Consider the following 57,671-nt stretch of genomic DNA (forward strand, 5'->3'; position numbering starts at 1 on the left):
CCTCATCACCAAATGGGTCGATGATGTCAAATTAGCCAAATAACCATAGTGAAATTAAAGAAGCAATGCGCTGTTGCATTGCTTCACTTTTCTACTAATGCGAGGTTGTATGAACGCAAATAAACTTCCAATAACACATTCTGCTCATTTTTGGATCATTTTATCCTTAATTGCATACTTGGTTTTACCTTCCCACGCTCTAGATTACGGCTTGTTCGACAGTACTGCCGACGAATTCTATGATGCCATGGGTTGGTCGTCTTTTAACATTACCGCCTTTTGGTTCTTGCCGGTAATTTTATACGGTTTATTGCCGTGGCTAAAATTACCAACCAATACGCAAGCCAAAGCGGAACTTTACTTATTAGCACTTGCTACGCTGTTTACTTTTATCAGCGCCAGCGTGCTGAAAATCAGCATGGGCTATTCGGTAATCGTTTTACTCATTGGTTTCACCGCACTTGCTACGCTCTCTTTTGCTAAGTTAAAGGTCATGCAAGGCGACAAATTTATTATCGCCTCCTTGCTTTGCATTATTTTGCTGATTTTCTTCTTCATCGTTTACCCAACATTGGCGATTTTTGTCTCCATGTTCTACGACGGGGACACCTTTGCACCACAACAAGTGATGCGTATTTTGACGCAAAGCTACATTGTGCGCGTCATCAGTAACTCCTTGTTTTTATCCGGCTTCGTGGGTATCGTTTCTACGGTGTTCGGTTTAGCCTTTGCTCTTTACACGACCCGTATCGCACGCCGAACTGCATTTATCGGTAAAATCTTCTCTATTTTGCCGATTGTTACGCCACCGTTTGTCGTCGGGTTAGGGGTTACCTTAATGCTGGGTCGCTCCGGTTATGTGACCGAGTTTTTATCCACCAATTTCGGTTTTACCAATCACAACTGGTTATACGGTTTTAACGGTATCGCCATTGCACAGATTTTGGCATTTGCGCCAATTTCCTTCATGATTTTAGATGGCGCATTAAAATCCGTGCATCCGTCTATTGAAGAAGCGTCTTACACGTTGCGTGCTAACCGTTATCAAACCTTCTATAACATCATTTTCCCGTTACTGCGCCCGGCCTTGGCTAACTCGTTCCTCATCGTGTTCATCCAATCGCTCGCAGACTTTAGTAACCCGTTGGTGTTGGGTGGTAGCTTCGACGTTATTGCAACGCAAATTTACTTCTACATTGCCGGTTCACAATTAGATTACGCCTCCGCCAGTACCCTTGGCTCCATGTTGTTAATCTTCTCCTTGGCGATTTTTATCATTCAATATTTATGGATTGGTAACCGCTCTTATGTGACCGTTTCCGGTAAATCTTATCGCGGCGATGTACAAGAACTCCCTGCCGGCTTGAAATACACGATTATTTTCATGCTCGGCTCTTGGGTTATCTTCAACTTGTCACTTTACGGCAGTATTTTCTACGGAAGCTTCACCGTCAACTGGGGTGTGGACTATACCTTAACCTTGAAGAACTACGCCATGCTGTTCGGACAAGGATTAAGTGACGGCGCGTGGCCTTCCTTAATTAATACCTTAATTTACGCCGGTATCGCCGCCCCACTCACTGCTATTTTTGGTTTATTAATTGCCTATATCGTAGTGCGTAAAGACTTCCAAGGGAAAAAATCCCTTGAGTTCTTAACCATGCTTTGTTTTGCCGTACCGGGCACCGTGGCGGGGGTCTCTTACATTCTTGCCTTTAACAATGCGCCAATGTACATCACCGGCACCAGTATTATCGTGGTGATTTCCATGGTGATGCGTGATTTGCCAATTGGTATGCGTGCGGCGATTGCAGGCTTGGGACAATTAGATAAATCGCTGGACGAAGCCTCCCTTTCTCTGAAAGGTAGCTCATGGAAAACCCTGTGGTATATCGTGTTACCATTATTAAAACCGGCCTTGCTTTCTGCACTTGTCACCAGTTTCGTGCGTGCCATGACAACAGTAAGTGCAATCATCTTCTTGGTGACTGCGGATACCCGTGTAGCAACCGCATACATCCTAAACCGTGTCGAAGACGGTGAGTATGGGATTGCCATTGCATACGGTTCTATCTTAATCGTGGTGATGATGGCGATTATTTTATTCTTCGACTGGATTGTCGGTGACACCCGCATTTCCCGTTCCAAAGCGAAAAAAATGAATTAAGTTGTAGGTAAAAAATATGAGTAATGATTTCTTGGTATTAAAAAATGTCACAAAAGCCTTTGGCAAATCTGTGGTAATTGATGATTTGGATTTAACCATTAAACGCGGCACCATGGTGACGTTGCTTGGTCCATCCGGTTGCGGTAAAACAACCATTTTGCGTTTAGTTGCCGGTCTTGAAAACCCAACCTCCGGACAAATTTTCATTGACGGAGAAGACGTGACCAAATCGTCTATTCAAAACCGTGATATTTGTATCGTGTTCCAATCCTACGCGTTATTCCCGCACATGAGTATCGGTGATAACGTCGGCTACGGCTTACGCATGCAAAACGTGAGCAAGGAAGAGCGTAAACAGCGCGTTAAAGAAGCCTTGGAATTGGTGGATTTGGCCGGGTTTGAAGATCGTTATGTGGATCAAATCTCCGGTGGTCAACAACAACGTGTGGCGCTTGCTCGTGCGCTTGTTCTCAAACCGAAAGTGTTACTGTTCGATGAACCGTTAAGTAACCTCGATGCTAACTTACGTCGTGCGATGCGGGAAAAAATCCGTGAATTACAACAAAGCCTAGGCATCACGTCTCTATACGTGACCCACGACCAAACAGAAGCCTTTGCGGTATCTGATGAAGTTATCGTGATGAATAAAGGGAAAATCATGCAAAAAGCACCGGCGAAAGATCTGTATCAACGCCCGAACTCCTTATTCTTGGCTAACTTCATGGGCGAATCCAGTATTTTCCCGGCGAAATTGCAAGGAAATACCGTTAACATTCATGGCTATGAACTTGCCTTAAACAATGCAGCCCAATTCAATTTACCGGACGGTGATTGTTTGGCAGGCGTTCGCCCGGAAGCCGTTTATCTGCATGAAACCGGCACAGAAGCGCAACGTTGCACAATTAAAAGTGCGGTGTACATGGGTAACCATTGGGAAGTTGTGGCGGTATGGCATGGTCAAGATTTGTTGATTAACTGCCGCCCGGAACAGTTCAACCCGGCATCGCAAGAAGCCTATGTACATCTTTCCGAGCAAGGCGTTTTCCTGTTAAAAAACCAATAAAAATCAAAAATAATTAAAATTTTAACCGCACTTTATATTCAAGAGAGTAAAGTGCGGTTATTATTTACGGCATTTTTAACGTTGGCGTTCCGTATCGTCATCGAAACAACCTTAACCTAAGCTTGAGAATCACATGAGTAAAAAAAGAAAAGCCACTTTAACCCTTGCTGCCATGATTATTACACTTGGTGGGGGCGCGCAGTTTTATACCAATCAGCAAGTGGATCAGGTTTTACAAAAATTCCCTTATTCTTTAGATAATCAACTCAGCCTCAATGTGACGGAAAGTGCCAAGAACTTTTTCAGTCGTGAGCTTACCTTTAGTTTAGAAAATAATGATGGTCAAAAAACCAATATTATTTCTACCAAACTGACGGCATTGCCTTTTTTCATTACGGCAGAATCGAAACTTTCCGAACAATTGGTGCGTCAATTAAACAAAGATCTCAATATCACCATTGATAAAAACACCATTAACAGCAAATTTTCACCGGTTGGCGATTATCTGCAATCAAACATACTTACCGACTTCCGTGATTTTACGAACAAAACGCAAGCGCTTTCAGTCAGTCTAGACTTTAATGCAGGCACAAAAAACGTAGCGCTTAATGCCAACTTAAGCGGCTTTAACTATGATAAAAACAGCAAATTAGAACAAATTGGTGCCCAGATTAAATTTGTGCCTGTTGGTGAAAACCAATACGACATTTCAACCCTTGAACTCAATGCTAAAAACGCCGAATGGGATTTGTTAAATGGCGAAAACACCAAAATCCAACTGAAAAATACCCGTTATCAATTCGGTGTCACAAAATCGGCTGATACAGACTTGCGCGATCTTTCCACCCAATTGAGTAGCGACACCTTACGCATTGCCAACAAAGAACGTACGACAGAAGAAAGCCAAACCGTGATTAACGGCATAACGCTGAATCTACAACAGCACGGTGTAACAAGTGCGGTGGATTTTGCCAATGAATTTAAGAAACAGCTAAACGGTGAGCAAAACATTAAACATGTAGCCAATTTTTTATCCGCCGTCCTCACGCAAAATCACACATTTAACGGAACCCTTTCCGTCAAATCCGTGGATGCGCCTAAAAATCAAAAGCCTTACTTTAATTTAAATGAGGCAAAACTCAATTTAACGATGGCAAATGCAGATCTCACTAAAGCCAATCTGGCTTTGCAATTAAATGTTGCCGACATCAAACAGACGCCGGAAGATCAAAACAAACAATGGGAAGCCAAAGGAGCTCAAATCGTCTATCAACTTGATGGCTATAACTTGGAAAACAAATTGGCATTTATTCCGCTCTATTTAGATGCCCTCTCCATCAAAAATGCCCCCAAAGAAGATAACAAGACCTTATTAAAGCTGAAGAAACAATGGGCAAACACAATGGCTGGAAGCAGCAATGCAGAAATCTCATTACAAGCATTTAATTACCAAAATGTCTCCTTGGAAACATTAGCGTTAAAACATCAAGGCTCAGAGGAAAACAACCAATATCGTGGAAATTCCACGCTTTCACTAAAAAAACTGGCGTTGTCTGAAGCACAAGCGCAAATGGAAGATCTTGCGTTCAATCTACCGCTCACCGTGAATAATGTTGCTCAATTTGCAGAAAATCAGTTTTGCTTTGGGTTGACTGCATCATTGTGTTCAGCTTATTTCACACCGGAAACCACACAAAAACTCCTTGGAAATCAATGGAAAGCCCTAGACTTAGCCAGTGATAACACAACCCTCACCTTCAATTTAAATACCTATCCAACCACAAAAGCCTATCCGGTGAGTATTCATCTTAAAGGCGCTTTAAAAACAACTAAAGATAAACAGTCCATCGCAGACATGTTCATCGAAAATATGCAAAGCACAACCAATATTGTTCTAAACAAAGGCCTCGCGGAGACTTCTGATGAAGAAAGTTTAAAAATCAAAAGAGCCTCACCATTTTGGCAAGCCTTATTGGCTGAGCTTAAACCGGAAGAACGACTATTTCCGATATTTATCGAAGAAGGCGATAACTATGTTCTGACATTAGAAAGGGACAATAACCGTTTTCTAATTAACGGAAAAACCGTAGAAGAACTTCTGAAGCAACACGAACTAATGATGGATTCTTCTCAGTCAGAAAGTAACGACTAAATACCCTCACAAGAAAGTGGGCTATATGCCCACTTTTTTCATTCGGTTTCGACTAAAAAACATTTTATTTTTCCACCGCACTTATCCTTTACAAAAAGCAAAATCGGCCTAAAATACCCGTCTTTACGATTTGCCTTGTGCAAATTCCTGACTTGACATCAGACCATAAGAGACAACTATGACAACCTCATTTAAACCCGAATTACTCTCCCCTGCCGGCTCCTTAAAAAATATGCGTTATGCCTTTGCTTATGGCGCAGACGCCGTGTATGCCGGTCAACCGCGTTACAGCTTGCGCGTACGCAATAATGAATTTAATCACGCTAATTTAAAAATCGGCATCGATGAAGCCCATGCGCTCGGCAAAAAGTTCTATGTCGTGGTGAACATTGCGCCGCACAATTCCAAGCTCAAAACTTTTATTAAAGATTTACAACCGGTGATCGACATGGGCCCGGATGCACTGATCATGTCCGATCCCGGTTTGATTATGCTGGTACGTGAACACTTCCCTGACATTGATATTCACCTTTCCGTGCAAGCCAATGCAGTGAACTGGGCAACTGTGAAATTCTGGAAACAAATGGGGTTGACCCGCGTGATTTTGTCGCGTGAGCTTTCTCTTGATGAAATCGCCGAAATCCGCCAACAAGTGCCGGATATTGAACTGGAAATTTTCGTACACGGCGCACTTTGCATGGCGTATTCCGGCCGCTGCCTCCTTTCCGGCTATATCAACAAACGAGATCCAAACCAAGGCACCTGCACGAATGCCTGTCGTTGGGAATACAAAATGGAAGAAGGAAAAGTAGATGACGTGGGCAATATCGTGCCGAAATTCGACCCGAGCCAACAGATTGAGGTGAAAAATGTCGCCCCAACCTTGGGTGAAGGCGCCGTGACCGATAAAGTTTTCCTTTACACCGAAGCGCAAAATCCTGATGAGCAAATGACCGCTTTTGAAGACGAACACGGCACTTACTTCATGAACTCGAAAGATTTACGCGCTGTACAACATGTGGAAAAACTCACCGCACTTGGGGTACATTCCTTAAAGATCGAAGGTCGTACCAAATCCTTCTATTACTGCGCCCGCACTGCTCAGGTATATCGCAAAGCCATTGACGATGCGGCCGCCGGTAAACCGTTTGATGAAAGCTTAATGGACACCTTAGAGTCCCTTGCCCACCGTGGTTATACCGAAGGTTTCCTACGTCGCCACACCCATGATGAATACCAAAATTATGACTACGGCTACTCCATTTCCGATCGCCAACAATTTGTCGGCGAATTCACCGGCAAACGTAATGAACTTGGCATGGCGGAAGTGGCTGTGAAGAATAAATTCTTACTTGGCGATGAAGTGGAAATGATGACACCGCAAGGCAATATCGTGTTTAAAATCAACAAAATGCTCAACCGTAAAAATGCCGAGGTCGATGCAGCCTTGGGCGACGGGCATTTTGTCTTTTTAGATGTGCCACAAGACATTCATTTGGACTATGCGTTGCTCATGCGAAATTTGGTTGATACCAACACTCGCAACCCGCATGAAAAGAAAAGTTAATTTATTGTTAAATAAATGTTGCATTATTAATTTGGAAGCATATAATGCAACTCGTACCCTAAAAAAATATGACTCCAAATACTTTTAGCCCTTACCCCCTTGAAAGGGCTTTTTTTTGCTTTGAAAAAGGCAAAACATAGATTAAAGGATGAATTAGCTCTTACAAAGAGCTTTCTCCTATATATTCACCAAAAGAAATTAGCGTGATTTCTTTTATTTCCTTGAGATTCTCCCCAATTCGCACTAGACTACCGCCCTCTTTTTCAAACCAGATTTTCCATTATGCGTGTTGCCGATTTTTATTTTGATTTACCTGATGAGTTGATTGCCCGTTATCCTAAAACAGAACGAACTGCCAGCCGTTTATTACAGTTGAATGGCGAAAACGGGGACATTTTCCACCGCACTTTTGCCGATGTGTTGGAGTTGATTCATCCGGGCGATTTGATGATCTTCAATAATACCCGTGTTATTCCTGCGCGGATGTTCGGGCGCAAAATCAGTGGCGGAAAAATTGAAGTCTTGGTGGAACGCGTATTAAGCGAATCTCGTTTTCTTGCCCATGTTCGCGCCTCTAAAGCGCCGAAAGAAGGGGCTGAATTGATTTTAGGGGAAGATAAATTAGGCGAAGGCAACGGTGTAAAAGCCCTGATGGTTGGTCGCCAAGGCAGTTTATTTGAAATTGAAATCGCCGAAAAACAGACCGCACTTTTTGACGTTTTACAACAAATCGGGCATATGCCTTTACCGCCTTATATTGATCGTCCTGACGAAGAAGCGGATCAAGAGCGTTATCAGACCGTCTATAACAAAGTGCCGGGGGCGGTTGCCGCACCGACAGCCGGTTTGCATTTTGATGATGAACTTCTAGCCAAACTCAAAGAGAAAGGCGTCAATTTCGCCTTTGTAACCTTGCATGTGGGCGCGGGAACCTTCCAACCAGTGCGAGTTGAAAACATTGAAGATCATGTCATGCACGCAGAATACGTGGAAGTGTCTCAAGAGGTTTGCGATGCCATTTTCGCCACCAAGAAAGCCGGCAAACGCGTGATTGCCGTGGGCACAACTTCCGTGCGTTCCATTGAAAGTGCAGCATTAGCGGCGGAAGAAAAACAACGTGATGTGTTAATTGAACCGTATTTTTCCGATACGTCTATTTTCATTTATCCGGGCAAAAAATTCCGCGTGGTGGATTGTTTAATTACTAACTTCCATTTGCCGGAAAGCACGTTGATTATGCTGGTTTCTGCGTTTGCCGGATTTAGCCATACGATGAATGCGTATAAAAGTGCGGTGGAAAATCGCTATCGTTTTTTCAGTTATGGCGATGCCATGTTTATCAGCAAAAATCCCCATGTGAAGGGAATGGAATAGAAATTGACTTATTTAGGTTCTCCACCTAAAATCCTACAACTTAAGCCTGTTACTCAGGCTTTTTTATTGACTAAAACCTTCGAACTGTTTATTCGTTGAGGAAATAAAATGAAGTATGAATTAGATAAAACCAGTGGCAACGCCCGTCGTGGTCGCTTGGTATTTGAACGACCACAAGGTACATTTACGGTTGAAACCCCAGCGTTTATGCCTGTCGGTACTTACGGCACAGTAAAAGGCATGACACCGGAAGAAGTACGCGCCACCGGCGCAGAAATTCTCCTTGGAAACACGTTCCATTTATGGCTTCGCCCGGGGCAAGAAATCATGCGTAAACACGGCGATTTGCACGATTTTATGCAATGGCATCGTCCTATCCTCACGGACTCCGGCGGTTTCCAAGTTTTCAGTCTAGGCAAGTTGCGCAAAATCACTGAAGAAGGCGTGAAATTCCAAAACCCAATCAACGGTGAACGCATTTTCTTATCACCGGAAAAATCCATGGAAATCCAATATGATTTGGGCTCTGACATTGTGATGATTTTCGATGAATGTACGCCTTACCCGGCAACGTTTGACTACGCTAAAAAATCCATGGAAATGTCTTTACGTTGGGCACAACGCAGCCGCAACCGTTTTGATGAATTAGGTAACAAAAACGCACTATTTGGTATTATCCAAGGTGGTACATTTGAAGAATTACGCAAAGTGTCCCTGGAAGGTTTGGTGAACATCGGTTTCGACGGTTATGCCGTGGGCGGTTTAGCCGTAGGCGAGCCGAAAGAAGATATGCACCGCATTTTGGAATACATTTGCCCGCAAATCCCTGCCGACAAACCACGCTATTTAATGGGCGTGGGCAAACCTGAAGACTTAGTGGAAGGCGTACGCCGCGGCATCGATATGTTCGACTGTGTCATGCCAACCCGTAATGCACGTAACGGTCATTTATTCGTCACTGATGGCATTGTGAAAATCCGCAACGCCAAATACAAAGACGATACCAGCCCGTTAGATCCGCACTGTGATTGCTATACCTGTAAGCATTACACCAAGGCTTATTTGTATCATTTGGATAAATGCGGTGAAATCCTCGGGGCGCGCTTAAACACCATCCACAACTTGCGTTATTACCAACGTTTAATGGCGGAAATCCGCCAAGCCATTGAAGAAGATCGCTTCGATGATTTTGTGGTGGACTTTTATGCGAGAATCGGCAAGCCTGTTCCGCCGTTACAACTTGCAGAAACAGAAAAATAATCAGCTAAAAATCATCCGTAAAAAGTGCGGTGAAAAATTTACGTGTTTTTTCCACCGCACTTTTACCTCTCACAGGAGTTTCTATGCAAATCCTTGAACCTCAAAAATTCGCCAGTTGGAATGAACCCATTGAAATGTTGTATGCCTGTCATAGCAAAGTGAAACGTTTTTGTCGTCAGCTAACTATTTTGCCCGATTATTTGGCAAAAAACGGTTGTAATCAGGCGGTGAAAAATGACGTTCAGCAAATTCTCAATTATTTCAATCAGTCAGCCCCGTTGCACCATGATGATGAGGAAAAAGATTTTTTCCCATTGTTGGTAAAATATGTGCCGGAAGCGCAAAAAGACATTGATGAATTAGAAAGACAGCACGTGACCTTACATGATAACTGGGCGAAATTATCTGAACAGTTGCAAGCCTTGTTGAATGGCGAACGGGAGAATGTCGATATGGCGTTGATCAACAATGTGGTCTCAGGTTACGACAAACATATCGCCTTGGAAGAGCCATTATTTGAGCTGGGTAAACAACATTTGTCAGAATCGGAATTACGCGAAATCGGTGACATAATGAGCGCTCGTCGTCGCGTACAAGCCTAAGCTATCGTTGATTTAAATTATGGAATATCAACTTGATACTCGTGAGTATCGTTGTCCTCTGCCGTTATTGATGACGAAAAATGCCGTCAACACATTAGCCCCAAATGATGTATTGACGGTGTGGCTTGCTGCGGAAAGTGACATCGAAGATTTTCGTTTATTTTGCGAAGCTCAGCAGTTATCTTTTACCGTAATAAGTCAATCTCAACGTACCATTAAAATCACCAAAATAAACAAGTAACCTCCCTATTTTCAGCCTTCAAAAGTGCGGTCGTTTTTGCCGTCATTTTTACAATATCATTTTCACATTTCAGCGAATTTATGGTATTTTAACAGCCGATTTTTATCAGTTTACGGACGCTCCATAGCGTCTTCTCTTTTCATTAACTAAAAGGAAATTTGAATGGAAGCTCAACAAGGCAGCCCAATGTCAATGTTATTTATTTTTATCATCTTCGGATTGATTTTCTATTTCATGATTTATCGTCCGCAAGCGAAAAGAAATAAAGAACACAAAAAATTAATGTCCGAATTAACCAAAGGCACCGAAGTATTAACCGCCGGCGGTATCATTGGTAAAATCACCAAAGTAGTTGAAAACAGCGACAGCATCGTTATCGCGTTAAACGACAGCACTGAAGTGACCATCAACCGCAACTACATCGCAGCGGTATTACCGAAAGGCACAATTAAAACCCTTTAATCTTACATTCCTCAAGGGAACAGGAAATCTATGTTAAATCGTTACCCTTTATGGAAGAATCTAATGGTGATCTTTTTGGTCGCCATTGGTATTTTATACGCTCTTCCAAATCTTTACGGTGAAGATCCTGCCGTACAAATCTCAGGAACTCGTGGCCAGGAAGCTAATTCCAGCGTGCTAAGCGAAGTTCAAACTGTCCTAAAAGAAAATAATCTGGCAACTAAATCCATCGTGTTAGAAAACGGCTCTATTCTTGTACGTTTTAACAATACCGATAACCAATTACTCGCCAAAGATAAGATCACTGAAAAATTAGGCAATAACTACTCTATCGCCCTAAACCTTGCACCGGCAACACCAAAATGGCTAAGCAGTATTGGCGGCAATCCGATGAAATGGGGTTTAGATTTGCGTGGTGGTGTACGCTTCCTGATGGAAGTGGATATGAACTCTGCGCTCACCAAACGTCAAGAGCAATTACAAGATTCCTTACGTACCGAATTGCGCAAAGAAAAATATCAATACAGCGCTATTAAGTCAGCGGAGAATTTTTCCACAATCGTAAGTTTGGTTAATCCGGAACAGTTATCTGATGTACAGCGTTATTTGCGCAAACAGCATCCGACCTTAGACATTCGTGCGATTTCTGATAATACCCTGTCTTTGGCGTTATCTGATGCGGCATTAAACGAAGCTCGCGAAAGTGCGATTGAACAAAACTTAAGTATTTTGCGTAAACGTGTCACCGAACTTGGTGTCGCAGAAGCCGTAATTCAACGCCAAGGTGCAGAACGTATCGTGGTTGAATTGCCGGGGGTGCAAGACACGGCTCGCGCGAAAGAAATTCTGGGTGCTACGGCGACCCTTGAATTCCGCTTAGTCAATGGTAATGCAAACTTAGAGGCAGCCGCTCGCGGCATGGTGACTTCTGATTCTGAAGTGAAATATGACAGAAACAATCGCCCTATCGTGCTATATAAACGTGCCGTATTAGGTGGTGAACACATTACGAACGCCAGTTCCGGTGTGGATCAAAATACCTCTAGACCGCAAGTGAGCGTCACCTTGGATAGCGAAGGCGGCGAAATCATGTCGCAAACTACCCGCGCCAACATCCAAAAACCAATGGCGACGTTGTATGTGGAATATAAAGACAGTGGCAAAAAAGACGAAAATGGCAAAACCATTTTACAAAAACACGAAGAAGTGATTAACGTTGCCACCATTCAAGGTCGTTTCGGTAGTCAATTCCAAATTACCGGTATAGACTCTCCGGCAGAAGCACAAAACCTTGCGGTGTTACTTCGTTCCGGTGCGTTAATTGCGCCGATTCAAATCGTGGAAGAACGCACCATTGGCCCATCTCTTGGTGCGCAAAACGTCGAACAAGGTTTGCAAGCAAGTTTTTGGGGCTTAATGATCGTCGTCGCCTTTATGGTCATTTACTATCGTAAATTCGGTCTTATTGCCAATGTCGCTTTGATCGCCAACATCGTTTTATTAGTCGGTTTAATGTCCTTATTACCGGGCGCCACACTCACTATGCCGGGGATTGCCGGTATCGTATTGGCGGTTGGGATGTCCGTGGACGCAAACGTATTGATCTTTGAGCGGATAAAAGAAGAAATTCGCAACGGTCGCCCTGTTCAGCAAGCTATTAGCGAAGGTTATAGCGGTGCATTCAGTTCTATCTTTGATGCGAACTTAACCACCATTTTGACTGCGGTAGCACTCTACGCTGTAGGGACGGGGCCGATCAAAGGCTTCGCAATCACCTTATCTTTAGGGATTGCTATCTCCATGTTTACCGCAATCACCGGAACACGCGCAATCGTGAATTTCTTATACGGCGGCAAACGAATTGATAAATTATCAATTTAACGGTGAGGAAATATATTGTGAATTTAGAAAATAGAAGTCAGCCAATTAAAGAAATTCAAGGCATTAAACTCCCTTTCCGTTTAGTGGAATTCATGAAATTTCGTCTATGGGGCTACCTTGCTTCCGTTGTGATTATCGCGGTTTCCTTATTCTTTGTATTTACCAAAGGTTTCAACTGGGGCTTAGATTTCACCGGTGGCGTGGTGGTTGATACCCACTTCTCTCAACCGGCAGATTTGGAAAAAATCCGTTCTACGTTAGTACAAAACGGCATTGAGAGTCCACTCGTGCAAACCACCGGCGGTGTGCGCGATGTGATGATTCGCCTACCGGCAACCGATGATGCGCAAATCGGCGATCACGTCAAAAAAATGCTGAACACATTGGATAGTGATATTCAAATTCGTTCCATTGAGTTTGTCGGACCTAACGTAGGTGAGGAATTAACCCAAGGGGCAATTTACGCCACCTTAGCCACCCTCATTATGCTCTTGCTTTATGTGGGCATGCGTTTTGAATGGCGTTTAGCAACCGGTGGTGTGCTTTCTTTAGCGCACGACGTGATTGTCACCCTCGGTGCCTTCTCTTACTTACAAATCGAAATGGATTTAACCTTTATTGCGGCGATCCTTTCCGTGGTAGGTTACTCGTTAAACGACAGTATCGTGGTATTCGACCGTGTGCGTGAAAACTTCCGTAAAATCAGACGGATTTCAGCCATCGACATCATCGATATTTCCTTAACCCAAACCCTATCCCGTACCATTATGACATCGCTCACCACGTTAATTGTCGTTATCGCCCTCTTCATCTTCGGCGGTCCGACAATTCACAGCTTCTCGCTAGCCTTGCTCATCGGGATCGGATTTGGTACCTATTCTTCCATCTTCATTGCGATTGCTATCGCCTATGACTTAGGTTTAACCCGTGAACACATGGTTCAACCTAAAGTGAATAAAGATGATATTGAAGAGTTACCATAAAAATCAATAAAACAAAAAAGGTCGTTTTTTAACGACCTTTTTTATTTTCCACACTTATCGCATTTCTATAATACATCAGAAAAAACCTTTTATTTTTCGACCGCTCTTTAAGCAATAAAAAAGCGGCGAAAGTCGCCGCTTAAAGATAAAAGCCTTAAATATTAGGCGTAAACCGGAAGACGTTTACAGATTGCCAATACTTTTTCTTTTGTCGCCGCAATCACTTGTTCTTCATTGTCTTTACCGAGTGCGTCTAACACATCACACATCCAGCCGGCAAGTTCACGACAGTCTTGCTCGTTAAAACCACGACGGGTGACGGAAGGTGTACCCACACGAATACCGGAAGTCACAAATGGTTTTTGTGGATCATTCGGTACCGAGTTTTTATTCACGGTAATGTTTGCTTTACCAAGTGCTGCATCCGCTGCTTTACCGGTTAAACCTTGTTGAACTAAATCCACCAAGAACAAGTGGTTTTCGGTACTGTTTGAAACCACTTTGTAACCTCGTTGTTTAAATACCTCCACCATGGCTTTCGCATTTTTCAAGACATTTTGTTGGTAGATTTTGTATTCCGGCTCTAATGCTTCTTTGAAGCACACTGCTTTTGCCGCAATAATGTGAACTAATGGACCACCTTGACCTGCCGGGAAAACAGCAGATTGAAGTTTTTTATACATCTCTTCATCGCCGCTGGCAGATAAAATTAAACCACCACGTGGACCACCTAAGGTTTTATGGGTTGTTGTTGTAACAACATGGGCATACGGAAGTGGATTCGGATATACGCCCGCCGCAATTAAACCGGCAACGTGAGCCATATCGACAAATAAATAAGCACCTACTTCATCTGCGATTTCACGCATTTTTTTCCAATCAACCACTTGAGAATAAGCAGAGAAACCGCCCACAATCATTTTTGGTTTCACTTCATGCGCTTGTTTACGCAAAGCATCGTAGTCAATCAAACCTTCATCGGTAATGCCATATTGCTCTGCATGATAAATTTTACCGGAGAAGCTCACAGAAGCACCGTGAGTTAAGTGGCCACCGTGTGCCAAGCTCATACCTAAAATGGTATCGCCCGGATTTAATAATGCCATATAAACGGCCGCATTCGCTTGTGAACCGGAGTGCGGTTGCACGTTCACATAATCTGCGCCAAATAATTCTTTCGCACGATCAATCGCCAACTGTTCCACAATGTCAGCGTACTCACAACCACCATAATAGCGTTTACCCGGATAGCCTTCCGCATATTTATTGGTGAATTGAGAACCTTGCGCTTGCATTACGCGCGGGCTGGCATAGTTTTCAGAAGCGATTAATTCAATATGTTCTTCTTGACGACGATTCTCATCTTGAATGGCTTGCCATAAAACCGGATCGTAATCAGCGATGTTCATGCTCTTTTTAAACATTGTGTTTTCCTCGTTATGTAATTTTGAGTGGTATAGTTTAACTGTTTATGGATTGAAATTTAATTAAAAGTTAAGTCCTAAATTTTCATCAAATCAATGAAAACTATTCATAAAAGTGCGGTCAAAAAATCCATTGGATTTTTAACGCCGCCTTTGCCGACAATCCCGTTTAGCGTTCGCAAGTACGCAGATGAACTTGCGAACAATTTTTCCGCTATTTTTTCTGCTCACGAGCCACGGCGCGGTAGCCGATATCACGGCGATAAAAACGACCATTCCATTGAATTTGTTCAGCCAGTTTTAGTGCTTTCTGTTGAGCCTCAAATACGCTTTCACCCAATGCCGTTGCACAAAGTACGCGACCGCCATTGGTAACTAACTTGCCCGCTTTCGCTTCTACGCCTGCCAAAAAAACTTTCTCATTTTTGACCGCATTTTGTGGCAAGCCGCTGATTTCAGCGCCTTTGCGATAATCCCCCGGATAACCTTCTGCTGCTAAGACAATACCTAAAGAAGCCTTCGGGTTCCATTGGGATTTCACTTCGTCCAAGTTGCCATCACAGGCTTTAAGACAAAGTTCCACCAAATCCGATTCCAAACGCAACATAATCGGTTGGGTTTCCGGATCACCGAAGCGGCAGTTAAATTCGATCACTTTTGGCTGGCCATTTGGCATGATCATCAAACCGGCATACAAGAAACCGGTGTAAACATTGCCCTCTGCCGCCATGCCGTTGACTGTCGGATAGATCACTTCACGCATCACGCGATCATGAATTTCCGGTGTCACTACTGGCGCAGGAGAATAAGCCCCCATGCCGCCGGTGTTCAAGCCCGTGTCTTTTTCACCCACACGTTTATGGTCTTGGCTGGTCGCCATAGGTTCGACGTTTTTGCCATCCACCATGACGATAAAGCTCGCCTCTTCGCCATCTAAAAATTCTTCAATGACCACTCGACTGCCTGCTTCACCAAAGGCATTGCCGGACAACATATCGCGCACCGCGTCTTCCGCTTCTTGCAACGTCATCGCCACAATCACGCCTTTGCCTGCCGCCAAGCCATCCGCTTTAACGACAATTGGTGCACCTTTTTCACGCAAATAAGACAATGCCGGTTCGACCTCAGTGAAGTTTTGATATTCTGCCGTTGGGATTTTATGACGGGCTAAGAAATCTTTAGTAAAAGCTTTTGAACCTTCCAATTGCGCTGCCGCTTGCGTTGGACCAAAAATTTTCAATCCCGCTGCACGAAACGCATCCACCACGCCAATCACAAGCGGTGCTTCAGGCCCCACGATCGTTAAACCAATGTGGTTATCTTGGGCAAATTTAACCAACGCAGGAACATCCGTTGCACTGATATTCACGTTCTCGACCTTTTGTTCTAACGCTGTTCCCGCATTGCCCGGTGCAACGAAAATTTTATCTGCTAATGGAGATTGCGCCGCTTTCCAAGCAAGGGCGTGTTCACGACCGCCATTTCCGATGATGAGGATATTCATGTTGTAGTCCTTGTGTCTTTTTGAATTTAATCCCCTCTTTAGCAAAGAGGGGTAGGGGAGATTTGGCAGAGGTTATTTCAACCTCATAGTACATTTAGCATCGTTTAAATCTCCCCCCCCAGCCCCCTCTTTACGAAAGAGGGGGGATAAGTAAAAAAGTAAGTCGCTCATTGAGCGAAGTAACGACATAAATTAATGACGGAAATGCCGCATTCCGGTCAATACCATCACCATATTATGTTCATCTGCCGCATCAATCACTTCCTGATCGCGCATTGAGCCGCCCGGATGAATGACACATTGAATGCCTACTTTCGCCGCCGCATCAATGCCATCACGGAATGGGAAGAACGCATCGGATGCCATCACACAACCGGCTACTTCCAAGCCTTCATCTTGCGCTTTAATCCCGGCAATTTTGGCCGAATACACGCGACTCATTTGACCTGCACCAATGCCAATGGTTTGGTTATCTTTGGCGTAAACAATGGCATTCGATTTCACAAATTTCGCCACTTTCCAGCAGAATAATAAATCTTTCAATTCTTGTTCGGTTGGTTGACGTTTACTGACCACTTTTAAGTCATCCAAGCCCACCATGCCTAAATCCGCCTCTTGCACCAACAAGCCGCCATTCACGCGTTTGAAATCTAAACGTTGGGTACGGGCTTGCCATTCTCCACATTCAAGCAAACGGACATTTTTCTTACGTTTCACCACTTCAACAGCTTCTGCAGACACTTTCGGTGCGATAATCACTTCCACAAATTGACGTTCTACAATTTCATTTGCCGTTTTTTCGTCTAATTCACGGTTAAACGCAATGATGCCACCAAAGGCTGAGGTTGGGTCTGTTTGATAGGCGCGATTGTAGGCGTCTAAAATGTCTTTGCCTAAGGCCACGCCGCACGGATTGGCGTGTTTCACAATCACGCAGGCCGGCTCATCAAATTCTTTTACACATTCAAGGGCTGCGTCGGTGTCGGCAATATTATTGTAAGACAAGGCTTTACCTTGCAGTTGGTTTGCCGTCGCCACACTCGCTTCTTTTACATTGAGATCCACATAAAACGCGGCATTTTGATGGGCATTTTCGCCGTAACGCATGGTTTGTTTACGCACGAAGTTCAAATTTAAAGTCCGTGGGAATTGACCGCACTTCGCCTCCGCATCTTCTTCAGCGGCAACATGATAAGGTTTCACCAACTGACCGAAATAGTTCGCGATCATGGAATCGTATTGCGCGGTGTGTTCAAATGCTTTGATAGCAAGATCAAAACGGGTTTCCAGGGTTAAGCTGTTTTGATGTTGATCCATTTCGGCAAGAATGGCATCAAAATCCTGATTGTTCACGACAATCGCCACATCTTTATGGTTTTTCGCGGCAGAGCGCACCATGGTTGGGCCGCCGATATCAATATTTTCCACGGCATCTTCTAACGTGCAATTTGGTTTTGCCACGGTTGCGGCGAAAGGATATAAATTCACCACCACCATATCAATGCCTTCAATGCCGTGTTGCTGCATGATCGCATCATCCGTACCACGACGACCTAAAATCCCACCGTGCACTTTCGGGTGTAAGGTTTTCACGCGACCGTCCATCATTTCCGGAAAACCGGTGTAATCGGACACTTCGGTTACCGGCAAGCCGTTTTGTTCTAACAGTTTTGCCGTACCGCCGGTGGAAAGCAGCTTAACACCGCGTTTTACGAGGCCTTGGGCAAATTCCACAATACCGGATTTATCGGACACGCTAAGCAATGCTTGGCGAATGGGACGAGTTGATTGCATGAATAATTTCCTTTGATTTATGAAGTAAATTTGAGGTGGCGTATTATAACGCAAACGTTTGCGTTTATGTAGAAATGCACGAAAAATTTGTAAAAAAGTGCGGTCGTTTTTAAAGGCATTTTTACATTTGAACAAAAGAAAAAGCACGAATCCGCTTTCACAAATTCGTGCTTTCTCAAGGTTGGCAAACTATGCTTTGGCTTGCGCCCGTTTCACTAAAATCGTGGAAAGGCTGAATGCCACAATAAAGGAAACGGCCATGCCAATGCTGTACATGGCAAGGCTGTCCGGTTTAATCGACGGAATCCCTAAGAAACCTGCCGCACCAAGGAATGGGTTACCCCCAAACTTACGAGTGGCGGAGAAACCAAGCAATACCGGCAAAAATACAAACGGTGCGTTCGCAATGGTGTTAATAACGCACTATTCACTTATCCGCGCACTGAATATACCTTAAATTTGTTATTTTTCGCCAATACCTCATGGCTGCCGAAATGTTGATCCATCCAGTCGGCATAAGGCAAAAAGGCATTCGCCACAATGCGCAATTCACCACCGGCTTTAAGATGCCATTTTGCTTGTTTAATCAATTCGTTAACGGCAGTATAAGCCGTATCAATGCCATCATGAAATGGTGGGTTGGAAATGATCAGGTCAAATTTTCCTTCCACATGAGAAAACACATCGCTTGCCAGCACCGTGCCTTGCAACTGATTTTCTCGCAACGTTCGCTGTGCCGATTCAAGCGCCATGGCGTGAATATCCGTCATTACAAGCTTGGTTTTCGGATGATGTTTTTGAATGTAACTGCCAATCACACCAGCGCCACAACCGATATCCAGTACATCGCCCGACACATTTTTTAACGTGGACAACAATAATGCAGTGCCGCCATCCAGTTCAGCGGCGCTGAAGACGCCAGGCAACGCATACACGGTGACATCGGCAAGTTGTGGGTGTTGGTAGGATTTCCAGAAGGAATTCAGCTCAAAGTGCGGTGGATTTTTTAACTGAAAATGATAAAGACTACAACGACGGGCAGAGTCGATTTTGTGAATATCGCCGAAGTCCGCAAGCCTATTTTCGGCGGAACGTACGCCGCTACGATTTTCGCCGACAATGAGTATTTCTTGTCCCACCGGGCTTTTGGCAAGCATTTGCATTAATTGGAAATGGCATTCCTGCTTGTTCTTCGTCCAATAAAACAGGATCAAATCGGCTTGGCGTTGAAATTCGAGGGAAAAATCCACCGCACTTTGTTGCTTTTGATTTTCTCGGTTGGCGTAATCAAAATACCAACTCCAAGCGCGGGCGTTAAAACCTTGGCGTCGTAAATGGGAAAGAAACTCATCGTTCACCGCGCCGGTAAGCAATAATGATTTCCCCGTTAAAAAATCTAAATGCCGCTCCAACACTTCGCTTTCTGCACAAATCACGCTATTAATCCTCTGCCTTATTGGTTAAAATGGGCGCCCATTATACTGGATTGAATTGATTTTAGATATGCAAGAAACGCGCCAACCTTACTCCCGTCGAGATGTATTACTGCAACAAATGGGCATTAGCCAATGGCAGTTAGTGCGCCCGGAAGCATTGAAAGGCGCAATGAATATCACTGTCGCCGAGCCTATTCGTTTGATTATCATCAGTCAGCAAAATCTATTGCAACAGCCTGTTGTGCAGGATGTGTTACGCAGCCTGAACCTGGATAGCGAGCAAGTATTAAACATCACCTTTGAACAGCTTGCTTATTTGCAAGTTAACCATAAAGTCAGTTATTGGTTGCTTTCTCAAAACACCTTGGAAAATGACCGCACTTTACCTCTCCCACAACCGTTAAATGTGTGGCAGTCTGGTGATCTTGAGGAATTTAAACAACATCCGCAGGCAAAACGCCAACTTTGGCAAACCATTCAGCAATCCCCTTCCATCAATGCCGAATAACAAGGATCTGTCGTGATAAGCATTTCGCCCATTGAAGCACAAGATTTTGACGCACTTTATGCCATTGAGCAGGCGGCTCACGCCGTGCCTTGGAGTTTAGGTACGCTGAAAAATAACCAAGGCGAGCGTTATCTCAATTTAAAGATCGCCGAAGGCCATCAGATTTACGGATTTGCCATTTGTCAGACGGTGTTAGATGAAGCCACCCTGTTTAATATTGCTATCGATCCGAAAAAACAAGGCTTGGGACTCGGACGACAGCTCTTAAACGAGCTCATCACCCAACTCAGACAAAAAGGCATTTTGACATTGTGGCTAGAAGTACGTGAATCCAATAAAAAAGCCCAAGCGCTTTATGATTCGCTGGGCTTTAATCAAGTGGATATCCGTAAAAACTATTACCCGACGCCTGATGGAAAACGGGAAAATGCCGTGGTCATGGCGGTCTATTTATAAGGTTATTTTTCCGTTTTAATCGCTTGCAACATCGGCACAAACCACGCTTTCACCTGCTGATTTATCCAATTCAAATCTAATTCCTGCGTTTGTACCAACACACGTTGCCAATATAAATCGCCACGGGAATGATCATCACCTTCAGCAATTTTTATTAACTGTGCTAAACACTTATCAACATCTACTTCATCTTCGTTAGCAATCTGTTTTCGGTATGCCTCAATGCCCTGTGTTGGAATCAACTGTAATTGTGCCTGCCCTGCTAAATAGCTTTCGACATAAATTTGCAGTTGCGCAAGGGCATCCTGCTGAGACACCACTTGAAAAATCTCGCGTTTGTCCTTGCCTTGGAAAAGGGATTCCGTCGGCTGTGGCTGCGTTGCACACAACAATAAATGATACAGCCACGCTTCAATACGATCTTTGTCTTTGACGGTGGCCATGCGCCAAGTCACACGCTGTAACGGGTCACCATATAAATGGGAGATATTGCCTGATAAGGTGATATTACCGAATGCTGTCGGCAAGGTCATTTGTACAAAACGGTTTTGTGGCGTTTGTTCCACATAATCGGCAATATATTGTTTAAATTCTCCCACTTCATCCAATAATTTATTGGCGTAGAGTGTCGCAAATTCACCTCTTGGCAATACGCCTTTCACCTTCAAATGATCAAAAAACGCGTCGATTTGGTATTCATCAACATCAACCAAATCCGCATGAATCAGGTATTTCTCTAAGCCATTATTCAAAACGAAATTTTCACTGTCGGCGATACTTTCTTCTTGCTCGGAAAAATTCACACCGAGCCGGCGCTCAAAGAAAAATTTCACCGGATTTTTTACAAATGCCACCAAACGAGAAAATTCAATCTCCGTTTCTTGCTCGAAATCCTCCTGCGCTATCGCTGGTTGAATAAAATCCGACAATGCTTGATTGGATTGTGAATTCACCAAAGGCAACCATTGTTGCGCAAAAGAAGGGCTAAAAGTGCGGTCGTTTTTTTCAAAGTTTTTTCGACTAAATGCCGTCATGCCGTGTTGTTGCACCAGCAATGCCCGCCAATCCTTGCCTTCATTCGGCAGATTTTCCACGATGTAATCCAACAATTGGCTCACCAATACGGAGGGCTCACGCTCTTGATTATCTGAAATAGAACGTCCGATGTAGCTGATATACAAATATTCCTGCGCAGACAGCAAAGCCTCAAGGAACAAGTAACGATCATCATCACGGCGCGCACGATCGCCTTTAATGCGGTGATACTGCATTAAGTCAAAACTATTTGGCGGCTGTTGACGTGGGTATTCACCGTCATTCATCCCGAGCAGGCAGACCACTTTAAATGGAATAGAACGCATCGGCAACAACGTGCAGAAATTCACTTTGCCGGCTAAAAAACGGTAGTGATTCGGGTTTTCTTCTAACGCACCAATCATGACATCTGCCACAACATCAACCGCCAAGCGCTCGTCAAAATGCACATCCTGTAACTGTTCTGCAAATTGCTGAATCACGTCTTTAATATAAAATAAGGTTTCTTCGGTTTCCGTAGTCACGGCAAAGAAACGATCCGTTAAGGTCAACAAATGTTGTTGCCATTGCGCCACGGAATAACGTTGTTGCAACGTTTTGAACCAATCTGACAATGCGGCAATAAATTCAGCCAACTGCCCTGCCAGCTGACCTTTTAAGCCGAAACTGTTGTCCAATCCAAGGCTGTCTTGCCAAATACCATTTTCTTCCCGTAAGGCATACCCCAACAACATGCGTTCTAAGCCGGCTTGCCAAGAATTGTAGTTGTTTTGAGTCTCACCATGAGGTTCTGCAGGTTGTTTCTCTAAACCAAAACGCACGCCGGCATTTTTCACCCAATCTCGAATTTGCGCCAAATCCTGCAATTCAATATTAAAGCGTTGGCGTATTGCCGGCACATCTAACAGCGCTAACACATCTTCTGCACTAAAAATGCTTTCTTTGAGCTGCAATAAAGAGAGGAACCCGGCAATAATCACATCATTTTCCGATAATTTGTTATCCGAAATCGAAAATGGAATGGCAGTTTGCGGCGTAGCATGTTGCCTGAAAACCGCGCGAATATAAGGCGTGTATTTATCAATATCCGCCACCATCACGATGATGTCTTTTGGAGTCAAATGGGGATTTTCTTGCAATAAATGCAGCAGATAATCCTGCAAGACTTCCACTTCCCGCATCGTGCTGTGGCAAGAATGGAAGGTTAAAGTGCGGTCATTTTCTTGATAGTTTAACGGCTCACTGCCACTCGGCATAAGGTGCAAAATCTGATGTTGAATTTGACTCAATAAATTCCGCGGTTCAATCTCCGCATAGGCAGAAATCTCATTCGGTTCCAACTGCGTTAATAAATAAGAAAAATCGCGTCCCAATTTTCCCCATGAAGCCAACAAAGGATTGCCGACTTGCAATTTTTCCTGTGCGTAAGTCACCTCCCATTGGCGCTCAGCCTGCGCAATTTGTTCTGCGGATAACAACGGTTTATTCGCTTGATTGAAATAATCGGTACGAGTACGCAATGCTAATTTTTCGACAAATGAGGGATCCACAATGTCTCCCCAATATTCCTGACAAGGATTATTGAAGAACAAATGCACATCACAATATGCGCTAATAGCTTGAAAAATTTCTAAATACGCTTTCGGCAAGGCCGGAATACCGAAAATGAAAAGGCGTTCCGGCAAAAAGAGCTGTCGATTTTCACGGAGTTTTTCTAACAATAATTGGTGTAAATGCGCTCGATGTTGCACCCAATCTAATCCGGTTTCCGTTTTGACCGCCTGCACCAACGCCCGCCATAGGCTCGCCTGCCATGCGATATTTTGTTCAATCTGTGCCGATAAACGATCGTGATTAAGATTTAATTGGGTTTCAATTTGATGACGAATCTCCGCATCACGATGTGTCTCCCAAGCAGCGATCCAGTTCGGGCGATAAACCAAATATTGATCGAATAAATCAGCGATTTTCCCAGCAAGTTGATAGAGTTTAAATTGCTCCGATTGCACAGAATGCGCCAGATAATGGCGTAAAGGATGGAAAGCCTCTTGCTGTAAATATTGAGGAATTAAGCGCATTAAACGCCACATCATGGCGTTTTTATTAAATTGATTGCTTTGCGCCACATCGGGCAAGTTTTCTGCATACAGCTGCCAAATAAAACTGGCGGGCATCGGAAACGCAAAATTTGCTGCAATGCCTTTTTGCTCTGCGATTTGTAACTGTAACCATTGTGCCATGCCCGGACTTTGTACCAGCACCGTTTCCGGCTGTAATGGGTTGCTCAGCGGTTGACGTTGAATTAATTCAACGAGAATGTCCTTTTGCACCTCAAGTTGATTCGAATGATAAACAGTAAACACGCCGCCTCCGGAAATTCGCTCAAATATAACTTGCGCTATTATAAACGAATTTCACCCCGAGGATATTTCACCGTAACCTGATTTTGCGTGCACGTAATATGAAAATGAATGTGATTTTGGTGAATACTGCTTTCGCAAGAGAGACCAAGAAACTGGCGTTGTCGTTGATTTTCGGCAAGTTGGAGGGCTTGAAAACGTTGATAAATTTCCACCGCACTTTTGCGTTGCACATTTCCCCATTGGTTAAACGTGAGGAAAAGCCCGCTGAATACAGATAAGGTCACCAACAAGGACACCAAGCTCATGCCTTTGTGATTAATTTTTGGGAACGACAAAATCATACCAACTCTTCTCTGCTAAGCGCCAACGACTGTATTGTTGCACGATCTGAGTAACCGTACTTTTGGAATAAGTCACTTTAATATTTTCATCTAACGTCAATCGCCCTTTGGTAATAATCGAACCACTAATTTTACCTTGTCCTCGAATGTGTAAATCGCCTTCGGCGACAATCACCGCATTCACGTTTTTGTTAATTTCCCATTCAGTTTCTTCTGCCGTGAACCAATACAATGCCACAGGCGACGATGAGCCTAACATGAGCGGAGGCGACGGCAATTGTGAACGAAAAAGCGCAAGCCCTTCTTCGGAAATAAACTGGTCAAACAATTTTTCATATTGGTTTCGCACCGGTTGTTTTTGAAATAACTTATCCCGTCGACACCACGCATAATGGCTTAAACCATCATCGAATGGATTGTTCTCCAACCGAAATGTCAAGAGAAAGGTATCGCCGTTTTCATTTAACGGAACTTGCTGACATTTCTCTTTTTTTGTCGCTTGGCTTAGCGTTTGCAATTTTATTTGCTGAGTCACATATACGTGTCGCTGAGCTGCAATAGAAGAATAAAGGCGGAATAAGTCATCGTTAAAAAGTAGCGTTAAAAGTAAAAATGAACTCAGCAAAAGCAACAAACTCAACGTCATCATGCCTCGATGGAGTTTTCTCATTCTTTAGCTCCATTTAATAAAGGCACAACGAGAGAGGTTTCATATTTAATCTTTTTATTCGTTTTGAAATGCCCTGCTAAACGTATTTCAACGCCCTGTTTTTCTGCTAACCAATCAAAGCTCAAATGGGAAATTTCATATACCTTATCGTCTAATAAATCCACCCAACCGCCATGATTACAAGCGGACTGCTGGGTATAGCGTTGACATTCCTCTCGATTGCAATTTTGTTTTACTGTGTTTTTGTAAGTTAAACGTGTTTCCAACATTTTTTGATGAAGTCGGTAACCAAATAATTCCCGTTCAATTTCCTTTGTAGCATTACGTTTATTTAAGATACAAGCATCCTCTTGATAACCAGTACCAATACACCCATTTGAATCCAAATCATAAAAAAACAGCACACAGCTGTTATTTCTCTCGCTATTCATTTGAGTGATAAAAACCGATGAGGGAATATTTCCCAGTTCAAATAACGCCAAATTATTTTTCGTCAATTTATCACTTACCGCACGAAAGCCGCTTCTTGCCAAATCTTTGCCTATTAATTGGATTACACGTTGTAACTCAGTTTGTAATTGCAAACGAAGTAACATTCCACGGTTCTGTTGCTGATGCTGGCTATAAAACTGCATAATAACAAGCAGTAAAAAACTTGAAAGCGCCACTGAAATCATAAGTGCAACAAGCGTTTGCCCACGAGAATACACTACGTCATAAAAAAACTTATTCTTCATCATTCACACATGCACTCAACGACTGGTTATCTTTTAATTTCAGACTACCCACATTAAAAAACGAAAATAAAGTACGCTGAGAATTCGCTTGTAGGACAAAACAAGCAGTAGAAGCCGTATTACGAATACCGCTTAAACGCGTAAGTTCTAGAGGATAATAACGTTTACTAATCAACATTGTGTCCGCAGCCGGATAATAAAAATGCGCAGAAACATACTGAGGACAACCTTGAGGAGCTAAACAGTCACATAGGTGATGATTTTTAATCTGCGCCGTTAAACACCAACGTTTACCTGACAGATCACGGCTTGCCATGATAAACCAGATATCGGAGGAGTTTTCTACACGAGCTTGAATTTGACGTAAAAACGCATAAAGTTTTTGCTGCTCTTTTTGCAAGACGTTCTGCTGTGAATGCTGCTGCCATGCGGGCAAAGCAAGCATCAACAATAGACTAAGAATGAAAAGCGCGATTAACATTTCCAGCAAAGTAAACCCTTTTTGCATAAACGTTCCTTTTTTTGAGCCGCACTTTAAGGGAATAAGAAAGGCTAAAACATGCAGATAGAGAAATTTTGCGAAGAAGATCGCAAAGTAAAATTAATTTGGAAGAAAATTGACAAAAAACACGTCACATTTACGACACACGCTCAAAATATGTCACATTTAAAAATTGCCTAAGTGTTTTTAATTGTATGATATATAAAGGGTTTTATTGGTGGGTCGTATAGGATTCGAACCTATGACCAATGGATTAAGAGTCCACTGCTCTACCAGACTAAGCTAACGACCCATATTTGGGAAATACAGCTTTAAATTGGTGGGTCGTGAAGGATTCGAACCTTCGACCAACGGATTAAAAGTCCGCTGCTCTACCGACTGAGCTAACGACCCTTGAGAAAGGGGTATTTTTTGAATGGTGGGTCGTGAAGGATTCGAACCTTCGACCAACGGATTAAAAGTCCGCTGCTCTACCGACTGAGCTAACGACCCAACAACGGTGGGTTATAATACTGGTTTTATTTCAATAATCAATAAAAAATTTTATTTTTTTATTTATTCGCTTGAATATGCATCAAAATAAAAATAATAAAATATGTATGCATCTAATTAAGAAGCACACAGTAAAACAAAAAATAAAAAACCGGGCTAATACCCGGTTTTTTATTTGAAATAGCAAAAATTAGTATGCTAATACAGCACGACGGTTTTTTGCGTAAGCTGCTTCGTCATGACCTAATACTGCTGGTTTTTCTTCACCGTAAGAAACAGTAGAGATTTGACCTGCTTGTACACCTTTAGCAGTTAAGAAACTTTGTACTGCGTGAGCACGACGTTCACCTAATGCCATGTTGTATTCTGGAGTACCGCGTTCATCAGTATTACCTTCAATACGTACATTAGTTGCTGGAGTTGCATTTAAGTATGCAGCGTGAGCATCTAAGATTTGAGCATATTCACCTTCAACATTGTATTTGTCGAAACCGAAATATACAGTGTTGTAGCGTTGTTGTAAGTCTTGAACAGAGTAACCACCAAAAGTTTGGCCGTTTGCGCTTTCATTTTTTGATGATCCACAAGCAGCTAATACAGCTACTGAACCAGCAACTAACAATGCTTTAGTAAATTTATTCATTGATTTCTCCTTGTTTATTTAGTTAAGTATGGTGACCAAGCTGGAAATTTAACTTGTCCATCATTCCCTGGTAAACGTGCCTTAAAGCGTCCGTCTGTGGACACTAATTGTAGCACCTTTCCCAGACCTTGGGTAGAGCTATAAATAATCATAATACCATTTGGTGAAATACTCGGACTTTCATCTAAGAAAGTTGAACTTAGTACCTCAGAACCACCTGAAACCAAATCTTGTTTCACAATGTTATTACTTCCATCGATCATTACTAACGTACTACCATCTGAGCTGATTTGACCACTACCACGTCCACCAACAAGAGATGCTCCGCCACCGGATGCACTCATGCGATAAACTTGCGGAGAGCCGCCTCTATCGGATGTGAACACAATTGACTGCCCATCAGGCGACCAAGAAGGCTCCGTGTTATTACCTGAACCACTGGTTAACTGAGAAACCTGTCCACTACCCAAATTTATTACATAAATATTCAATACGCCATCTTTTGAAGAGGCAAATGCTAATCTTGAACCATCTGGCGAGAAAGCCGGAGCACCGTTATGCCCTGGGAATGAAGCGATTACTTTACGTGCCATTGAGCTAAGATCTTGCAGAATAATTTGCGCTTTTTTATTTTCAAAAGAAACATACGCTAATTTTTTGCCATCAGGAGACCATGCCGGAGACATAAAAGGCTGAGAGCTCTTATTAATAATAAATTGGTTAAAACCATCATAGTCGGCTACGCGGACCTCATAAGGTTGTGAACCGCCATTTTTTTGCACGACATAAGCAATACGAGTCCGAAATGCACCACGAATCCCTGTTAGTTTCTCAAAGGTTTCATCACTCACAGTATGTGCACCATAACGAACCCATTTTTGAGTCACCGTATATTGGTTTTGAGACAAAATCGAACCCGCACTTCCCATGGTATCGACTAATTGGTAAGCAATATCAAAACCACCATTAGACGGAGTTACTTGTCCAACAATTACTGCCTCAATACCCAATGCAGACCATGCACTAGGGTTAACTTCTGCAGCTGTAGTCGGCTGCTGAGGCATTTTACTGACAGAAAGTGGATTAAATTTTCCGCTATTACGTAAGTCTGATGCAATGATATCTGCAATATCTGCCGGCGCACTGCCTGGACCATTCCACTTAAACGGAACAACAGCAATAGGTCGTGCAGAATCCATAACCTCATCAATAACGATGCGAACCTCTGCACGAGCTAGTGAAGTCAATCCTAATAGCATAATAAATAAGCTAAATACTCGAATAACTCTTTTCATTTTTTCTCCTATTGTTCAAAGTGCGGTGAAAAATTACCGCACTTTTCTTGGGTCAAACCCAAGAGTAAAGCTCTTAAACATTTCATACTCTTCCGGAGTAGGTGCTCTACGCATTTTTTTAGCTTGCTCAATCGCATTTAATGCAGCTGCACACAAATCATTAGGCCCGGATTTTTTCTCATACGATAAAATAGTTCCATCACTGGCAATTTCCATCTTAATATCGCAAACTTTACCTATAAAGCGTGTATCTCCACGGAAATAAGGTTTTATCGAAGAGTAAACAACGCCCGCATATGCAGAACCTGTTTTACCGCCATCGCCAGCCCCCATTGATGCTCCGGCACCTTGACTACCTTGTTTATTCGCATTTCCACCTTTGATTGCACTTCCGCCACCAAGATCACCGCCATTAAAGAAATCATCTAATGCATTTTGATCAGCCTTACGCTTCGCTGCATCCGCTTTTGCCTTAGCATCAGCTTTGGCTTTTGCCTCTGCTTTAGCTTTAGCATCTGCTTCTGCCTTAGCCTTGGCTTTAGCATCCGCTTCAGCTTTTGCTTTGGCTTCAGCGTCTGCTTTTGCCTTCGCTTCAGCTTCTGCTTTGGCTTTAGCTTCTTGTTTTGCTTTTTCTGCTGCTGCGGCTTTTGCTTTTGCCTCTTCTTCCGCTTGTTTAGCTGCAGCGGCTAAACGCTTAGCTTCTGCGTCAGCTTTCAATTTAGCGGCTTCTGCAGCTTGCTTAGCTTTCGCCTCTTCAGCTTCTTTTTGTTTCTCTAATGCCTCTAAACGAGCTTTTTCCTCTTGCTGTTTCTTTTGCTCAGCAAGTTGTTTTTGTTTTTCTTGCTCTTTTTTCTTCTCGAGCTCTTGTTGACGTTGCTGTTCTTCTTGTTTTTTATCTTCCAATTCTTGTTTCTTTTGTTTGTCAGCTTGGCCTTTTTTCTGCTGCTGAATTCGTCCCCACTCCTGAGCCGCAGAACCGGTATCCACCATCACAGCACCAATCACTTCGCCATCATCGCCTTCACCACCACCCATAATATCAATATTGTGGTACAAAGAACTGAGGATAAGCAAACCAAACAAAATCAAGTGCATTATGACCGAAATCACAACTGCATCAACATCACCTTTTTGTCGCTTTTTCTGCACAATGGTTACCTATCTCATTAAATTGGATTTGTCATTAACCCAACTGACTTAATTCCGGCGAGATGAAGCAAATTAAGTGCTTTAATCACTTCTTCATAAGGTACATCTTTCGCGCCACCAACTAAGAACATTGTATTGTTATCTTTATCAAACTCTTGTTTAGATAACTGGGTAACCATATCTTCAGTTAAATTTTCCGTACGATTTCCTCCAATTGAAATCGCATATTGACCAACACCGGAAACTTCTAAAATAACCGGCGTTCTGTCTTCTGCAGACACGTTTTGGCTTTGCACGGCATCCGGCAATTCAACCTCTACGCTCTGGCTAATGATTGGCGCAGTAGCCATAAAAATCAAAACCAATACTAAAAGCACGTCCAAAAACGGAACAATATTGATTTCAGATTTGATATCGCGGCGCTGACGACGATAAGACATATCAACCTTCTAAACTTATAATCGAAAAAACATCTAAAATAGTGACCGCACTTTTAACACAAAGTGCGGCTGAAAATATGATTAATTAACTATGGTGATTTTTACCAAAAACCTGGCGATGCAAGATTGTGGTAAATTCATCAATAAAATTACCATAATTTTGTTCAAGTTTATTCACGCGTAAACTTAAACGGTTATAAGCCATTACCGCCGGAATTGCCGCAAATAAGCCGATTGCTGTCGCAATTAGCGCTTCCGCAATCCCCGGCGCAACCATTTGTAATGTAGCTTGTTTTGCTCCACTCAAGGACATGAAAGCGTGCATGATTCCCCAAACCGTACCAAAAAGACCGATATATGGACTAATGGATGCTACGGTCGCTAAGAATGGAACGCGAGTTTCAATATCTTCAATTTCACGATTCATAGATAAATTCATTGCACGGGTACTACCTTTAATGATCGCCTCCGGTGCATCCGGGTTTGCTTGTTTCAAACGAGTAAACTCTTTAAAACCAACATAAAAAATCTGTTCACTACCTGTTAAGCCATCACGACGATTAGATAGCCCTTCATATAATTTATTTAAATCCTCACCGGACCAAAAACGGTCTTCAAATGCCATAGACTCTTTTAATGCCTTCGTTAATACTCGGCTACGTTGAATAATAATCGCCCAAGAAATAATAGAAAAACTCACTAAAATGAGAATTACTAATTGAACCACAATACTGGCTTTTAAAAAGAGATCTAAAAAGTTTAATTCTGAGGTCATTGCATACTCCGAAAACAACTCACTAATAGTTAATTGACTAGTGTTGCCTTGATTTGCGATGGAATTGCCACCGGTTTCATTTTACCAAGATCAACATAGGCTACCTTTACGGTAGCCCGACACAACGTTAATTCATTCCGTTTAATAATTTGAGAGAAAATAATGGACGCACCTTTTATTTCTGTGACAAGCGTTTCTATTTGTAGCAAGTCATCTAATTTTGCCGGAAAACAGTAATCAATATTCATTGATTTAACGACAAAAGCCCCTTTATTTTCTGCTAACAATTCTTGTTGGGAAAAATTAAATGTTCTTAAATATTCTGTCCTTGCCCGCTCAAAAAAATGTAAATAGCGTGCATGATAAACCACACCACCTGCATCTGTATCTTCGTAATAAACACGAGCAGAATAATGAAAAACGTTCTGTTCCAACTTTTCTTCTCCATTTAATGAAATTTAGAAAGCAGGAGGTCGGTTATTTTAGAGTGCTGCAAAATGATTAGCAAGCTTGAAATTGCACTTATTAAAAAATTAACTCTTTGATTTTAAGTTAATAGATTATGCAACAAACTTATAATTGCTGCGAGATAACCAATCCATGGCATAAAAATCAGACGCCATAGCGTTGCTCTGATCTCAAAGCCCAAACCATGAATCCATAAAATCCCAACGCTCCAGATCAAAATAAAAACATAATAAAATTCGACCGCTCTTAATTGCGTTGAAAATTGGTTAATGTTAAAAAAGAAAAACGCTGTTAAAGTCAGCGCTAAAATAAATGAAAGGGTTCGTAATGAACCCTTATTTACTAATTGATACAATGAATTAATCATTCAATTACTCGTCAAATTTACCTGAACGTTCTTTGTTCATTGTAATCTTTGCACTCACGCCTACAGCGAATAAAACGCCTACGACCCAAATTGCATATAACATATTATTCTCCCTAGTATAATGAGTTTTTATTCTCTTCAACAAAGCTTTCATCCAAACGACCAAACATTTTGTAGTATGACCAAATGGTGTAAAGCAATGAGATGGTGACGAATACTAATGCAAGGTAGAACATTAAGGTTAATGTTAATTCACTTGAAGTCGCATCCCACATTAACAAGCTTTGTGCTGGGTGAGTACTTGAAGGCATTACAAATGGGAACATTGATACTGCCGCAGTAATAATCACACCCGCCATTGTTAATACAGAGAAGAAGAAGGCAAAACCACAACGATTTGCTTTAGATGCAATCACATTCAATAATGCACCCACAACAGCCAATGCTGGGAATACCCATAAAGCTGGAGTCTCATTAAAGTTCTTAAACCATGCACCAACTTCAACAGCCACCTCTTTACCTACTGCAGGTGAAGATGGCGCAAAGTGATCTAACACGCTAGTAACAACATAACCTTCTTTGAAAGAAAGCCACACGCCCGCAAGTACAAAAGTAATTAATGTAACTAATGCACCCACTTGCGTAATTGCTCTTGCACGATCGCGTAGTGCTGCCGTAGTTTTCATTTGTAACCAGTTTGCGCCGTGCGTTACTAACATCGCAAGACTCAATACACCGCAAAGTAATGCGAATGGATTTAATAATGCAAAGAAAGAACCTGTGTAAGTTGCTTGTGAAAGATCATTCAATTCAAATGGTACACCTTGTAATAAATTACCAAATGCCACACCGAATACTAATGCAGGTACAAAACCACCGGCAAACAAGCCCCAATCCCACACAGCGCGCCATGTTGGATTATCAATTTTAGCACGATATTCAAAACCAATTGGACGGAAGAATAACGCAGCTAATACTAGGAATAAGGCAATATAGAAGCCTGAAAACGCTACAGAATAAACAATCGGCCATGCCGCGAAAATTGCACCGCCAGCAGTTAATAACCAAACTTGGTTACCATCCCAGTGTGGCGCAATAGAGTTAATCATAATACGTCTTTCTACTTCTTTCTTACCTGCGACGGGTAAAAGTGCGGTCACGCCCATATCGAATCCATCTGTTACAGAGAAACCGATAAGCAATACAACAACTAGCACCCACCAAATAATACGTAAAATTTCATAATCAAGCATAATCCATCTCCTGCTTATTTAGATGATTGCTCAAAATAGTATTTGCCGGTTTTCAATGCACTTGGACCTAAATGTGCATATTTAAACATCAAATACATTTCCGCAATGATGAAGAAGAAGTAAAGTACACAAATTAAACCGATAGAGAACCATAAGTCACCTACACTCAAGTTAGAGGCAGACACACCTACCGGTAATACTTCATAAATCGCCCATGGTTGACGACCAAATTCAGCTAAGAACCAACCAAATTCAATCGCTAAGATTGGCAATGGGATACCCCAAAGCAATGCTTTAAGTAATAAGCGAGAAGAAGTCACTTTGTTACGTAAATTTTGAACAAATGCACCAAAGGTCAGTAAAATAATTAAACCACCTGCAGCTAACATACCACGGAATGCCCAGAAGTTAGGACCTACGTTCGGAATAGTGTCGCGCGCTGCTTGTTTAATTTGTTCCTCTGTTGCATCAATAACTTTATCTGTGTAACGTTTTAATAATAAACCGAAACCTAAATCACCTTTAACTTCATCAAATTTTGCTTTAGTTTCAGGATTTACTTGGCCTGCTGATTTTTTCTCTGCTTTTAATTGTGTGAATAAATCATAGGCAACCATACCGTTACGAACACGACCTTCATTTTTCGCTTGAATATCTTTCAAACCAACAATTTCAGTCTCTAAAGAACGCGTTGCAATTAAACCACCTAAATAAGGGATTTCAATCGCAAAATCATTTTTCATTTCAGCGGTATTTGGAATCGCAACTGGATGGAATGGCGCTGGCGCAGAATGAGTATCAAACTCAGCTTCCATTGCTGCTAATTTCACAGGTTGTGCTTTACCGATATCATAACCTGATTCATCACCCATAATTAATACAGCTGATGCAGCGATAAAACCAAAGGTTGCCGCTACAGAGAATGAACGTTTAGCAAAACCGATATCGCGGCCTTTTAATAAATAGAATGCGCTGATACCTAATACAAACATTGCACCGGTTGTATAACCCGCTGTTAATGTGTGTAAGAATTTACTTTGTGCTATCGGATTCAACCATAAATCCAAGAAGCTGGTCATTTCCATACGAACGGTTTCAAAATTAAATTCAGAACCCACAGGAGACTGCATCCAACCGTTTGCCACCAAAATCCACATGGCAGAAAGATTTGAACCGAATGCCACACAATAGGTTGCTAATAAATGTTTTCCCTTGGTTAAACGATCCCAACCGAAGAAGAACAGACCAACAAAGGTGGATTCTAAGAAAAATGCGAGTAAGGCCTCGATCGCCAATGGCGCACCAAAAATATCACCCACATAGTGAGAATAGTAAGACCAGTTTGTACCAAATTGGAATTCCATAATGATACCGGTCGTTACGCCTAGGGCAAAGTTAATACCAAATAACTTACCCCAAAATTTTGTCATATCTTTATATACTTCTTTACCCGTTGCGACATAGATTGTTTCCATGATGACAAGCACAAAAGACAATCCAAGTGTCAGCGGTACAAAAATGAAGTGATACAGCGCGGTTAAAGCAAACTGTAATCTTGAGAGTTCAACAACGTCTAACATCTCGGCTCCTTGTAAAAGCTACAAGTTTTTAAATTCTATGATTACTTCGTAATCACCCCACAAACTCAAAATATCTTTTGAATTTTTCATGTAAGATTATCTTTATAATGACCGCTAGTTGCAGTTGTTTAAGTCGATTATTACACAGATAACCCAAATGAGTGGTACATTCTACTACTAAACATAGGGATAAAGAATAGTAGAAATGTTGCCTAGCTCACATTTTTCGAACTAAATCAACAATAACTAAAAATAAGCATTTCAAGCAAAATTGATCTGCGTCAAATTATATGTTTTCTAAACAAACTTGCAACATTTATCAAATCAAAATTCGCCAGATCACAAATTTAGAAAGAAATTCTGGACTTTTAACCAACATTTTGATAGTTTCCCTGCCAGTTTATTCATATTAGTTTTTACTTGAATGGTTCAAGGGTATTTCAAATGGCAACAAAAACAACACGAATTTTGACCGCACTTTGCATGGCTACCGCCGTGATGAGTTTTTCAAATGTAGTAAATGCCGCTGAAAATAGCGCAAAGAAATCATCAGAAATGCCACAGCAATGCAAGGATTTATTCAACGAAACTGAAAACCTGATTGCTGAAGCAGAAAAACAACCCGGCACACATACTCAAGTAAACAAGATTCGAAGCAAACTCAATCAAAGCAAACAGCAAATTCTTGAAATGGAATTGGCGACACAGATCAAAAGTTGCGATGTAGCATTAGCGAAACTCAACAGCATGAAACAACAGCAACAATAATCACAAGATAAAAATAAAAGGCTTATTGAAAATCAATAAGCCTTTTATTTTTTAGTCTTCTCGGGAAAGTTTTTCAATGCCAAAATGGCGATACGTCGTTGAGGTTGCTATTCTTCCTCGCGGTGTTCGTTGTAAGAATCCCTGCTGAATTAAATAAGGCTCCAACACATCTTCAATGGTATCCCGCTCCTCGCCAATGGCTGCCGCTAAATTGTCTAATCCCACCGGACCACCATCAAAGCGCTCTAACACAGCCGTCAGCAACTTCCTGTCCAAATAATCAAAACCGGCATCATCAATATCCAACATAGACAGCGCCGCTTTAGCAATCGTTTCGGTAATCACGCCGTTATTACGCACATCGGCATAATCTCGAACACGACGTAATAAGCGATTCGCAATTCGCGGTGTTCCGCGAGAACGGCGAGCTATCTCATAGGCTGCCGAATCATCAATTTTAAGCTGCAAACAGACCGCACTTCTTGACACAATAGACGTTAAATCCGGCACGGAATAAAACTCTAGACGTTGCACAATGCCAAAACGATCACGTAATGGGGAGGTTAAAGAACCCGCTCGAGTCGTCGCACCGATAAGCGTAAAAGGCGGTAAATCCAATTTAATTGAACGGGCAGCTGGGCCTTCGCCAATCATGATGTCCAGCTGATAATCTTCCATTGCCGGGTAAAGGACTTCTTCGATGGCGGGTGAAAGGCGATGAATTTCATCAATAAACAACACATCATGAGGTTCAAGATTTGTCAGCATTGCGGCTAAATCGCCTGCTTTTTCTAATACCGGACCGGATGTCGTGCGAATATTCACGCCCATTTCATTGGCGACAATATTAGCCAGTGTGGTTTTTCCCAATCCCGGCGGGCCAAAAATCAACAAATGATCCAATGCATCCTGACGTAATTGTGCCGCTTTGATGAAAATTTCCATTTGTTCGCAAACTTGTGGTTGTCCCACATAATCCGCTAGCAATTTTGGACGAATGGCACGATCAATGACATCTTCGTCTAATTTTACCGTGGCACTAATAATTCTGTCTGCTTCAATCATCTTGTCTATCTCAAATTACAGTGCGGCTTTTAAAGCTTCACGAATTAACTGTTCACTGGAAAGCGCCGGTTTAGACACTTTTTTCACCATTTTCTCTGCATCGACAGGCTTATAACCCAAAGCGATCAATGCTGCCACAGCCTCATTAGAAGGCTCGGCGGTTGCGATGGTTTCCATGCTAAGACTTGGCAAATGATCCGCTTGCATAAAGAAGTCGTTATTTTTTACGCCTTTAAATTTACCTTTGAGTTCAACCAAGAGTCTTTCTGCGGTTTTTTTACCAACACCGGGAATCTTCACTAATTTTGACAGTTCTTCACGTTCAATGGCATAAGCAAACTCATCCACCGACATAGCTGATAAAATCGCCAACGCCAATTTTGGCCCAACACCATTGGTTTTAATCAATTCACGAAATAAAGTGCGGTCTGTTTTTTGTGCAAATCCAAAGAGTAAATGAGCATCTTCACGAACGACCAAATGGGTAAATAAGCTGGTTTGTTTGCCAACTTCCGGAAGATGATAAAAACTTGTCATCGGCAACAACAATTCATAGCCGACACCTTGCACATCCAACAAAATTTCCGGCGGCTGTTTTTCCATTAAAATACCGGTGAGGTGACCAATCATAGCAATTCTCGTTAACTGTAAAAAATTGTGCGTAGCATAAAATAAAACTGGATAAATATCCAGTTAAATTTTTAAACGGAAACGGCCTCGACTATATCGAGTACGTAAAAGTGCGGTCAATTTTTCCTGCGTTTCATTTTGACCCGCGGCATCTGCCACATGGAAAGAGTGCTGTATGGAATGGGCATGCGTAATGGCGATCGCTAAAGCATCCGCCGCATCGGCTTGTGGCTTATCGGAAAGTTTAAGAATACGAGTCACCATATCCTGCACTTGAATTTTATCTGCCGAACCAATACCGACCACCGTTTGTTTGATTAGGCGTGCTGCATATTCAAACACCGGCAAATCATGATTCACCGCTGCAACAATCGCCGTGCCACGAGCTTGCCCGAGTTTCAGTGCTGAATCCGCATTTTTTGCCATAAACACTTGTTCAATCGCAAACATATCCGGTTGAAATTGCGTGATGATTTCAGTCACACCGGCATAAATACGTTTTAAACGGGTTGGCAAATCATCTACTTGAGTGCGAATGGCACCACTGCCAAGGTATTCCAATTGTCGCCCGGTTTGTCGGATAACGCCATAACCGGTCACGCGAGAACCGGGGTCAATGCCTAAAATAATTGTCATAATCAGGTATAAAACAAACGGCTAGAAGACCTAGCCGTTTTTATTTGAAGTGAAAGTTTATTGATTTGCTTTTGCGGTCGCTTTCGCGTTCACATCACAGTTTTTCACAATAATCTTGTCGGATTTTTTGCCTTTTTGTAAAAGATTTACCGGCACGACAGAATCAAATTTATCCAAGGTTAAACCGCTGTCCACATTCCATACATAGTTGCCGGAAGTAAATGCGGTAAAATCTTTTTGAGCGGCATCACGAGCAAAGTCTTTTGCAATCACTTTATTGCCTACCATCACCATTGCACCTGTTGGCTCTTGACCTTCAAATTGGTACACGGCAGTCACAGTTTTCTTGTTGCAAGAATACACCACGGTTTTATCCGTAATGCTAAGCGCAGGTCCTTTATCTTCCATCTTTGCCGTTGCATTAGAGCAAGCGCTCAAAATAGCAACCGTTGCAACAGCGGATAATACTTTAACAAATTTCATAAATGCTCCTTATAGCATTGCAGCGACTTCATCGCTGATTTCACCGTTGTGATAAACGTTTTGTACGTCATCACAGTCTTCCAACATATCAATTAAACGCAATAGTTTCGGTGCATTTTCCGCATCCAAATCTACGGTTGTTGATGGAATCATTGTCACTTCAGCGCTTTCAATTTTAAAACCGGCGGCTTCAATACCGTCACGCACCGCGCCTAATTCTTCCCAAGCGGTATAAATTTCGAAAGAACCGTCATCTTGTGGTTGAACATCATCTGCACCCGCTTCGATTGCCGCTTCCATTAACGCATCTTCATCCGCTTGGAGAACTAAAATCAATCCTTTTTTACTGAACAAATAACCAACAGAGCCTTCCGTGCCTAAGTTGCCGCCACATTTGGTAAAACTTGGACGAACTTGGGAAATGGTACGGTTGGCGTTATCGCTCAAACATTCCACCATGACAGCCGTACCGCCCGGACCATAACCTTCATAGATTTTGGTTTCCATATTAGTATCATCGCCACCACCGACACCACGCTCAATGGCACGGTTAATGGTATCGCGGGTCATGTTATTGCTTAAGGCTTTATCCACCGCTGCACGTAAACGCGGGTTAGCACTCACATCACCGCCACCGATTTTCGCGGCGGTCACCAATTCACGAATTAATTTAGTAAAAATTTTGCCACGCTGCGCATCTTGTGCCGCTTTACGGTGTTTAATATTTGCCCACTTACTATGGCCTGCCATGTTGTTTTCCTTCTATTTTGTCAAATCAAATAAATATTTTCTTATCGCTTCCGCGTTATTAGGGGATTTCGTCATTTGAATCGCTTGTGCCGGCGAAACCCATTGAAAAGCGAGATGTTCGGTTAATTCAGGAGTAAATTCCTGCTCCACAGCCAACAAAAACCAATGCTCTCGGCAGTGGGTAACATTCGGTGCGTATTTATAGCGGAAATGCGGAAAAATTTCAAACGCTACGCTTTCATGACAATCCAAAAGTGCGGTGCTTTTTGACGGCGTTTTTAACCGCACTTCTTCCCAAATTTCACGTACTGCTGCCTCATACGGCATTTCATGTTCTTCCAAAGAACCGGTGACCGATTGCCAGAAATCTGCATCGTCTCGGCGTTGTAGCATGAGCACTCTGCCACTCTCTTTGGCATAAATGACAACAAGGACAGATTGGTTGTTTTTGTATTTCAATTGGATATCCACGCAAATAAAAAGTTCGCCATGTATTTTCACGCAAAACAACGTAAAAAAGAACCGCACTTTAAAGAACCCCTTAAAGTGCGGTCGTTTTTAGAGAAATTTTTAGCCTAACCAGCCGGCTTGCTGTGCAATAAAGAGTGCAGCAAACGCGGTTAAGTAGAATAACCCGATAAAGGACAACCACAATAATCCGCCTTTCACGCTGTGTTTCGCTTTCATGGTTAAGGACAAGTTCAACCATGCGAAGACCGGCGCAGAAACAAAGGAGGCAATCATCGCGAATTTCAACATCGGACCAACGGCGTTATTAAAGTAGAAAATAATCGCCAAACCGGAAGCGGCGGCAAGCACCATGGCAATATTCAAGGTTCTTACCGTGCTTTCGCGTTTACCAAGCAATAAACGCAAGGATTCGACGTTGGTACGGGAATAGCCGTCGATAACGGTAATGGTTGTGCCGAACATACACATGAAGGCAATCACTGCAATCAATAAACGCGCCCATTCACCGATGGTACTGGCATACATATTGATTAATTGTGCAATATATTTACCGCCCACCATTTCTACGGTTTCAGGTGAACCGAATTGTACCAATGCGCCAAGCGCCAAGAATACGACCGCTAAAATCGCCGTGCCGATGTAACCAACGTTGAAGTCAAACAAGCCGTCTTGATAAGACACTTTGGTCAAGCGACGTTTTGCCACCACCCACATGGAGTTAATAGCAGAAATTTCAATTGGTGCCGGCATCCAGCCCATTAATGCGACCAAAAAGGCCAATTTGCTTAATTCCCACGGGGAAGGCGCAACGAAATCTGCAGGTGCGACACCTTGCATGCCATTACGCATAAACGCAATCACCACGGCACTGACTGTTGTCACGGTTAACGCGATCATGATGATTTTGGATAAGCTGTCTAATAAGCGGTATTTCCCTAACAGTAAAATACCAGTTGTGACACTGATCACCAATAAACTGAGGACCGGCATTGGCAATGGAATAGGGATCACAAAAGTTAAAATGGCTGCGGTTAACAAACCTACCGCGGCTGTGTTAATCACGGTGGCAAAAATATTTAATGCAAGGAATAGCCACAAATAAAATTTACCTTTTTGGCGGTAACCTTCCAACAAGGTATTGCCGGTATCTAAGGTATATTGCACACCGAAACGGAAGAAAGGATATTTGAATAAATTCGCAAGAATTACGATGCTCACTAACTCCCAGCCATAAATCGCACCCGCTTGGGTGGAAGCGATAATATGCGAACCACCAACGGCAGCCGATGCCATAACGATGCCCGGACCTAATGCAGCGAATTTAGTCGCCCATGTGGATTTTTCTACTGAATTTGAAACTTCACTCATAAAATTCTCTCTTATAAATTGACCATAAATGCGGGAAAGGACTCATTTATAATAGAATTTCACAACCCAGTAAAGAAAATAAAATTCTATTCAAAAAGAAATAAAAGAATAAAATTTTGATTTATTGAAAATTTTAGTTAATAACTTCAAACCAGAGAGATAAGGCAAGTTATCACACCAAAAAAGCAATTTATTTTAGTAGATAAAATTTTTTATCTAAAAAAGAAAGTGCGGTCAAAATCCATTGAGTTTTTGACCGCACTTTCTTTTTGGAAGCCATTAAAATAGACTTTTAGGTATCTACACATGCTTGTAATACAACATGGCAGATTTCATGTTTAATGAAAATACTCATTACTTTTCTTGTTATATAACACATATAAATATATGAAAAGCACTATAAAATGAGATAAAAGCAAATCAAATTGATCTTGAATTTCATTAAATGGATTATTTTTAGCTAATTCTAGAAAATCCATTAGCAGCCAGAAAAAAAATGCTATTCCCCTAACCATATATAATGTTCTAGCCCATTTTTTCCCTAAGAAAAAACCAATGGAAAGTACTAGCATTAAGACATAAGAACTAAAAACACCAAAGAAAAAAGAAAAGGGTCTTAAAAAGAAAAATCCGTCAATAATGTAATGTTCGCTTAAAACACTGGCTCCCCAATAAATAGCCAAAATAAAACTACAAATAGAAGCTATTGTTAGCAACAAGGGCCTTTTACCAATTTCATTAACATTAAGACTTTTATCACCAAAAAAACGACTAGCTTCTTTTGAAAAAAGAACTTTAATCGAAATTAAGAAAAAAATGAAAAGTATAACGAATACAACTGAAGATAACATTTCTGGTCGCATAAAAGTATACTGCATTAGATTATGCTCTAAACTAACCCCAATGCTAAAAAAAATCCCTGTCATGGTATACCCAGCATATAACCATTTTCCCCAATTATGCCCCCTCATTATAGAAAAGGCTGAAATAAACAGACATACTGGAAAAATAAAGTCTGCTAAAGAATAGTAACCATAAACTCTCCATACAGAAGAAGTTATTCCAGCAATTTGTGAATAAATAAGATTAATAAAAATTGCTGTTGCAATAACTAAAATTACCGTAGAAATATTTCTGATTTTGTATTCAATGTTCATATTTTCTCTCTAACAAAAAATGCGGTCGAAATTGACCGCACTCTATTATTCAAATTTCAAATTTACTCAGCTTTTACAACCTGAATACTCAGCTCAGCTAACGCCTGCGGATTCGCAAAACTTGGTGCTTCGGTCATTAAGCATGCCGCTGCCGTGGTTTTCGGGAACGCAATCACATCACGGATATTTTCGGTACCCGTTAAAAGCATGGTTAAACGGTCTAAACCGAACGCCAAACCTGCGTGTGGTGGTGTGCCGAATTTCAATGCATCCAACAAGAAGCCAAATTTTTCGCGCTGTTCTTGTTCGTTAATGCCAAGAATACGGAAGACGGTTTGTTGCATTTTCGGATCGAAAATACGCACAGAACCGCCACCCACTTCATAACCATTGATCACCATATCGTAAGCATTCGCCACGGCAGTTGTTGGTTCGGCTTCCAATTGTTCCGGTGTGAAATCACGCGGCGATGTGAATGGGTGATGCATTGCCGCCAAGTTGCCTTCGTCATCACGTTCAAACATTGGGAAATCAATGACCCAAAGCGGTTGCCATTCGTCTAAACGGGTTAAGCCGAGGTCACGGCCCAGTTTCAAACGCAATGCGCCCATGGCATCGGTGGTGGTTTGCCATTTGTCTGCGCCAAAGAACAAGATATCACCATTTTGTGCTTTCACTCGTTCTGCTAACGCTTTCCATACATCTTCAGTTAAGAATTTCGCAATCGGACTTTGAACACTTTCAAGACCGGCATTGATATCATTCACTTTCGCCCAAGCCAAACCTTTCGCGCCGTAGATACCAACAAATTGGGTGTATTCATCAATTTGTTTACGCGTAATTTCGCTGCCATTTGGTACGCGAATGACCGCCACACGACCGTTCGGATCATTGGCGGGGCCTTGGAACACTTTGAAATCTACCTCTTTAACGAGGTCTGCCACATCCACTAATTCAAGTGGGTTACGCAAATCCGGCTTATCGGAACCAAAACGATTCATCGCTTCGTGCCAAGTCATCACCGGGAATTTGCCTAAATCCACACCAATGATGTTTTGCCATAAACCATGCACCATACGTTCCATAATCTCACGCACTTCAGGCGCTGTCAGGAAAGAGGTTTCCACATCGATTTGGGTAAATTCCGGTTGACGATCCGCACGCAAATCTTCATCACGGAAACATTTCACGATTTGATAATAACGATCAAAACCGGACATCATGAGCAACTGTTTGAAAAGCTGTGGTGACTGTGGCAATGCATAGAATTTGCCTTTATGCACACGGCTTGGCACTAAATAGTCGCGCGCGCCTTCCGGTGTGGCTTTGGTTAGCATTGGGGTTTCAATATCTAAGAAACCGTTGTCATCCATAAAACGACGCACAAAGCTGGTGATTTTTGCACGAGTTTTCAAACGTTGTGCCATTTCCGGACGGCGTAAATCCAAATAACGGTATTTTAAGCGTTGTTCTTCTGTGTTGTTTTGGTTGAAGTCTAACGGCAACACATCGGAAGCATTGTAAATTTTCAATGCTTTTGCCAATACTTCCACTTCACCGGTCGCCATGTTTTTATTGATTTGGTTGTCCGGGCGAGCAATTACTTCACCTTTGATTTGAATACAAAATTCGTTACGCAAACCAGCAGCCGCGGTCAAGGCGTCTTGGTATTTCGGGTCGAAACACACTTGCACGATGCCATCACGATCGCGCATATCAATAAAGATCAACCCACCTAAATCGCGGCGGCGATGAACCCAACCGCTTAATGTTACTTCCTGACCGATATTTGCGCGGTTTAACGCACCGCAATAATGTGAACGCATCATTTTTTATTCCTTATTATATTCTGGATCATTAAAGAGAAATTAACCGTGCGATTATACGGAAATTGCCTGGGCTTTTGAATTGGAAAGCGAAATTTATTTGCGCCGTTAAAAACTTTCTCTAAAATAACCGCACTTTTTATTTCAAATCATTGCATCGCAAAAAACATGAAAGATACCCTATTCTCTGCACCCATTGAAAAATTGGGCGATTTTACCTTTGACGAAAGCGTTGCGGAAGTATTTCCTGACATGATCCAACGCTCTGTGCCGGGCTATTCCAACATCATCACAGCTATCGGCATGCTTGCCGAACGTTTTGTGACGGCAAACAGCAATGTTTATGATTTAGGTTGTTCCCGTGGGGCGGCGACCCTTTCCGCTCGTCGTCATATTAACCAACCGAATGTGAAAATTATCGGGGTGGACAATTCCCAACCGATGGTGGAACGTTGTCGCCAACACATTGCCGCCTACCACAGTGATATTCCGGTTGAGATTCTCTGTGACGACATTCGCCACATTGAGATCAAAAATGCATCGATGGTGATTTTGAATTTCACCCTGCAATTTCTACCGCCACAAGATCGCGTGGCGTTGTTGGAAAAAATTCATCAAGGATTAAATCCAAACGGCGTATTGGTGCTGTCAGAAAAATTCCGCTTTGAAGACGAGCAAACTAACGACTTACTAATTGATCTCCACCATCAATTTAAACGCGCTAACGGTTACAGCGAATTAGAAGTGAGCCAAAAACGCACCGCACTTGAAAATGTGATGCGCACAGACAGCATTGAAACCCATAAAGCGCGATTAAAAAATGTCGGCTTTTCTCATGTGGAGCTTTGGTTCCAATGCTTTAACTTCGGTTCCATGATTGCGATGAAATAAGCGCAAGCTCAAAATAAAAAAGAGCGATGGACGTAAAACGTTTTAAAAATCCACCGCACTTTTTTATTATCTATCGACGCTCTTATTCTCGTTTTTATAAAGGTTTTAAATCCTGATCCAACAAACGGGCAAGCAATAAAATACCGTCTTTAAAACGATATTCAGCATACTCTGCCTGAGCATAATATTGCCCTTTCCCCTCTGCAAAGAAATATTCCTGACTTGGCAATGCCGGCGACCAGCCTGTGTTATTAATCGGTAAATACAGGTTTGGTTCGCAGCCTGTGAAATCCGTCGGTTTAGTTTTTTCCACGCGACACAAGGTAGCAACACCCTGCTCATTTTGATGAATTAAGGCATAAATTCGTTTAGGCTGTGGTTTTCTTGTTATCTGCCAAGTGTCCTCTTCGTTGGTTTGTTCATCATTTAGCTGGTCAGGCTCATCATTAAGTTGCGCTGCAATATCCTGCAAAATGGCGTAATTCAACGACATGTAATCCCCTTGCATTAACGAACGTGGATCCACCGGCACAATTTTTAGCACAACCGGTTTGCCGGTCGCTAACACGTTTTCAAATTGCCATATCTTGTAATTTAACGGCAATAACATCAATAACGCGATAAGCAACGCCATTAACGGCTTGCATTTAGAAACACCGGAAAAATCCACCGCACTTTGTGTCGTCACTTTAGATTTCCTATGCAAGAAAAATACGACAAAGGAAAATAATGCGCCAAAGCATAAGAGTAAAAACGACTTATAAAGCAATGGGATAAAGAGCATGTAATAGTAAAGTGCCAAATTCGTGATGAGCGCCAATAAGGCGATAAAAAATAAAGTTCGGCTTGCCGAAACATAGGCAATCAACCACAGGGCAACAAAAAACAAAATAGACGGTTGAGCCACAAATCCAATCGTAAAGAGCATTAAAACAATGGCAATAAACCACTTTTCCGCCAGCGCAGATTTAAAAAAGAAGCTGATAATCCAATAAACACAGAAAGGTGTAAGACAAACAAAAAACGGCACCCACCATGAAAATGTCAACGTAGCTCGTGAAAAAATGCCATAGGTAATGACGCTGAAAAAGTCTGAGAACGTATCAATGGACGGTAACTCGTCGGCGACCTCGCTGAAATGATGAAACCAAGGAAAGAAGGTTTGGGATGCGGAATAGCTCCAAGAGCCAATACTAAAAAATAAAAGCCCCCAAGCAAGCGGTGTCACTGCCTCGCTCTGCTGATGTTTTATCATCCACAAGAACTGCCCTACAAAAACACAAACACAGCACAACATGGAAAGATAAGGCAAAGACAAGGCACCGGATGCAATGTCCTCCACGTAACTGAGGTGCCACATGCTTAAGATACTCACTACCGTTAAAGTTTGTAGCCAAACTTCTTTGCGAACGAAATAAAAAACACCGACCACACAAGAAAACAACAACGGCACAAAAATCTGCGTTGTTTCGCTAGGATCACGCTCCAAATGGTCAAACCATAAATAACCGCCAAGCAAGCCGTATCCCATCAAAAAACAAATACCAACCACCAGCGACATTTCATTACTCGCTTGCGGATAAGCTCGATGTAATCCCAATGCAGTAAGCAACATTGCAATTGCCAAGGCAAGTACAGCGAGCAACGGGTCAGATATATCAAGAATAAACGCCGCCCAAATAATGGCGGTGACCATACCGATGAGAATGGCAAAAATAAACAGAACGGACAATGCCCAAGGCATTTTCGTCTGTTGCGGATAACGGGCTTGATAAAGCTTGTACAGATATTTCATTGCTAAGATCGTCAACACAAAAATCAGCAAGCCACTTGAAAAAACAGAATCCGCAGAATTGATATGAGAAAAGAGCAACATGCTAAAGGCAACAATTATCCCCAATGCACTTGCAATTAAATTGGTGAAATCAAAACGATATTGCTTATAAAAATAAAATAATGCAGCAGAAGGCACACTCACGATCAAGAAATTTAGCACCGAAAACCAACCAAAATCGGTATCAAAAATCGTGCCATAGGCCATAAAACGAATGCCGAAGAGATGTATGATCACAAAACCAAGCAAGATTTTGGGTAAGATTCGCCAACGTTCATCATGCAATCGTCGTGTAAAAACCTCACTGAATACCAGGCCAACACCATTGAGAAATACGCCATAAACAGCAACATAGTCATAATTATCGATCTGAAGTAAATACAAAGCTAAATTTGCTGTGATAATCAGCAATAAGGCAGAAGCAACATTAGGCAACAAAAGTAACCATGGAATTTGGCACACCGACCAAATAGCAAACAATTCCCATGTATTCGCGCCCGTTTGATATGTTTGCCCAGCGAGTGCCAAGATAGCGCCAATCAGCACGGCAGCACTAAAGAATAAGGCAACCGAAACAAGTTTTAATTTCTCCGCTGCTAACTGACGACTTTCGCGCATAAAAAAATAACCGCCTGTCATCACGGAAAAAACGAACAACGTTTGCAATCCATAAATCTTCGTTAAATCGGAAAGATAATCCCAGTTAGCGGCAATGAATGTGACGACGCCGCTACTAAGAAAACCGACCGTTAACAAGAGAAACAATAAATTAAGATAACGTTCCCAAGATAAGTTGAATAACCCTGTTCTATTCATATTTTCGTTTCCTTTCAATCCCCGGTGAAAAGTTAAAGAATTTTAGTCAATTTTTAGGAGAAAAAGCAAAAGTGCGGTGAGATTTTGCGATATTTTCCTTCTCACGTTCATTCTTTCCTCATACCAATAGTGCTTCCGGTTTCCGTCTCTTTTAACAAAAACCAAATACATTTTAATCCATAAAACGCCATTAGAAATAATTTATTATTAATAATAATTATCATTTGCATAAATTGAGCAAATACGTTAGATTGCCACGCTGTAAATTTCACCTTTCATCAACCTTTAGAGGAGCATTTATGCGCAAACATTTTTCATTGCTTCCCCTCGCAATGTTAGTTACCACTGCAGTTTATGCAGAAAATTTAGAGATCATTAACGTGGTGTCTGAAAATACCGGTGCCAAAAGTAAAACCAATGTGATTACAACTGAATCGATTAATCGCAGCACGGAAACCGAATTAAAAGGTTTATTAAAAGACGAACCGGCAATTAACTTCGGTGGCGGTCGCGGCACATCACAGTGGTTTACCATTCGCGGGATGGGGCAAGATCAAGTGGATGTGAAAGTAGATGATGCTTATACCGACGCCCAACTTTTCCACCACCAAGGCCGTTTCATGTTTGACCCGGCACTATTCAAGAAAGTGAGCGTGCAAAAAGGGACTGGGTCAGCCAGTGCCGGCATTGGTGCAACCAGTGGTGCTATCGTGGCAGAAACTGTGAGCGCAAAAGATCTTCTGAAAGAAGGTCAAGACATTGGTTTTAAACTAAATGCCGGCGTCAGCTCAAACAAAGGCTGGAGCAAAGGCGCAACCGTTTATTCACGCGCCCAAGCGATGGATGTATTGCTTTCCGGCAATTGGGTAAATGAAAGCGACTATAAAGGCGGCCATAATTTCCGTAATTTGGAAGGTGGTACAAAAGTTCAAAACAGTTCATTACATCAACGTGGTTTACTCGCCAAAGTTGGGGTTGATATTACTGAAGATCAACGTATCGAATTAAGCCACCGTCAAGAGCGTCATTACGGCGTTCGCGCACTTCGTGAAGAGTTTGACTTTTCGCAAGATTGGTTAACCGCCAGAGAGCAAAACGGCCGTCCAACTCTAACAGGAGAACAGCGTGCAAACGGCTATACGTTAAGCCAAGAAGGGAATACTTGGTATGTTTTAGATCGCAATGGCAACAAAATTCCGAATACGGCAAATAACGCCCCTAGCTATCGCATCACCACGAACGATACCAGCAAAATTGAATGGACAGGTAAAAACATGGGCTTTATCAGCAATGCTAAGGCTAATGTATGGCGTAGTGTAATTAGCCGTGAAGAGCCAAGTGAACATTCCAGAACTCGTTTAATTGCCAATGGTGCCAACGTAAACTTGGACTCACCTATTGGTGAATCTCACTTAATCAAATACGGTATCAATTACCGCGATCAAGAAGGTAAGCCTAACTCACTTACCGTTCAAAACGGCGTCCAAATGAAGACCCAAAAGAAACGTGATGTGGGTATTTATACGGAAGGTATCTGGGGCTTAGGCGCGTTCACCTTAACCACCGGCTTACGTTATGATCATTTCTCATTCCGTGCAATGGACGGCTCAAAATCCAATAAAGGAAACCTAAACCCAAGTGTCGGCTTAATTTATGAAGTGAGCAATGATTTGAGTTTAAATACCAGCTTAAACTACGCTACCCGAAGTCCTCGTTTCTTTGAAGTCATGCTTTCTTCAGGATCGACTCGAGGAAAAACAGCAGTGTATTCCATTGCCAATAACATTAAACCGGAAAGATCGCGCAACGCGGAAGTGGGCTTTAACTATAAATTAGCCGACAGCCTTTCTTTGAACGGAAGTTATTTCTGGCAAACAATCCAAGATACGCACGCCTTTACTCAAATCAGACCGGGTTATTATGAAATCCAAAATGCAGGCAAATTAAGAAATCATGGTTATGAATTAGGTGCAGCCTATAAATACGAAGGCTTAACCTTGCGTGCAGGCGTGGCTTACAGTAAACCGGAATTAAACGGCAGAACCGTGGATAGCACAGTAACCGCCATTCCAATCGGTCGTACTTGGACCACCGGCGTGTCTTACCACTTCGAACAACCTGACGTTGAAATCGGTTGGAAAGGCCGCTTTGTACAACATACCAGCTACGATTCAACCACCCAAAACCGTGGCGGTGGTGCAACCACCACAAAACGCCCGGGCTATGGCGTCAACGATTTCTATATCACATGGAAACCGGTTGAAAGCGTAAATATCAACCTTGCGTTGAACAATGCATTCAACAAATACTATCGCAGCCACAGCCAACGCGCAGGCGTATCCACCTTGCCTGAGCCGGGTCGTGACGTTCGTTTAAGTGTAAACTACACATTCTAAAACTGAAAAGTGCGGTGAGATTTTACTGCGTTTTTTAAATTTATTTTGAAGGATTAAGTTCAATCGAGCTTAATCCTTTTTATTTTCCAAAGAAAACGCCATGATTCTGTGGCATAATTGCTGAGATTTTATTTAATGGAGAATATCATGCGAATTTTACATACCATGTTACGCGTCGGCGACTTACAACGTTCTATTCAGTTTTATCAAGATGTATTGGGCATGCGTTTATTGCGTACCAGTGAAAATCCGGAATACCAATATTCTCTGGCATTTTTAGGTTACGATGATGAAGACAAAGCGTCCGTATTGGAATTAACCTATAACTGGGGCGTAGAGAAATATGATTTAGGTAATGCTTACGGCCATATCGCTATTGGTGTAGATGATATTTATGCGACCTGTGAAGCGGTGCGCAAGGCGGGCGGGAATGTTACTCGCGAACCGGGCCCGGTAAAAGGTGGTAAAACTGTGATTGCTTTCGTGGAAGATCCGGACGGTTACAAAATTGAATTCATCGAAAATCAAAGCGCACAAGCCGGCTTAGGCAACTAAGTTACCCTCTAAAGTGCGGTAAAAAATTCAAGTGTTTTTTAACGTGGATTATAAACGATAATCCACGTTTTATTTTTAGGATGAGTTATGTCTGAAGCCCAAGAAACAATTAATTACAACTTATTAAAACACAGATTTCGCGGTTATTTACCGGTGGTAATCGATGTGGAAACCGCCGGCTTAAACGCCAAAACCGATGCACTATTAGAATTGGCAGCCATTACCCTAAAAATGGACGACGCCGGCAACTTAGTGCCGGACCAAAAATGTCATTTTCACATTCACCCCTTTGAAGGCGCCAATATCGATCCTGAGTCCATCAAATTTAACGGTATCGACATCGACAACCCATTACGTGGAGCCGTGAGTGAAAATATCGCTATTAGCGAGATGTTTAAAATGGTACGTAAGGCACAAAAAGACGCTGACTGCCAACGTTCAATCATCGTCGCACATAATGCGTCATTCGATCATGGATTTGTGATGGCAGCGGCGCAACGTATGAATGCCAAGCGCAACCCATTCCATCCGTTTTCCACTTTTGACACCGCCACATTAAGCGGTTTTATGTTCGGACAAACCGTATTAGTAAAAGCCTGCCAAGCGGCCAAAATTCCTTTTGACAGCCAACAAGCTCATTCTGCGTTATATGATACGGAACGCACAGCAGAGCTGTTTTGTTATATGGTGAATCATTTAAAACACTTGGGCGGATTTCCGCATGTCATAGCGGAAAATTAAAAAACATCAAAAATATCGACCGCACTTTACATTTTTTTGAAAAAACACTTGCGATAAAAAATATTTTCCAGTAGTTTAAAAAGCAATTCACATAGGAGATTCCAAAATGCGCTTTATTCGTCGTCACCATCATCACCACGTAACTGAATGATCTTTCAGGTATTTGGTGTGCTTGGAAGATGACTTCCGAGCAGGTACGAATAAAACGCTATCCTTTAAAGCCCCTCGGAAGTTGACTTTCGAGGGGTTTGTTTTTTACAGCAAAAATAAATTCCTCAGAAATTAGCCGATGATTTTATTAGACAAATTTTATTTCTCTAGTAAATTATCAATAACTTAACTCATAAGGACAAAAAAATGCTAACCAATCCAGTTGTTATTTCCATCGCAGTCTTGCTGATTCTCAGCTTGTTGCGAATTAACGTGGTCGTTGCCTTGGTTATTTCTGCCCTCACCGCAGGTTTAATCGGCGATTTAGGCCTAACAAAAACCATTGAAGCCTTTACCGGCGGCCTTGGTGGCGGTGCTGAAGTGGCAATGAACTATGCCATGCTCGGTGCCTTTGCCATTGCCATCTCCAAATCCGGCATCACTGATTTACTTGCCTATAAAGTGATTACCCGCATGAACAAAACCCCCTCTGCTAATGGGATTGCCATGTTCAAATATGCCTTATTGGGGATTTTGGTCTTGTTCTCGATTTCATCTCAAAACCTGTTACCGGTGCACATTGCATTTATTCCAATTGTTGTTCCACCACTACTTGCTGTGTTCAACAAACTGAAAATTGACCGTCGCGCCGTAGCTTGCGTCCTCACTTTCGGTTTAACCGCCACCTATATGTTATTACCGGTGGGTTTCGGTAAAATCTTTATCGAAAGCGTTTTGGTGAAAAATATTAATAATGTCGGTGCTTCATTAGGCTTACAAACAACGGTAGGTGAAGTCTCCCTCGCTATGATGATTCCGGTAACCGGGATGATTTTAGGTTTATTGACTGCCGTATTTATCACTTATCGCAAACCGCGTGAATATGCCGTCACCACAGCAGAACCAACAACGCAAGACATTGAGCAGCACATTGCTAACATTACACCAAAACAAATCACCGCAAGCCTTGTTGCGATTGTGGCGACCTTCACCACACAATTAGTCACAAGCTCTACGATCATCGGTGGTTTAGTCGGTTTAGTCATTTTTGCCGTGTTCGGTATCTTTAAGCTAAAAGAAAGTAACGATATTTTCCAACAAGGCTTACGCCTAATGGCCATGATCGGTTTCGTGATGATCGCTGCTTCCGGTTTCGCCAATGTGATTAACACAACTACCGGTGTAACTGACTTAGTGCAAACCTTAGGGCAAGGCTTACAAAGTAAAGGACTTGCAGCGTTCTTAATGTTATTCGTCGGCTTGTTGATCACCATGGGGATCGGTTCTTCCTTCTCTACCGTGCCAATCATCACCTCGATTTATGTACCGCTTTGTTTATCTTTCGGCTTCTCCCCACTTGCTACAGTGTCTATCGTGGGCGTTGCGGCAGCATTAGGTGATGCGGGCTCACCGGCTTCCGACTCAACCTTAGGACCAACATCCGGTTTGAATATGGACGGTAAACACGACCACATTTGGGATTCTGTTGTACCTACCTTCATTCACTATAACATTCCGTTGTTAGCCTTTGGCTGGCTTGCAGCAATGACTCTCTAATCCTAAAAGTGCGGTCGGAAAAACACATAAATTTTCCACCGCACTTTTGCTTCCTTATGTCTATGAACAACATTTCCACGCAACGCTTAAAACAAAGCCTTCAACATTTCTTTGCACGTTATGCCACGCAAAAAGAAGAGATTGTTTATGCAAAATTTTCACCCAATCTGTTTACGGAAAATTGGCAAAAAACGGCATTTTATTTTGAGCAAATAGAGCTCACTCTCGTGCAGCTTGAACAGATTGAAAGCGATAACATTGAAGTCTGGCAGTTTTATACGCAAAAACTATCCGCACAATGCACCGCACTTTCTGATGCCTTAATGCGTCAACAGCAAAATGCTCAGCTCTTTCCGGTTAAAGATAAAGAAGAAAATAAACCGCAAAATAAACGTCAGCATCCCGTACACAGTTTGCCACCACGCGAACGCTTGGCAAAATATTATGAATATTTAGCGTCTTTTAATGAAAAAATTCAGCACGAGCAAGACAGTTTAAGTGAAGCGCAGAGAGAGGGACTTCCATTTAACCGATTAAAACTGGAACAACTAGAACAACGTCGCGCCCGTTGCTTGGAAGCCATCGAAATGTTAGAGGAATATTTAATTTTCCTCGAAAAGCAAAAATAGTCGTAATAAAAAACCTCGCAAACATCGCGAGGTTTTTTCATTCCGCTCAAATAAATTAGCCAGTGTAACGGCCTACACCCAGTTCATCTTCTTTACGGGTGCGGTTAATTACCATTTGTGGCGATTGCAACACACGCAAGCCCATTTGGTCTTCGGTGCGTACCACTTCACCACGTAGGGAGTTTGTGAATACATCGGTGATTTTAATATCAACAAATTTTCCGATCATTTCCGGCGACCCCTGGAAATTCACAATACGGTTGGTTTCCGTACGACCGGTTAATTCCATAATATCTTTCTTCGATGGGCCTTCTACCAACACGCGTTGCTCCGTACCTAACATCGCGCGACTGAATTGAGCCGCTTGATTGTTGATGCGTTGTTGCAACAAATACAAACGTTGTTTTTTCTCGTCTTCAGTCACATCATCTGGGTAATCTGCCGCCGGTGTACCAGGACGGGCAGAATAAATAAAGCTGAAACTCATGTCGAAATTCACTTGAGCAATCAAATTCATAGTCTGCTCGAAATCTTCATTGGTTTCACCCGGGAACCCCACGATGAAATCAGAGCTGATTTGAATATTCGGACGTACCGCTTTTAGTTTGCGAATAATGGATTTGTATTCAAGCGCTGTATGTCCGCGTTTCATCATGGTTAAAACGCGGTCTGAACCGGATTGCACCGGCAAATGAAGGAAACTCACCAGCTCCGGTGTATCACGATACACGTCGATAATATCATCGGTGAATTCGATCGGATGACTCGTGGTAAAACGTAAACGGTCAATACCGTCAATGGCAGCGACTAAACGCAATAATTCCGCAAAGGTACAAATTTCACCGTCAAACGTCGGGCCACGATAAGCATTCACGTTTTGACCAAGCAAGTTCACTTCACGCACGCCCTGTGCGGCTAACTGTGCAATTTCAAATAAAATATCATCTACCGGGCGGCTTACTTCCTCACCACGGGTATAAGGCACCACACAATAAGTACAATATTTATTACAGCCTTCCATAATAGAAACGAATGCGGTTGGTCCCTCTGCACGAGGCTCCGGCAAACAGTCAAATTTTTCAATTTCCGGGAAACTAATATCTACAACGGAGCTTTTCCCGCCACGAATTTGGTTGATCATTTCAGGCAAACGATGCAATGTTTGCGGCCCGAAAACAATGTCCACATAAGGCGCTCGGGTGCGAATGTGTTCGCCTTCCTGCGATGCCACACAGCCGCCCACGCCAATCAATAAATTAGGGTTATTTTTCTTTAATTCTTTCCAACGCCCTAATTGATGAAAGACTTTTTCCTGTGCTTTTTCACGAATGGAACAGGTATTTAATAATAAAACATCCGCTTCTTCCGGCACCTCGGTAAGTTCCAAACCGTGTGTGCTGTGTAATAAATCCGCCATCTTAGATGAATCGTACTCGTTCATCTGACAGCCCCAAGTTTTAATATGTAGTTTTTGCGTCATACTGGCTAAAATTTACTCTAATGGTTCATAAAAATTGACTGGCTATTCTACCGAGTTGCGCTTTTTCTCGCTAGTAAAAAAGCAGATTTTCTCAAGAATTTTACCTGTTGTAGGTAGAAATAATGCTTTACCAAAACATGTCAAAAAAAGGAAAAGAGCGGTCTGAATTTGTCTTAAACGACATAAAATTGCAGAGAAAAGAAGAAAGGAAAAGGCAGATAAAACACCGTAGACAAGTAAGCTTAACCTGAAATTTATCTGCCATTCATCAATACATGGAATGACTTACTGATTGGGGGAATAATAAAGTTTACCGATTTCAATCTTTTGGCGACCGGTTTGTTCGCGCCACTTATTGCTGTCACGCAACGAATAAACACAACCGCAATATTCTTGCTGATAAAAACGCTCGCGTTTACTGATTTCAATCATACGTTGTGAGCCTCCTTCTTTGCGCCAGTTATAATCCCAATAAATCACATCGTCATATTTTTCTGCCGCACGATGACCGCAACCGTTAATTTGCTCCATGTCTTTCCAGCGAGAAATGCCAAGGCAACTGGTGAATACCGGGAAACCGTGCTCATGAGCATATTCAGCCGCTTTTTCAAAACGCATATCAAAACACATGGTACAACGAATGCCGCGTTCCGGCTCCCATTCCATGCCTTTGGCACGGTCAAACCATTCTTGACGATCATAGTCGGCATCAATAAATGGAATACCAAATTTTTGCGCAAAACGAATATTTTCTTCTTTGCGAATCAAATATTCTTTTAACGGGTGAATGTTCGGGTTGTAGAAATAAATCGTAAATTCAATACCGGACGCCAAAATGGCTTCCATCACCTCACCCGAGCAAGGCGCACAACAGGAGTGCAAAAGCAGTTTATTGTGCCCTTCAGGCAATTCCAATTTTTCACGAATAAAAGGTGCATTTGGATCTTTGCGTGGTTTTTGTTTGCGTGTTTTATGTTGAAAACCGACCGCACTTTGAGATTGTTGTTCTGTCATGACTATTTAGCTTGAAGAATTTCGATACATTTATAAACAAATATTGTTGAACCTTTTGGATTATAAAGTGAAAACACAAAAAACTTTGGCGTATCGGCAGACTTTACTTCAAGTACAGTCTTTGTATTCGCCTTATTTGTATATTCCCACATCTGTGAATTATCGGTTCGAACGAGTTTTTCGTTGGGCGGTAGCAAACCGCTTTCCATGTGATGCTTATCAATTTGGTTGAAAAACGTCACCATTTTAGATGCGCCATTTGGTTCTGCGCAGGAAAAATCGGCTGATAAAACTGACTGGTTAAAAAAGCACAACAAACATGTTAGGAGTCGCTTTTTCATTAATATGCTCTATCCACGGATAAATACGCTAAGGAAATCAACGCTTGTTTATACTCGCTTTCCGGCAGAATCTGAATCGCATCAACGGCTTTTTGTGCTTCTTGTTTAGCGCGATCCATCGCGTAATCAAGGGATTTATGTTCTGCCATAATAGCTAACACCTCATCAATGGCCTCACGTTTCCCACCTTGTTCGATGGCTTCGCGAATTAACGCAGCCTGTTGTTCATTGCCGTGGTGCATCGCATGTAATAAAGGAAGGGTCGGTTTGCCTTCGGCTAAATCATCGCCCACATTTTTCCCTAAGGCCTTGGCATTCGCGCTGTAATCCAACACGTCATCCACTAACTGGAATGCTGTGCCGAGATAACGACCGTAATTCTGTAATGCTTTTTCCTGCTCGTCATCCGCATCGGCAATGATTGCGGCAGCTTGCGCCGCCACCTCAAATAAACGAGCGGTTTTGCTGTAAATCACCCGCATATAATTTTCTTCACTGGTTTGCGGATCGTTCACATTCATTAATTGTTGCACTTCGCCTTCTGCCAACACATTGGTGGCATCCGCCATAATGCGCAAAATTTTTAAAGATTCCAGCTGAGCAACCAATTGGAACGCACGGGTATAAATGAAATCCCCCACCAACACGCTTGCGGCATTACCAAATTCTGCATTTGCCGTAGCACGCCCACGACGCATATCCGATTCATCCACAACATCATCATGCAACAAAGACGCTGTATGAATAAATTCGACAAAGGTGGCACACGTAATAGCTTTTTGCCCTTCAAAACCTAAGGCTCTTGCTGCCAACACGGTAATTAAGGGACGAATGCGCTTGCCACCGCCTTGCACAATGTAGAATCCTAATTGATTAATCAGCACCACATCTGAGTTAAGTTGGGCTAAAATCGATTCGTTCACTTTTTGCATATCCGCTTGGCTTAATGCCTGGATTGCATTCATATCCATAAAATTTGTTGTATTCATTTCTATAATTAGGCCACTTAAAATTAGGGGAAGTAGATGAAATTGAAAACGAAAGTACAGTTGATTCTACCCGATTTTTCCCCCTTTCTGAAATTAAACTACCTAAATTGCCAATTTTTTTATTTTATCGTAAATAAGTT

General features: G+C 42.3%; 53 protein-coding genes, 3 tRNA genes, 1 pseudogene and 1 other annotated feature (1 of these 58 only partly in view). Of the genes and pseudogenes, 21 read left to right on the forward strand and 36 right to left on the reverse strand.

The features are described 5' to 3' along the window. The 12 genes from HMPREF9064_RS02970 to secF all read left to right on the forward strand — a co-directional run. On the forward strand, positions 1–43 hold the 3' end of the coding sequence (locus tag HMPREF9064_RS02970; RefSeq protein ID WP_006718951.1) for an ABC transporter substrate-binding protein. 992 nt of this gene lie to the left of the window's left edge; 43 of the gene's 1,035 nt are visible here — the last part of the coding sequence; its start codon lies beyond the left edge, outside the window; it ends in the stop codon at positions 41–43. Positions 44–109: 66 nt separating this feature from the next. Next, positions 110–2,167 (forward strand): ABC transporter permease, encoded by a 2,058-nt coding sequence (locus HMPREF9064_RS02965; RefSeq protein ID WP_006718953.1) that lies wholly within the window; start codon positions 110–112, stop codon positions 2,165–2,167. Positions 2,168–2,183: 16 nt separating this feature from the next. Beyond that, positions 2,184–3,230, forward strand: coding sequence for a ferric ABC transporter ATP-binding protein (gene fbpC, locus HMPREF9064_RS02960; protein ID WP_006718954.1), 1,047 nt, complete (start codon positions 2,184–2,186; stop codon positions 3,228–3,230). 133 nt (positions 3,231–3,363) lie between these two features. Further along, on the forward strand, positions 3,364–5,382 hold the full coding sequence (locus HMPREF9064_RS02955) for a hypothetical protein (RefSeq protein WP_006718955.1): 2,019 nt from the start codon (positions 3,364–3,366) through the stop codon (positions 5,380–5,382). A gap of 178 nt (positions 5,383–5,560) precedes the next feature. After that, positions 5,561–6,949: a prephenate-dependent tRNA uridine(34) hydroxylase TrhP gene (gene trhP, locus HMPREF9064_RS02950; protein ID WP_006718956.1), complete on the forward strand. Its 1,389-nt coding sequence runs from the start codon at positions 5,561–5,563 to the stop codon at positions 6,947–6,949. 282 nt (positions 6,950–7,231) lie between these two features. Further along, entirely contained in the window at positions 7,232–8,323 is a 1,092-nt protein-coding gene (queA, locus tag HMPREF9064_RS02945; RefSeq protein WP_006718957.1) for a tRNA preQ1(34) S-adenosylmethionine ribosyltransferase-isomerase QueA, read from the forward strand. 108 nt (positions 8,324–8,431) lie between these two features. Beyond that, on the forward strand, positions 8,432–9,583 hold the full coding sequence (gene tgt, locus HMPREF9064_RS02940) for a tRNA guanosine(34) transglycosylase Tgt (protein WP_006718958.1): 1,152 nt from the start codon (positions 8,432–8,434) through the stop codon (positions 9,581–9,583). An 83-nt stretch (positions 9,584–9,666) separates the two neighbouring features. Continuing rightward, on the forward strand, positions 9,667–10,185 hold the full coding sequence (locus tag HMPREF9064_RS02935) for a hemerythrin domain-containing protein (RefSeq protein ID WP_006718959.1): 519 nt from the start codon (positions 9,667–9,669) through the stop codon (positions 10,183–10,185). Between the two features lie 19 nt (positions 10,186–10,204). Then, positions 10,205–10,426: a sulfurtransferase TusA family protein gene (locus HMPREF9064_RS02930; protein ID WP_006718960.1), complete on the forward strand. Its 222-nt coding sequence runs from the start codon at positions 10,205–10,207 to the stop codon at positions 10,424–10,426. A 162-nt stretch (positions 10,427–10,588) separates the two neighbouring features. Continuing rightward, on the forward strand, positions 10,589–10,888 hold the full coding sequence (gene yajC / locus HMPREF9064_RS02925) for a preprotein translocase subunit YajC (protein WP_006718961.1): 300 nt from the start codon (positions 10,589–10,591) through the stop codon (positions 10,886–10,888). A 30-nt stretch (positions 10,889–10,918) separates the two neighbouring features. Continuing rightward, positions 10,919–12,769 (forward strand): protein translocase subunit SecD, encoded by a 1,851-nt coding sequence (gene secD, locus HMPREF9064_RS02920; RefSeq protein WP_006718962.1) that lies wholly within the window; start codon positions 10,919–10,921, stop codon positions 12,767–12,769. A 17-nt stretch (positions 12,770–12,786) separates the two neighbouring features. Continuing rightward, positions 12,787–13,752, forward strand: a complete 966-nt coding sequence (gene secF, locus HMPREF9064_RS02915) for a protein translocase subunit SecF (RefSeq protein ID WP_032997941.1) — start codon at positions 12,787–12,789, stop codon at positions 13,750–13,752. A 161-nt stretch (positions 13,753–13,913) separates the two neighbouring features. On the opposite strand, the gene glyA is transcribed toward secF, so the two are convergent. The 5 genes and pseudogenes from glyA to rsmC all read right to left on the reverse strand — a co-directional run bounded on the left by glyA (position 13,914) and on the right by rsmC (position 19,910). Continuing rightward, on the reverse strand, positions 13,914–15,176 hold the full coding sequence (glyA, locus tag HMPREF9064_RS02910) for a serine hydroxymethyltransferase (protein WP_006718964.1): 1,263 nt from the start codon (positions 15,174–15,176) through the stop codon (positions 13,914–13,916). Between the two features lie 214 nt (positions 15,177–15,390). After that, positions 15,391–16,680, reverse strand: coding sequence for a phosphoribosylamine--glycine ligase (gene purD, locus HMPREF9064_RS02905; RefSeq protein ID WP_006718967.1), 1,290 nt, complete (start codon positions 16,678–16,680; stop codon positions 15,391–15,393). Positions 16,681–16,872: 192 nt separating this feature from the next. Next, a complete protein-coding gene (purH, locus tag HMPREF9064_RS02900; protein WP_032998191.1) occupies positions 16,873–18,474 on the reverse strand; it encodes a bifunctional phosphoribosylaminoimidazolecarboxamide formyltransferase/IMP cyclohydrolase in 1,602 nt (533 codons plus the stop codon). 189 nt (positions 18,475–18,663) lie between these two features. Beyond that, positions 18,664–18,804 (reverse strand): annotated as a pseudogene (locus tag HMPREF9064_RS02895) (PTS sucrose EIIBC subunit); the annotation flags it as partial. Between the two features lie 101 nt (positions 18,805–18,905). Continuing rightward, positions 18,906–19,910 (reverse strand): 16S rRNA (guanine(1207)-N(2))-methyltransferase RsmC, encoded by a 1,005-nt coding sequence (gene rsmC, locus HMPREF9064_RS02890; RefSeq protein WP_006718973.1) that lies wholly within the window; start codon positions 19,908–19,910, stop codon positions 18,906–18,908. A 67-nt stretch (positions 19,911–19,977) separates the two neighbouring features. On the opposite strand from rsmC, the gene HMPREF9064_RS02885 reads away from it, so the two are divergent. Beyond that, positions 19,978–20,418 (forward strand): DNA polymerase III subunit psi, encoded by a 441-nt coding sequence (locus HMPREF9064_RS02885; RefSeq protein WP_006718975.1) that lies wholly within the window; start codon positions 19,978–19,980, stop codon positions 20,416–20,418. Between the two features lie 12 nt (positions 20,419–20,430). Continuing rightward, positions 20,431–20,874 (forward strand): ribosomal protein S18-alanine N-acetyltransferase, encoded by a 444-nt coding sequence (gene rimI, locus HMPREF9064_RS02880; protein ID WP_006718977.1) that lies wholly within the window; start codon positions 20,431–20,433, stop codon positions 20,872–20,874. Between the two features lie 2 nt (positions 20,875–20,876). Here rimI and recC read toward each other — a convergent pair whose 3' ends face one another. From recC to HMPREF9064_RS02795, 17 genes are all read right to left on the reverse strand, one after another. Then, on the reverse strand, positions 20,877–24,272 hold the full coding sequence (gene recC / locus HMPREF9064_RS02875) for an exodeoxyribonuclease V subunit gamma (protein ID WP_006718979.1): 3,396 nt from the start codon (positions 24,270–24,272) through the stop codon (positions 20,877–20,879). Positions 24,273–24,310: 38 nt separating this feature from the next. Next, complete coding sequence (locus HMPREF9064_RS02870; RefSeq protein WP_006718982.1) at positions 24,311–24,613, reverse strand: DUF5374 domain-containing protein; 303 nt, start codon at positions 24,611–24,613, stop codon at positions 24,311–24,313. Then, positions 24,588–25,283, reverse strand: a complete 696-nt coding sequence (locus HMPREF9064_RS02865; RefSeq protein WP_006718983.1) for a DUF2572 family protein — start codon at positions 25,281–25,283, stop codon at positions 24,588–24,590. Before HMPREF9064_RS02865 ends, HMPREF9064_RS02870 begins: the two co-directional genes overlap by 26 nt. Then, positions 25,280–26,023, reverse strand: coding sequence for a PulJ/GspJ family protein (locus HMPREF9064_RS02860; RefSeq protein WP_006718985.1), 744 nt, complete (start codon positions 26,021–26,023; stop codon positions 25,280–25,282). Before HMPREF9064_RS02860 ends, HMPREF9064_RS02865 begins: the two co-directional genes overlap by 4 nt. Further along, complete coding sequence (locus HMPREF9064_RS02855) at positions 26,010–26,528, reverse strand: prepilin-type N-terminal cleavage/methylation domain-containing protein (protein ID WP_006718987.1); 519 nt, start codon at positions 26,526–26,528, stop codon at positions 26,010–26,012. The genes HMPREF9064_RS02860 and HMPREF9064_RS02855 overlap by 14 nt, the downstream gene beginning before the upstream one ends. 209 nt (positions 26,529–26,737) lie before the next feature. Then, a tRNA-Lys gene (locus HMPREF9064_RS02850) sits at positions 26,738–26,814 on the reverse strand. Between the two features lie 25 nt (positions 26,815–26,839). Continuing rightward, positions 26,840–26,915, reverse strand: a tRNA-Lys gene (locus HMPREF9064_RS02845). Positions 26,916–26,938: 23 nt separating this feature from the next. Continuing rightward, positions 26,939–27,014 (reverse strand) — tRNA-Lys (locus tag HMPREF9064_RS02840). Positions 27,015–27,204: 190 nt separating this feature from the next. Then, on the reverse strand, positions 27,205–27,657 hold the full coding sequence (gene pal / locus HMPREF9064_RS02835; RefSeq protein WP_006718991.1) for a peptidoglycan-associated lipoprotein Pal: 453 nt from the start codon (positions 27,655–27,657) through the stop codon (positions 27,205–27,207). Between the two features lie 14 nt (positions 27,658–27,671). Further along, complete coding sequence (gene tolB, locus HMPREF9064_RS02830; RefSeq protein ID WP_006718992.1) at positions 27,672–28,952, reverse strand: Tol-Pal system beta propeller repeat protein TolB; 1,281 nt, start codon at positions 28,950–28,952, stop codon at positions 27,672–27,674. Positions 28,953–28,985: 33 nt separating this feature from the next. After that, a complete protein-coding gene (tolA, locus tag HMPREF9064_RS02825; RefSeq protein WP_006718994.1) occupies positions 28,986–30,101 on the reverse strand; it encodes a cell envelope integrity protein TolA in 1,116 nt (371 codons plus the stop codon). 17 nt (positions 30,102–30,118) lie between these two features. Continuing rightward, positions 30,119–30,541 carry a colicin uptake protein TolR gene (gene tolR / locus HMPREF9064_RS02820; RefSeq protein WP_006718996.1) on the reverse strand — a complete coding sequence of 141 codons (423 nt, stop codon included), beginning with the start codon at positions 30,539–30,541 and terminating at the stop codon, positions 30,119–30,121. An 85-nt stretch (positions 30,542–30,626) separates the two neighbouring features. Beyond that, positions 30,627–31,316, reverse strand: a complete 690-nt coding sequence (gene tolQ / locus HMPREF9064_RS02815; protein WP_006718998.1) for a protein TolQ — start codon at positions 31,314–31,316, stop codon at positions 30,627–30,629. Positions 31,317–31,345: 29 nt separating this feature from the next. Beyond that, positions 31,346–31,750, reverse strand: coding sequence for a tol-pal system-associated acyl-CoA thioesterase (ybgC, locus tag HMPREF9064_RS02810; protein ID WP_006718999.1), 405 nt, complete (start codon positions 31,748–31,750; stop codon positions 31,346–31,348). A 113-nt stretch (positions 31,751–31,863) separates the two neighbouring features. Further along, positions 31,864–32,151, reverse strand: a complete 288-nt coding sequence (gene ybgE, locus HMPREF9064_RS02805; protein ID WP_006719001.1) for a cyd operon protein YbgE — start codon at positions 32,149–32,151, stop codon at positions 31,864–31,866. A 113-nt stretch (positions 32,152–32,264) separates the two neighbouring features. Next, a complete protein-coding gene (gene cydB / locus HMPREF9064_RS02800; RefSeq protein WP_006719003.1) occupies positions 32,265–33,404 on the reverse strand; it encodes a cytochrome d ubiquinol oxidase subunit II in 1,140 nt (379 codons plus the stop codon). A 14-nt stretch (positions 33,405–33,418) separates the two neighbouring features. Beyond that, positions 33,419–34,984 carry a cytochrome ubiquinol oxidase subunit I gene (locus HMPREF9064_RS02795; protein WP_006719006.1) on the reverse strand — a complete coding sequence of 522 codons (1,566 nt, stop codon included), beginning with the start codon at positions 34,982–34,984 and terminating at the stop codon, positions 33,419–33,421. A gap of 444 nt (positions 34,985–35,428) precedes the next feature. Here HMPREF9064_RS02795 and HMPREF9064_RS02790 point away from each other — a divergent pair, with 444 nt between their 5' ends. After that, complete coding sequence (locus HMPREF9064_RS02790) at positions 35,429–35,752, forward strand: DUF5339 domain-containing protein (RefSeq protein WP_032997943.1); 324 nt, start codon at positions 35,429–35,431, stop codon at positions 35,750–35,752. Between the two features lie 51 nt (positions 35,753–35,803). Here HMPREF9064_RS02790 and ruvB read toward each other — a convergent pair whose 3' ends face one another. The 9 genes from ruvB to aspS all read right to left on the reverse strand — a co-directional run bounded on the left by ruvB (position 35,804) and on the right by aspS (position 44,141). Then, positions 35,804–36,817 carry a Holliday junction branch migration DNA helicase RuvB gene (gene ruvB / locus HMPREF9064_RS02785; protein WP_006719010.1) on the reverse strand — a complete coding sequence of 338 codons (1,014 nt, stop codon included), beginning with the start codon at positions 36,815–36,817 and terminating at the stop codon, positions 35,804–35,806. A 15-nt stretch (positions 36,818–36,832) separates the two neighbouring features. Next, positions 36,833–37,447 carry a Holliday junction branch migration protein RuvA gene (ruvA, locus tag HMPREF9064_RS02780; RefSeq protein ID WP_006719012.1) on the reverse strand — a complete coding sequence of 205 codons (615 nt, stop codon included), beginning with the start codon at positions 37,445–37,447 and terminating at the stop codon, positions 36,833–36,835. A gap of 63 nt (positions 37,448–37,510) precedes the next feature. Continuing rightward, entirely contained in the window at positions 37,511–38,083 is a 573-nt protein-coding gene (ruvC, locus tag HMPREF9064_RS02775; protein WP_006719013.1) for a crossover junction endodeoxyribonuclease RuvC, read from the reverse strand. 57 nt (positions 38,084–38,140) lie between these two features. Continuing rightward, positions 38,141–38,566 carry a hypothetical protein gene (locus HMPREF9064_RS02770; RefSeq protein ID WP_006719015.1) on the reverse strand — a complete coding sequence of 142 codons (426 nt, stop codon included), beginning with the start codon at positions 38,564–38,566 and terminating at the stop codon, positions 38,141–38,143. A gap of 9 nt (positions 38,567–38,575) precedes the next feature. Beyond that, positions 38,576–39,316, reverse strand: coding sequence for a YebC/PmpR family DNA-binding transcriptional regulator (locus tag HMPREF9064_RS02765; RefSeq protein WP_006719017.1), 741 nt, complete (start codon positions 39,314–39,316; stop codon positions 38,576–38,578). Between the two features lie 12 nt (positions 39,317–39,328). Next, positions 39,329–39,775: a dihydroneopterin triphosphate diphosphatase gene (gene nudB, locus HMPREF9064_RS02760; RefSeq protein WP_032998193.1), complete on the reverse strand. Its 447-nt coding sequence runs from the start codon at positions 39,773–39,775 to the stop codon at positions 39,329–39,331. A 111-nt stretch (positions 39,776–39,886) separates the two neighbouring features. Further along, positions 39,887–41,155: an NRAMP family divalent metal transporter gene (locus HMPREF9064_RS02755; RefSeq protein ID WP_006719021.1), complete on the reverse strand. Its 1,269-nt coding sequence runs from the start codon at positions 41,153–41,155 to the stop codon at positions 39,887–39,889. Positions 41,156–41,493: 338 nt separating this feature from the next. Continuing rightward, a complete protein-coding gene (locus HMPREF9064_RS02750; RefSeq protein WP_006719022.1) occupies positions 41,494–42,312 on the reverse strand; it encodes a hypothetical protein in 819 nt (272 codons plus the stop codon). 62 nt (positions 42,313–42,374) lie between these two features. After that, on the reverse strand, positions 42,375–44,141 hold the full coding sequence (aspS, locus tag HMPREF9064_RS02745) for an aspartate--tRNA ligase (protein ID WP_006719023.1): 1,767 nt from the start codon (positions 44,139–44,141) through the stop codon (positions 42,375–42,377). Positions 44,142–44,306: 165 nt separating this feature from the next. Between aspS and cmoA the strand changes: the two genes are divergently transcribed. After that, on the forward strand, positions 44,307–45,029 hold the full coding sequence (cmoA, locus tag HMPREF9064_RS02740) for a carboxy-S-adenosyl-L-methionine synthase CmoA (protein WP_006719024.1): 723 nt from the start codon (positions 44,307–44,309) through the stop codon (positions 45,027–45,029). Between the two features lie 94 nt (positions 45,030–45,123). On the opposite strand, the gene HMPREF9064_RS02735 is transcribed toward cmoA, so the two are convergent. Next, positions 45,124–47,679: a GDYXXLXY domain-containing protein gene (locus tag HMPREF9064_RS02735; protein WP_006719025.1), complete on the reverse strand. Its 2,556-nt coding sequence runs from the start codon at positions 47,677–47,679 to the stop codon at positions 45,124–45,126. A gap of 299 nt (positions 47,680–47,978) precedes the next feature. On the opposite strand from HMPREF9064_RS02735, the gene HMPREF9064_RS02730 reads away from it, so the two are divergent. The 5 genes from HMPREF9064_RS02730 (at position 47,979) to priC (ending at position 53,707) form a co-directional block, all read left to right on the forward strand. Then, entirely contained in the window at positions 47,979–50,075 is a 2,097-nt protein-coding gene (locus HMPREF9064_RS02730; protein ID WP_006719027.1) for a TonB-dependent receptor domain-containing protein, read from the forward strand. Positions 50,076–50,222: 147 nt separating this feature from the next. Continuing rightward, positions 50,223–50,630 (forward strand): lactoylglutathione lyase, encoded by a 408-nt coding sequence (gloA, locus tag HMPREF9064_RS02725; protein ID WP_032997944.1) that lies wholly within the window; start codon positions 50,223–50,225, stop codon positions 50,628–50,630. A gap of 87 nt (positions 50,631–50,717) precedes the next feature. Further along, the gene (gene rnt, locus HMPREF9064_RS02720; RefSeq protein ID WP_006719029.1) at positions 50,718–51,371 is read left to right on the forward strand and encodes a ribonuclease T; all 654 of its coding nucleotides are present in this window, start codon (positions 50,718–50,720) and stop codon (positions 51,369–51,371) included. A gap of 126 nt (positions 51,372–51,497) precedes the next feature. Continuing rightward, positions 51,498–51,626 (forward strand) — a sequence feature (His leader region). A gap of 102 nt (positions 51,627–51,728) precedes the next feature. Continuing rightward, on the forward strand, positions 51,729–53,078 hold the full coding sequence (locus tag HMPREF9064_RS02715; protein ID WP_006719030.1) for a Na+/H+ antiporter family protein: 1,350 nt from the start codon (positions 51,729–51,731) through the stop codon (positions 53,076–53,078). A gap of 62 nt (positions 53,079–53,140) precedes the next feature. After that, on the forward strand, positions 53,141–53,707 hold the full coding sequence (gene priC / locus HMPREF9064_RS02710; RefSeq protein WP_006719032.1) for a primosomal replication protein PriC: 567 nt from the start codon (positions 53,141–53,143) through the stop codon (positions 53,705–53,707). 55 nt (positions 53,708–53,762) lie between these two features. On the opposite strand, the gene miaB is transcribed toward priC, so the two are convergent. The 4 genes from miaB to ispB form a co-directional block, all read right to left on the reverse strand. Further along, a complete protein-coding gene (gene miaB / locus HMPREF9064_RS02705) occupies positions 53,763–55,187 on the reverse strand; it encodes a tRNA (N6-isopentenyl adenosine(37)-C2)-methylthiotransferase MiaB (RefSeq protein ID WP_006719034.1) in 1,425 nt (474 codons plus the stop codon). A 285-nt stretch (positions 55,188–55,472) separates the two neighbouring features. Further along, positions 55,473–56,201, reverse strand: coding sequence for an epoxyqueuosine reductase QueH (locus tag HMPREF9064_RS02700; RefSeq protein ID WP_006719036.1), 729 nt, complete (start codon positions 56,199–56,201; stop codon positions 55,473–55,475). Positions 56,202–56,203: 2 nt separating this feature from the next. Further along, positions 56,204–56,542 (reverse strand): hypothetical protein, encoded by a 339-nt coding sequence (locus tag HMPREF9064_RS02695; RefSeq protein ID WP_006719039.1) that lies wholly within the window; start codon positions 56,540–56,542, stop codon positions 56,204–56,206. Then, positions 56,542–57,513 (reverse strand): octaprenyl diphosphate synthase, encoded by a 972-nt coding sequence (ispB, locus tag HMPREF9064_RS02690; protein WP_162496230.1) that lies wholly within the window; start codon positions 57,511–57,513, stop codon positions 56,542–56,544. Before ispB ends, HMPREF9064_RS02695 begins: the two co-directional genes overlap by 1 nt. Positions 57,514–57,671: the final 158 nt, after the last annotated feature.

It is taken from the genome of Aggregatibacter segnis ATCC 33393 (assembly GCF_000185305.1).
Taxonomy (GTDB): Bacteria; Pseudomonadota; Gammaproteobacteria; order Enterobacterales; family Pasteurellaceae; genus Aggregatibacter; species Aggregatibacter segnis.

Bases quoted from the DNA above. Each gene is read 5' to 3' on its own strand.
- tgt (WP_006718958.1), top strand. From the start codon at position 8,432: ATGAAGTATGAATTAGATAAAACCAGTGGCAACGCCCGTCGTGGTCGC.
- HMPREF9064_RS02930 (WP_006718960.1), top strand. From the start codon at position 10,205: ATGGAATATCAACTTGATACTCGTGAGTATCGTTGTCCTCTGCCGTTA.
- HMPREF9064_RS02865 (WP_006718983.1), bottom strand. From the start codon at position 25,283: ATGAGAAAACTCCATCGAGGCATGATGACGTTGAGTTTGTTGCTTTTG.
- secD (WP_006718962.1), top strand. From the start codon at position 10,919: ATGTTAAATCGTTACCCTTTATGGAAGAATCTAATGGTGATCTTTTTG.
- HMPREF9064_RS02770 (WP_006719015.1), bottom strand. From the start codon at position 38,566: ATGAAATTTGTTAAAGTATTATCCGCTGTTGCAACGGTTGCTATTTTG.
- HMPREF9064_RS02735 (WP_006719025.1), bottom strand. From the start codon at position 47,679: ATGAATAGAACAGGGTTATTCAACTTATCTTGGGAACGTTATCTTAAT.
- ybgE (WP_006719001.1), bottom strand. From the start codon at position 32,151: ATGATTAATTCATTGTATCAATTAGTAAATAAGGGTTCATTACGAACC.
- purD (WP_006718967.1), bottom strand. From the start codon at position 16,680: ATGAATATCCTCATCATCGGAAATGGCGGTCGTGAACACGCCCTTGCT.
- trhP (WP_006718956.1), top strand. From the start codon at position 5,561: ATGACAACCTCATTTAAACCCGAATTACTCTCCCCTGCCGGCTCCTTA.
- HMPREF9064_RS02700 (WP_006719036.1), bottom strand. From the start codon at position 56,201: ATGACAGAACAACAATCTCAAAGTGCGGTCGGTTTTCAACATAAAACA.
- HMPREF9064_RS02790 (WP_032997943.1), top strand. From the start codon at position 35,429: ATGGCAACAAAAACAACACGAATTTTGACCGCACTTTGCATGGCTACC.
- HMPREF9064_RS02730 (WP_006719027.1), top strand. From the start codon at position 47,979: ATGCGCAAACATTTTTCATTGCTTCCCCTCGCAATGTTAGTTACCACT.
- HMPREF9064_RS02695 (WP_006719039.1), bottom strand. From the start codon at position 56,542: ATGAAAAAGCGACTCCTAACATGTTTGTTGTGCTTTTTTAACCAGTCA.
- HMPREF9064_RS02870 (WP_006718982.1), bottom strand. From the start codon at position 24,613: ATGATTTTGTCGTTCCCAAAAATTAATCACAAAGGCATGAGCTTGGTG.
- HMPREF9064_RS02750 (WP_006719022.1), bottom strand. From the start codon at position 42,312: ATGAACATTGAATACAAAATCAGAAATATTTCTACGGTAATTTTAGTT.
- HMPREF9064_RS02885 (WP_006718975.1), top strand. From the start codon at position 19,978: ATGCAAGAAACGCGCCAACCTTACTCCCGTCGAGATGTATTACTGCAA.
- HMPREF9064_RS02935 (WP_006718959.1), top strand. From the start codon at position 9,667: ATGCAAATCCTTGAACCTCAAAAATTCGCCAGTTGGAATGAACCCATT.
- HMPREF9064_RS02855 (WP_006718987.1), bottom strand. From the start codon at position 26,528: ATGCAAAAAGGGTTTACTTTGCTGGAAATGTTAATCGCGCTTTTCATT.
- tolQ (WP_006718998.1), bottom strand. From the start codon at position 31,316: ATGACCTCAGAATTAAACTTTTTAGATCTCTTTTTAAAAGCCAGTATT.
- HMPREF9064_RS02965 (WP_006718953.1), top strand. From the start codon at position 110: ATGAACGCAAATAAACTTCCAATAACACATTCTGCTCATTTTTGGATC.
- ruvB (WP_006719010.1), bottom strand. From the start codon at position 36,817: ATGATTGAAGCAGACAGAATTATTAGTGCCACGGTAAAATTAGACGAA.
- ispB (WP_162496230.1), bottom strand. From the start codon at position 57,513: ATGGATATGAATGCAATCCAGGCATTAAGCCAAGCGGATATGCAAAAA.
- HMPREF9064_RS02765 (WP_006719017.1), bottom strand. From the start codon at position 39,316: ATGGCAGGCCATAGTAAGTGGGCAAATATTAAACACCGTAAAGCGGCA.
- cmoA (WP_006719024.1), top strand. From the start codon at position 44,307: ATGAAAGATACCCTATTCTCTGCACCCATTGAAAAATTGGGCGATTTT.
- gloA (WP_032997944.1), top strand. From the start codon at position 50,223: ATGCGAATTTTACATACCATGTTACGCGTCGGCGACTTACAACGTTCT.
- fbpC (WP_006718954.1), top strand. From the start codon at position 2,184: ATGAGTAATGATTTCTTGGTATTAAAAAATGTCACAAAAGCCTTTGGC.
- pal (WP_006718991.1), bottom strand. From the start codon at position 27,657: ATGAATAAATTTACTAAAGCATTGTTAGTTGCTGGTTCAGTAGCTGTA.
- HMPREF9064_RS02715 (WP_006719030.1), top strand. From the start codon at position 51,729: ATGCTAACCAATCCAGTTGTTATTTCCATCGCAGTCTTGCTGATTCTC.
- tolB (WP_006718992.1), bottom strand. From the start codon at position 28,952: ATGAAAAGAGTTATTCGAGTATTTAGCTTATTTATTATGCTATTAGGA.
- rnt (WP_006719029.1), top strand. From the start codon at position 50,718: ATGTCTGAAGCCCAAGAAACAATTAATTACAACTTATTAAAACACAGA.
- miaB (WP_006719034.1), bottom strand. From the start codon at position 55,187: ATGACGCAAAAACTACATATTAAAACTTGGGGCTGTCAGATGAACGAG.
- purH (WP_032998191.1), bottom strand. From the start codon at position 18,474: ATGCAATCAACTCGTCCCATTCGCCAAGCATTGCTTAGCGTGTCCGAT.
- ruvA (WP_006719012.1), bottom strand. From the start codon at position 37,447: ATGATTGGTCACCTCACCGGTATTTTAATGGAAAAACAGCCGCCGGAA.
- tolR (WP_006718996.1), bottom strand. From the start codon at position 30,541: ATGTCTTATCGTCGTCAGCGCCGCGATATCAAATCTGAAATCAATATT.
- ruvC (WP_006719013.1), bottom strand. From the start codon at position 38,083: ATGACAATTATTTTAGGCATTGACCCCGGTTCTCGCGTGACCGGTTAT.
- HMPREF9064_RS02955 (WP_006718955.1), top strand. From the start codon at position 3,364: ATGAGTAAAAAAAGAAAAGCCACTTTAACCCTTGCTGCCATGATTATT.
- glyA (WP_006718964.1), bottom strand. From the start codon at position 15,176: ATGTTTAAAAAGAGCATGAACATCGCTGATTACGATCCGGTTTTATGG.
- HMPREF9064_RS02795 (WP_006719006.1), bottom strand. From the start codon at position 34,984: ATGTTAGACGTTGTTGAACTCTCAAGATTACAGTTTGCTTTAACCGCG.
- yajC (WP_006718961.1), top strand. From the start codon at position 10,589: ATGGAAGCTCAACAAGGCAGCCCAATGTCAATGTTATTTATTTTTATC.
- cydB (WP_006719003.1), bottom strand. From the start codon at position 33,404: ATGCTTGATTATGAAATTTTACGTATTATTTGGTGGGTGCTAGTTGTT.
- aspS (WP_006719023.1), bottom strand. From the start codon at position 44,141: ATGATGCGTTCACATTATTGCGGTGCGTTAAACCGCGCAAATATCGGT.
- priC (WP_006719032.1), top strand. From the start codon at position 53,141: ATGAACAACATTTCCACGCAACGCTTAAAACAAAGCCTTCAACATTTC.
- HMPREF9064_RS02860 (WP_006718985.1), bottom strand. From the start codon at position 26,023: ATGATGAAGAATAAGTTTTTTTATGACGTAGTGTATTCTCGTGGGCAA.
- HMPREF9064_RS02755 (WP_006719021.1), bottom strand. From the start codon at position 41,155: ATGAGTGAAGTTTCAAATTCAGTAGAAAAATCCACATGGGCGACTAAA.
- queA (WP_006718957.1), top strand. From the start codon at position 7,232: ATGCGTGTTGCCGATTTTTATTTTGATTTACCTGATGAGTTGATTGCC.